35 protein-coding genes are annotated in these 47,063 nt (G+C 53.0%); 10 read left to right on the plus strand and 25 right to left on the minus strand.

Going from position 1 to position 47,063, the window contains the following annotated elements; all coding sequences use genetic code 11:
* Window positions 1-2: 2 nt before the first annotated feature.
* The 20 genes from wcaM to JSN25_RS19275 form a co-directional block, all read right to left on the minus strand.
* Window positions 3-1,397, minus strand: a complete 1,395-nt coding sequence (gene wcaM / locus JSN25_RS19180; RefSeq protein WP_204525255.1) for a colanic acid biosynthesis protein WcaM — start codon at window positions 1,395-1,397, stop codon at window positions 3-5.
* Window positions 1,398-1,408: 11 nt separating this feature from the next.
* Window positions 1,409-2,629 (minus strand): colanic acid biosynthesis glycosyltransferase WcaL, encoded by a 1,221-nt coding sequence (gene wcaL / locus JSN25_RS19185; RefSeq protein ID WP_069323500.1) that lies wholly within the window; start codon window positions 2,627-2,629, stop codon window positions 1,409-1,411.
* The gene (gene wcaK, locus JSN25_RS19190) at window positions 2,626-3,906 is read right to left on the minus strand and encodes a colanic acid biosynthesis pyruvyl transferase WcaK (RefSeq protein WP_069323499.1); all 1,281 of its coding nucleotides are present in this window, start codon (window positions 3,904-3,906) and stop codon (window positions 2,626-2,628) included. The genes wcaL and wcaK overlap by 4 nt, the downstream gene beginning before the upstream one ends.
* A gap of 23 nt (window positions 3,907-3,929) precedes the next feature.
* Entirely contained in the window at window positions 3,930-5,408 is a 1,479-nt protein-coding gene (gene wzxC, locus JSN25_RS19195; protein ID WP_204525256.1) for an MOP flippase family protein, read from the minus strand.
* A gap of 1 nt (window position 5,409) precedes the next feature.
* Window positions 5,410-6,804, minus strand: coding sequence for an undecaprenyl-phosphate glucose phosphotransferase (wcaJ, locus tag JSN25_RS19200; protein WP_137347031.1), 1,395 nt, complete (start codon window positions 6,802-6,804; stop codon window positions 5,410-5,412).
* 54 nt (window positions 6,805-6,858) lie between these two features.
* Window positions 6,859-8,229, minus strand: coding sequence for a colanic acid biosynthesis phosphomannomutase CpsG (cpsG, locus tag JSN25_RS19205; protein WP_137350810.1), 1,371 nt, complete (start codon window positions 8,227-8,229; stop codon window positions 6,859-6,861).
* A 130-nt stretch (window positions 8,230-8,359) separates the two neighbouring features.
* The gene (gene cpsB / locus JSN25_RS19210; RefSeq protein ID WP_038641772.1) at window positions 8,360-9,796 is read right to left on the minus strand and encodes a mannose-1-phosphate guanyltransferase; all 1,437 of its coding nucleotides are present in this window, start codon (window positions 9,794-9,796) and stop codon (window positions 8,360-8,362) included.
* Window positions 9,796-11,022 (minus strand): colanic acid biosynthesis glycosyltransferase WcaI, encoded by a 1,227-nt coding sequence (gene wcaI, locus JSN25_RS19215; RefSeq protein ID WP_204525257.1) that lies wholly within the window; start codon window positions 11,020-11,022, stop codon window positions 9,796-9,798. Before wcaI ends, cpsB begins: the two co-directional genes overlap by 1 nt.
* Complete coding sequence (locus JSN25_RS19220) at window positions 11,019-11,498, minus strand: GDP-mannose mannosyl hydrolase (RefSeq protein WP_204525258.1); 480 nt, start codon at window positions 11,496-11,498, stop codon at window positions 11,019-11,021. The genes wcaI and JSN25_RS19220 overlap by 4 nt, the downstream gene beginning before the upstream one ends.
* 2 nt (window positions 11,499-11,500) lie before the next feature.
* Entirely contained in the window at window positions 11,501-12,466 is a 966-nt protein-coding gene (gene fcl / locus JSN25_RS19225; RefSeq protein WP_204525259.1) for a GDP-L-fucose synthase, read from the minus strand.
* Window positions 12,467-12,468: 2 nt separating this feature from the next.
* Entirely contained in the window at window positions 12,469-13,590 is a 1,122-nt protein-coding gene (gene gmd, locus JSN25_RS19230) for a GDP-mannose 4,6-dehydratase (protein WP_038641779.1), read from the minus strand.
* A 24-nt stretch (window positions 13,591-13,614) separates the two neighbouring features.
* Window positions 13,615-14,169 carry a colanic acid biosynthesis acetyltransferase WcaF gene (gene wcaF / locus JSN25_RS19235; protein WP_204525260.1) on the minus strand — a complete coding sequence of 185 codons (555 nt, stop codon included), beginning with the start codon at window positions 14,167-14,169 and terminating at the stop codon, window positions 13,615-13,617.
* Window positions 14,170-14,178: 9 nt separating this feature from the next.
* Window positions 14,179-14,925, minus strand: coding sequence for a colanic acid biosynthesis glycosyltransferase WcaE (gene wcaE, locus JSN25_RS19240; RefSeq protein ID WP_087855957.1), 747 nt, complete (start codon window positions 14,923-14,925; stop codon window positions 14,179-14,181).
* Window positions 14,926-14,930: 5 nt separating this feature from the next.
* Window positions 14,931-16,148, minus strand: coding sequence for a colanic acid polymerase WcaD (wcaD, locus tag JSN25_RS19245; protein ID WP_204525261.1), 1,218 nt, complete (start codon window positions 16,146-16,148; stop codon window positions 14,931-14,933).
* Window positions 16,123-17,340 (minus strand): colanic acid biosynthesis glycosyltransferase WcaC, encoded by a 1,218-nt coding sequence (gene wcaC, locus JSN25_RS19250; protein WP_204525262.1) that lies wholly within the window; start codon window positions 17,338-17,340, stop codon window positions 16,123-16,125. Before wcaC ends, wcaD begins: the two co-directional genes overlap by 26 nt.
* Window positions 17,337-17,825, minus strand: coding sequence for a colanic acid biosynthesis acetyltransferase WcaB (wcaB, locus tag JSN25_RS19255; protein WP_038641791.1), 489 nt, complete (start codon window positions 17,823-17,825; stop codon window positions 17,337-17,339). Before wcaB ends, wcaC begins: the two co-directional genes overlap by 4 nt.
* Before the next feature lie 2 nt (window positions 17,826-17,827).
* The gene (wcaA, locus tag JSN25_RS19260; RefSeq protein ID WP_069323489.1) at window positions 17,828-18,670 is read right to left on the minus strand and encodes a colanic acid biosynthesis glycosyltransferase WcaA; all 843 of its coding nucleotides are present in this window, start codon (window positions 18,668-18,670) and stop codon (window positions 17,828-17,830) included.
* Window positions 18,671-18,747: 77 nt separating this feature from the next.
* Window positions 18,748-20,910 carry a tyrosine-protein kinase Wzc gene (gene wzc / locus JSN25_RS19265; protein ID WP_087855953.1) on the minus strand — a complete coding sequence of 721 codons (2,163 nt, stop codon included), beginning with the start codon at window positions 20,908-20,910 and terminating at the stop codon, window positions 18,748-18,750.
* Window positions 20,907-21,356: a low molecular weight protein-tyrosine-phosphatase Wzb gene (gene wzb / locus JSN25_RS19270; RefSeq protein ID WP_038641798.1), complete on the minus strand. Its 450-nt coding sequence runs from the start codon at window positions 21,354-21,356 to the stop codon at window positions 20,907-20,909. The genes wzc and wzb overlap by 4 nt, the downstream gene beginning before the upstream one ends.
* A gap of 5 nt (window positions 21,357-21,361) precedes the next feature.
* On the minus strand, window positions 21,362-22,501 hold the full coding sequence (locus tag JSN25_RS19275) for a polysaccharide export protein (protein ID WP_038641800.1): 1,140 nt from the start codon (window positions 22,499-22,501) through the stop codon (window positions 21,362-21,364).
* A gap of 655 nt (window positions 22,502-23,156) precedes the next feature.
* On the opposite strand from JSN25_RS19275, the gene JSN25_RS19280 reads away from it, so the two are divergent.
* Window positions 23,157-24,740 carry a TerC family protein gene (locus JSN25_RS19280; RefSeq protein ID WP_069323487.1) on the plus strand — a complete coding sequence of 528 codons (1,584 nt, stop codon included), beginning with the start codon at window positions 23,157-23,159 and terminating at the stop codon, window positions 24,738-24,740.
* A gap of 44 nt (window positions 24,741-24,784) precedes the next feature.
* Here the strand turns inward: JSN25_RS19280 and asmA are convergent, their stop codons facing one another.
* The 3 genes from asmA to udk form a co-directional block, all read right to left on the minus strand.
* Window positions 24,785-26,638: an outer membrane assembly protein AsmA gene (gene asmA / locus JSN25_RS19285; RefSeq protein ID WP_204525263.1), complete on the minus strand. Its 1,854-nt coding sequence runs from the start codon at window positions 26,636-26,638 to the stop codon at window positions 24,785-24,787.
* A 25-nt stretch (window positions 26,639-26,663) separates the two neighbouring features.
* Complete coding sequence (dcd, locus tag JSN25_RS19290) at window positions 26,664-27,245, minus strand: dCTP deaminase (protein WP_003834269.1); 582 nt, start codon at window positions 27,243-27,245, stop codon at window positions 26,664-26,666.
* Between the two features lie 91 nt (window positions 27,246-27,336).
* The gene (gene udk, locus JSN25_RS19295) at window positions 27,337-27,978 is read right to left on the minus strand and encodes a uridine kinase (protein WP_003036776.1); all 642 of its coding nucleotides are present in this window, start codon (window positions 27,976-27,978) and stop codon (window positions 27,337-27,339) included.
* 316 nt (window positions 27,979-28,294) lie between these two features.
* Here udk and JSN25_RS19300 point away from each other — a divergent pair, with 316 nt between their 5' ends.
* Window positions 28,295-31,624, plus strand: a complete 3,330-nt coding sequence (locus JSN25_RS19300) for a diguanylate cyclase (RefSeq protein ID WP_087855951.1) — start codon at window positions 28,295-28,297, stop codon at window positions 31,622-31,624.
* Here JSN25_RS19300 and alkA read toward each other — a convergent pair.
* The gene (gene alkA, locus JSN25_RS19305; RefSeq protein WP_087855950.1) at window positions 31,592-32,461 is read right to left on the minus strand and encodes a DNA-3-methyladenine glycosylase 2; all 870 of its coding nucleotides are present in this window, start codon (window positions 32,459-32,461) and stop codon (window positions 31,592-31,594) included. The genes JSN25_RS19300 and alkA overlap by 33 nt on opposite strands.
* A 136-nt stretch (window positions 32,462-32,597) precedes the next feature.
* Here alkA and yegD point away from each other — a divergent pair, with 136 nt between their 5' ends.
* Window positions 32,598-33,950: a molecular chaperone gene (gene yegD / locus JSN25_RS19310; protein ID WP_204525264.1), complete on the plus strand. Its 1,353-nt coding sequence runs from the start codon at window positions 32,598-32,600 to the stop codon at window positions 33,948-33,950.
* 99 nt (window positions 33,951-34,049) lie between these two features.
* Here yegD and JSN25_RS19315 read toward each other — a convergent pair whose 3' ends face one another.
* Window positions 34,050-34,109 (minus strand): type I toxin-antitoxin system Ibs family toxin, encoded by a 60-nt coding sequence (locus JSN25_RS19315; RefSeq protein ID WP_106672390.1) that lies wholly within the window; start codon window positions 34,107-34,109, stop codon window positions 34,050-34,052.
* A gap of 279 nt (window positions 34,110-34,388) precedes the next feature.
* Between JSN25_RS19315 and JSN25_RS19320 the strand changes: the two genes are divergently transcribed.
* The 7 genes from JSN25_RS19320 to trhP all read left to right on the plus strand — a co-directional run bounded on the left by JSN25_RS19320 (window position 34,389) and on the right by trhP (window position 46,891).
* Window positions 34,389-35,636: an MdtA/MuxA family multidrug efflux RND transporter periplasmic adaptor subunit gene (locus JSN25_RS19320; protein WP_199978656.1), complete on the plus strand. Its 1,248-nt coding sequence runs from the start codon at window positions 34,389-34,391 to the stop codon at window positions 35,634-35,636.
* Window positions 35,636-38,758, plus strand: coding sequence for an MdtB/MuxB family multidrug efflux RND transporter permease subunit (locus tag JSN25_RS19325; RefSeq protein WP_085047915.1), 3,123 nt, complete (start codon window positions 35,636-35,638; stop codon window positions 38,756-38,758). Before JSN25_RS19320 ends, JSN25_RS19325 begins: the two co-directional genes overlap by 1 nt.
* Window positions 38,759-41,839 (plus strand): multidrug efflux RND transporter permease subunit MdtC, encoded by a 3,081-nt coding sequence (gene mdtC / locus JSN25_RS19330; protein ID WP_038641823.1) that lies wholly within the window; start codon window positions 38,759-38,761, stop codon window positions 41,837-41,839. It begins immediately after the preceding gene.
* Window positions 41,836-43,242: an MFS transporter gene (mdtD, locus tag JSN25_RS19335; protein WP_038641826.1), complete on the plus strand. Its 1,407-nt coding sequence runs from the start codon at window positions 41,836-41,838 to the stop codon at window positions 43,240-43,242. Before mdtC ends, mdtD begins: the two co-directional genes overlap by 4 nt.
* A complete protein-coding gene (gene baeS, locus JSN25_RS19340) occupies window positions 43,242-44,645 on the plus strand; it encodes an envelope stress sensor histidine kinase BaeS (protein WP_159120963.1) in 1,404 nt (467 codons plus the stop codon). The genes mdtD and baeS overlap by 1 nt, the downstream gene beginning before the upstream one ends.
* Window positions 44,642-45,364 (plus strand): envelope stress response regulator BaeR, encoded by a 723-nt coding sequence (gene baeR, locus JSN25_RS19345; protein ID WP_038641831.1) that lies wholly within the window; start codon window positions 44,642-44,644, stop codon window positions 45,362-45,364. The genes baeS and baeR overlap by 4 nt, the downstream gene beginning before the upstream one ends.
* A gap of 165 nt (window positions 45,365-45,529) precedes the next feature.
* Window positions 45,530-46,891, plus strand: coding sequence for a prephenate-dependent tRNA uridine(34) hydroxylase TrhP (gene trhP / locus JSN25_RS19350; RefSeq protein ID WP_006683890.1), 1,362 nt, complete (start codon window positions 45,530-45,532; stop codon window positions 46,889-46,891).
* Window positions 46,892-47,063: the final 172 nt, after the last annotated feature.

The following is a 47,063-nucleotide window of genomic DNA, read 5'->3' on the forward strand; positions in this document are numbered from 1 at the left end:
GGTTACCTCCCCTGTCCCGGTAGTCGGAAATTCACCGCTTCAACATTAACCACCTGATGGTTTATACGGTCAATGTCAACTGAACTTTGCCCGGTTTCGTTTACCGCATGGATATTCGCCAGTGATAGCAATGTATCCTGTTTAGCCATAAATTTTCCGCGTACATCCTGGCGAAGATCAAAATGCATCTTTAGCGCAGGTCCCGTCGTGGATTGCTGCATGACCTTGATGTTACGTAAGAAAAGGTGTTGCGGTTGGTTGTGCAACTCCAGCGTGGCGCGCTTCATCGCCACATTAGTGATGGCCACAAATGACGTGGCATTGCCCGAGGATATCTGCATGCCGCGTAATTTGTATTCCAGTTTTGAGTTATCCAGATGAATATTATTTAATTTAAAGTTTTGCGGAATGGATAAATATCGTCCTTTGATGACGCCATAGCCAATGAGCATACCGGCGCTATTCTCCATATTGATATTATCAATAACGAAATTATCACACCCATAAATCGCGACCGTTGCATTATCAATGCCCGCTTTCTTACTGAAATCCGGAGTGATATTTCGCGCGGTAATATTACGAATGACAAAATGTTTGCCGTTCTCCACATGGACTAACTGTCGACAGTCGGAACCGGTGATGTTCGCCACCACAAAGTTTTTTACCGCCAGTTCCTCGGGATAGCTATTGTCATAAGTACTCCCCGCCAGCCCGATACCGATGCCCCAGTTCACATTGCCGTTGGTACAGTTGATACGTTCGATAACATGGTCAGAAATGAGGATATTGCTGTCGTTAATCGCCACATTCCATTCGATAGCGTCCCCTTGTAAATCGCTAAAACGGCTGTTCGTGATCTTTACGCCGTCCATGCGGTTATGAAAGCCCTGACGCAGGATCCCATAGTTAGCGCGCGTGACGGTAATATCATCGATCGTCAGATTGCGCATCAGCCTTGAGGTTTTGCCGCCAATGTAGATTTGCGTCACCGGAGCAAAACCACTCATGGCAATCCCTTTTATCACGCAGTCCGAACCCCGCACATCGAGAGTAACGTTCCTCAGGCTACCGCCCTGCTCGCCCATGACCTTGCATCCATCCTGCAGAACAAAGCGCCCACGCCCGTTGCCGCTTATGCGGCCTTGCACCGATAGCGTTTTGCCTGGCGGAATAACAATCGCGGTATTGATATTTTTACATTCCAGCCCTTCGGGTACGACTACCGTTTGCCCTTCCGTGAATGCCTGCCTGAAAGATGCGACCCAATCCTTTGGGTTGTAATCCTGAATATTGACGCTGCCAGATGATTCAAGCGCCCGGCTAATGGGAGAGTGCAGCACGACAAGCGCAGAGCCTGCCGCCAGAAAACTACGACGTGAGAGTTTTTTCTCTGACATACAACCTCGATTTACATCGTTTGCAGCAGGCTGGCTAACTGTTTATTGATCGCTAACTGATTAAATTCAGCTTCAATTTTTTCTCGAGCGCATTGCACAATCGGCTGCACCTGTTCACTGTCGAGCAGGCTGAATGCCGCTAACCGTTCAGCCAACGCCTGGGCATCGTTTTCCGGTGCCAGCCAGCCAGATTTACCCGACTCCACCAGCTCAGGGATCCCGCTGTGAACCGTCGAAATGACCGGGATCCCCACCGCCATCGCCTCCATCAGCGCTACCGGGATCCCCTCCATATCGCCATCCCTGCCAGTAATCGAAGGCAGCAGAAATACATCTGCTTGCTCAAGCATCTCCTTCACCTGATGACTGGGTTTAAAGCCGGGCATCTCAATCACATCATCGAGTTGGTATTGTTCGATCAGCGTCCGCAGACGACGTTCCCAGGGACCAATGCCAAGAATGCGATAGCGAAATAAGACGCCCTGCTCTTTCAACTGCCGACAGGCTTCGATGGCGACGTGCAGCCCTTTTTTCTCGGTTAAGCGCGCGACAGAAATAATCTCCAACGGCGCGGCTGGCGATTTCAGTTGGCGCGGGGTAAAGCGCGTCATATCGATTCCCATACGCGAGACGGCAATTTTCTGCGGCGGACATCCCATGTTTTTTAAACGTCCGGCCCAGAGATTGCTGATGGGCAGCATCAAGTCACCGCGCTGAAACAGTTGCTGATATTCGGGGGTATAGCGGGCCAATACATCCCGGTGCGAAACATCAACGCCATGAAATACCGTGGCTATTTTACCGCGGATCATTCCAAGCTCACGCAGTTTGGCAGCCGTCACGCCTGCCGGGCCAAAGTGCGCAATAAAGACATCCGCCTGAAATGCCTGCGGATTCCCACCGCAAATAGCCGCCAAAATCAAATTGCGCGCCTCGTCGCCATAGCGAGAGATATTCAGCGCTTTCCAGGTGGCTGCGCGGGTGATGCCCTGCAATGCAGCCGCCGCCCTGAATTTCAGCTTTGCCAGTTTGCCGTCCGGTTCATTCAGCAACCAGCGCGTTTTGTCGCCCAATTGGTAGGTATTAAATGAGGCATGCGTATTTTCAAGATCGCCCTTATGCATCGCGACAATCTCCACCTCATAGCCCATATCGATGAACGCAGTGATCTGATTTAATACGAAGGTCTCTGAGGAGAGTGGAAATTTAAGCAGGAAAAAACCAATCTTCATTTTTCCCCCTCAATGCGCGTTAATACCGACTGCACCATACGCACCCCACGTTCGCGTTCACGCATAACCGCGTCCCCTACCCGTATGTTCAGGTCAGGAAGCTGTCCGAGAATATCGGCGACTTTGCCCTCGAGGCTGCCATCCAGCAAATGGCGAATATCGACGGCCATCTCCGGTAGCCCCAGTTGCTGCATGATCCCTGCCGATTTATGCTCATAGTTAATGGCGATGGCGGGCGTCATAAAATTCATCGAGATGATGGCTGAGTGCAGGCGAGTGCCCACCGTCAGGTCGCATGCCCCGAGAATTTTTCCCATCTCAAGGTCGTTGAGTTCATCCATTACCACATGATAACGGGCCGGGTCGTTAACATGCTGACGCAGGTTCAACGCCACCATACGATCATCTTTGTTGTAACTATCGATACCGGTACAGGTTGACAACGCTATCACCTGGTACCCTTCATCGAGAATGCGGTTCACTACCCCGGCAAAGGCTTGTTCATAAGCCTGTTGCGTCGTTCCCAGACGCTTATCAAAGGGCGCCAGCTCACGCAAAGTAATGGCTACAGTCTTCTGTTTTGCCACCATTTGCAACCAGTGCTGTACGGCATAGCCTGGCTCAAAATCCTCATGATGATTGTCGACCAGCCAGGCGGTATCCACGCCTGCCTCAACCTTTTCCGTGGTTATTGCGCTGCGTTTCATCAGTTCCAGACTGACGGATTCGCGCAAAATCAGCGCGTTACAGTGGCCAAAAACGTAGTTCGCCAGTTGATTAAACTGCTCATCCTGGAATGGCCCCACGCTGTGCCCAATCATGTACAGCGGTTTTTTCGCCATAAATGAACACAGGGCATGTTCGAACTGCGGCACGCCATACAAATCAACAAAAAACGATCCGCCGACCTGGATAATGGCGTCATAGCGCGACAACAGACGGACAAAATCGGTAAATCCCTGGGCGATAGCGATGTTGCGCAGATTACCAGAGTCGGTGACGCGCGAGAGCAGCACCTGGTGCTGATAGCGACGGCGCAAGACCTTCTTCACTCGACCCATCACGCCCGCGGCGTTGTTGTGTTGCTTCATCTGCGAATATAATGGATCGCCCATCACCGGACGATTGAGTAACCATGAGGAGCTTACCGGGTAGCGGCTCATAACATCGACTTCAGTCTCGGGACGCTGCGCGTTAATGGCATCCAGCAAACCGCGCAGAATAGCGCTATCCCCTCGGTTCCCGCAGGTATGGTTGCCCAAAATTAATAGTTTCATTATGACCTCTTAAAGCGTTGTTCTTATCCTGCACGGAGCAAGGTTTTCATTTTTTCACTGCGACAGAGCTGGCGTTTTATTTCCACCACCAGCGGGTGGCGCGACAGCACAATCATCACCGCAAACGCCAGCGTTCCCGCCGCGATTTGCAACCCCAGCACCGCGCTTAACGGCAGTTGGTTGCGCAGGGTAAAACCCAGCGCATAGCTCACAACAACGGTTGGCAAGGAGAGATACAACGGTAGCCACAGACTGAGCATATACTGACGGTAGCTGGAACCCAGAACAGGTTTGATCATCACGAAATAACTGAGGATGGTGTTAATCACCTGAACCAGCAAAAAGCCCAGCGTCACGCCTGTCGCCCCCGCCAGATGTCCACCGATGAAAATGGCCGGAATAAACAGAAAGGTTTTGAACACATTGAATTTGAAGCTGATATCAACCCGCGCCTTCGCCATCAGCAGTGAACCGATCGGATTCCCGACAGAGCGCAGTAGCCCGACAATGCACAACAATTGCAGGACGGGGACAATACCGTTCCACTTCTCGCCAAATACCAGCGGCACCAGATTGTTCGATACCACCATTAATCCCAGCAGCGCCGGAAAATTGATGATCCCGACCACCGACAGTAGTTTGTAAAAATTCACCCGCAATTTTTCGCTGTCGTCCTGAATTTTGGCAAACGCCGGAAACAGAACGCGGGTAATGATCGGGTTCAGTTTGATTGGCGGTACAACCGCCACGTTCCAGGCAAGATTGAATCCCCCCGCGACACTTGCCCCCAACGTTCTGGCCAGCACCAGCGTAGAAAGATTGGTATTGATATAATTAATAATGCTATCCGCCGTCAGCCATGCGCCGAAACGTAGGTTTGACGAAACGGAAGCCAGCGAGAAATGCAGCCCCGGACGGTAAATCTGGCGACCAAAATAGCCGAACAGCAGCGTACGTAGCGTACTGTTCACCAGATACCCAAGAATAGCCGTCAGCGCGAGCGGCCAGAAATGGGCGCTCACCACGGTAAAGGTAAAGCCGGCCAGCACCGAACTGGTCTCAATCATGCCGATTTTGTTAAAGGCCAGTTCTTTTTGCATCAGCGCGCGAAACTGCTGGCCGTGCGGTATCACCACAAACGCCAGTGATAACGTTTTGATGAGCGGAGCCAGTTCGGGGTTATTGAGTACGCTGGCAATTGTCTCGCCAAGCAGAAACATCGTCACGCATACCACAATACCGAGTCCGACATTGAGCCAGTACAAGGTGGTCAGTTCAAGGTAGCCAATCTCTTTGCGCTGAATAATGGAGTTGGCAATGCCAAAGTCAGACAACGTGTCGGCCAGGGCAATGATCACCAGCGCCACGGTTAACAACCCGAACTGGTGATTATCAATAATCCGCGCCAGGACGGTCATCTGGATAAGTCCGAGGCCAATAATGATCACCGTGGCAATTGCCGACCACTTCGCGCCATTCAGCGTTTTTTCTCGTAAGCTCATGTTAATACGCCGCTTTGTTCACAAAGCCTTTAAATATCGTCAGAAAAACAATTTTGATATCGAACCATAAGCTCCACTCGCGAATATATTCGAGGTCAAATTCCACACGTTTTTCCATTTTTTCCAGCGTATCGGTTTCCCCCCGCCAGCCGTTGATTTGCGCCCAACCGGTAATGCCCGGCTTCACCTTATGACGTAACATGTAACCCTCAATCAGTTGGCGGTACTGTTCGTTATGCGCCACCGCGTGCGGACGTGGCCCGACGATAGACATCCCTCCCGTCAGCACGTTAATAAACTGCGGTAACTCATCCAGCGACGTCCGGCGCAGAAAATTCCCCACCGGCGTCACGCGTGGGTCGTTTTGCGTCGCCTGCGTCACCACCGCGTCGTTTTCCATCACTTTCATTGAACGAAACTTCCAGACTTTGATCGGCTTCCCATCCATGCCGTAACGGGTCTGGCGGAAAATTACCGGTCCTTTTGAGGTCAGTTTCACCAGTAACGCAATGCCACACAGCACCGGGGAAATCAGCAGCAGGATCATCGAGGCCAGCACGATATCTTCCGCACGCTTCAACAGACGGTTAATGCCCGAGAGCGGCGTGTCATACAGCGGCACCACCGGAACACCGTTCATCTCTTCAATCCGTGAATGCAGGATGTTGAAGGTAAAGACATCGGGGATGAGGATCACTGAGCAGGTCGTGTCGGCCAGATCGCGCACCAGTTTTTTCACACTGGCGCCATCGTTCATCGACATGGCGATATAGACGTTATGAATGCGTGAAGCTTTAGCGTCATCCACCAGTTGTTGCAGATTCCCGGCCCAGTCGCGGGAGTTTTTCCCTGGAACAGGATCGTGATAGACACCGGCTACTTCAAACCCCAGCCACGGTTCATGGCGAAAGCTGTCCAGTAGCATTTGCCCGGCGGGCAGGTTGCCTGCCACCGCAACCCGGCGGGTGTTGTAACCGCGATTACGCAGCCATCCCGCACCGTAGCGAATAAACGAACGGCTCAACACCAGCCCCACGCTTGACAGCAGATACCACGCCAGCCAGACCGCAAGACGGTTATCGAAATCGTTATTAAAGGCAATTAAACCTGCGCTAAAAATCAGGCTCAGTGTCCAGTTTTGCAGCAACAGCACCAGCTCAGTGGATATTTTGACGCCGCGCCATGAGCGATAAAAATCCGTTATCCCGCCGAGCATCTGAAAAACCACCAGCGTGATCAACGCCACCAGCAGGTGCATGTACAGGAAAGGCAAACCGCTTAATTCGCAGATTACCCATAGCCCGCCAAACATGATGGTGATATCCGAAAAACGTTGCACCATCGAAATTAACGACGCATTGGTTTTGGCGCGTTCGCGCTTCTTTAGATGTGTCATCGTGGTTCCTGTTAGTCGCCTTTGGCCCATAACCGGGCAAAGGAAGCACCGGCATTACTGATTCAGCAACGCCAGAAGAGTGCGCGTTCGCGCTTCCATCAACGGAATATCTCCGCGCGATTCCACGTTCAGGCGCACCACCGGTTCGGTATTGGAAGAGCGTAAATTGAAACGCCAGTCGACAAACGACATGCTGATGCCATCCGTTCTGTCCACCGTCAGCGCTTCCCGGGAAAAGTGCTGCTCCACCCGCGCTATCGCTGCCGTCGGCTCCGCCAGCGTGCTGTTTATTTCTCCACTCGCCGGGTATGCCGCCATCCGGTCACGGACCAGTTCGCCCAGCGACTGTCCTTTCAGACACAGCAGCTCCGCCACCAGCAGCCATGGGATCATCCCGCTGTCGCAGTACGCAAAATCGCGGAAATAGTGATGCGCGCTCATCTCGCCGCCGTAAATGGCATCTTCATGGCGCATCCGCTCTTTAATAAACGCGTGTCCGGTTTTTGACATCACCGGTTTACCGCCTGCCGCCGTCACCACATCCACGGTGTTCCAGGACAGGCGCGGGTCGTGGATAATTTTCGCCCCCGGATTCTTCTCCAGAAACGCTTCCGCCAGCAGACCGACAATGTAGTACCCTTCTATAAACTGGCCTTTTTCATCAAACAGGAAGCAGCGGTCAAAATCCCCGTCAAAGGCAATCCCCATATCCGCACCGTGTGCAATCACCGCGTTACGCGTGTCTGCCCGGCACTCCGGCAGCAGAGGGTTGGGAATACCGTTGGGGAAATTGCCATCCGGCGTGTTGTGAATTTTGATGAACTCGACCGGCACGCCCAGCGCCTTAAAACGGGCTTCAATGGCATCCACCACCGGGCCTGCCGCGCCGTTACCGGAATTGAGCACCAGCTTCATCGGTTTCAGGTTGCCGGGATTGATATAACCCAGCAGGTGGTCAATGTAGGCATCGCGAGGATTAATCCGCTGGTAGCGGCCACGTCTGCTCTCATCAACCGCCGGGAAGTCATTCGCTTCCGCCAGACGCTGCACGTCGCGCAGACCGGTATCGCCGCTGATGGGCCGTGCCCCTTCCCGCACCAGCTTCATGCCGTTGTAATCCAGCGGATTATGGCTGGCGGTCACTTCAATGCCGCCATCAACGCCAAGATGGAAAGTGGCGAAATAAATCTCTTCGGTGCCCGACATGCCAATATCCAGCACATCCACCCCTGCATCCTGCAGGCCTTTCGCCAGCGCCAGCTTCAGCGCCTCGCTGGTCAGGCGGACATCGCCGCCGAGGACGATGGTTTTCGGCTGCAGAAACTCGCCGTAAGCGCGGCCAATACGCCACGCAATCTCTTCATTTAACTCTTCGCCCAGTCGGCCGCGGATGTCATACGCTTTAAAACAGGTCAGTTTTGTCATGATTTACCCTTTTTCAGGCAACAGGAGGCCCTGACTCTTAATGAGCCTTTTTAACAAGTGTTAATGCATTGCCCGGTGCGCTTCCCTTACCGAGCCTACGCTGTTGCAGGCCGGATAAGCGCATCCGGCATCAGGCGCGCCCGTATCTGTCCGCAAACCGCACCACATCATCCTCATCGAGGTAAGATCCGGAGCGTACTTCAATCAGATCGAGCGGGATTTTTCCGGGGTTCTCCAGACAGTGGGTCGCTCCCAGCGGAATATAGACAGACTCGTTTTCAGCGAGCAGTTTGATATCATCATTAATTGTCACTTTCGCGGTACCTGCAACCACAACCCAGTGCTCAGCCCGATGATGATGCATCTGCACGGACAATCCCTCGCCAGGCTTGACGGTAATTCGCTTGACCTGGTAACGGTCTCCGGCATCAATGGAGTCATATTTGCCCCACGGACGATAAACTTCGCGGTGAATGTGGTGCTCATGGCGCCCGTCAGCTTTAATTTTCTCCACCACTTTTTTGACATCCTGTACCGCGTTGCGATCGGCAATCAGTACCGCGTCTTTGGTTTGCACCACCACCAGATCTTTCACCCCGACGGTCGTCACCAACCCGGATTCGGCATAGACGTAGCTGTTTTCCGTTTTGTGGCTAATGACATCGCCGTGATGCACATTACCTTCAGCAGTATGGGCGCTGATTTCCCACAATGATGACCAGGAGCCGACATCGCTCCAGCCTGCATTCATAGGCATCACCACCGCATCGGCCGTACGTTCCATTACCGCATAGTCCACAGACTCTTCCGGGCAGGCGAGAAACGCCTGTTCATCAACGCGAATAAAATCGAGATCGGGGTCGACGGTGCTCATGGCGTTTTCGCAGGCCTCAAGAATATCGGGACGATACTTTTTCAATTCTTCCAGGTAACGGCCTGCCCGGAACAGGAACATCCCGCTGTTCCAGTAGTAGTCGCCGCTTGCCACATACGCCTGTGCGGTTTCCAGATTAGGTTTTTCAACAAACTGCGCCACCTCAAAAGCCACCGCGTCAGTATTCGACGGTGAAACCTCGCCTCGACGGATATAGCCGTAGCCAGTCTCCGGTTGGTCCGGGACGATACCAAACGTCACCAGCTTACCCGCACTGGCATACGGCATCGCATTGCGAACCGCTTCGCGAAATGCCTCTTCGTCGGCAATCATGTGATCGGCCGCCAGCACCAGTAGCAGCGGATCGTCACCCGGACACTGACGTTTTGCCGCCAGCGCAGCCAGCGCTATGGCTGGCGCAGTGTTGCGTCCGGCTGGTTCGAGAATAATGTTCTCGGTCAGTTTGTGCAGTTGCCGTAACTGTTCCGCAACGATAAAACGGTGTTGTTCATTACAGATAACAACCGGGCTTTCGCACTCCACACCGTTCAGACGGCAAATCGTCGTCTGCAACATGGTGAGATCGCCTTTCAGACACAGGAACTGCTTTGGATACAGTACGCGGGACAGTGGCCATAAACGGCTACCCGAGCCACCGGCCATGACTACCGGAAAGAGTTTGTTTTGACTCATCATGTACCCCGAATATCAGCAATAAATTGATTCAGCACGTTTTCTTTATCCAACGAGCGTTCGGCATACTCACGTGCCACCGTGTTAACTTTTGGCATGGTTAGCGCCTGTTGAATCCCGCCAACCAGCGCATTGACTGATTCCGGCTCGATACACACCGCGATGCCAGGATGAGCGTCACACAACTGACCCAATTCGGTCTCAGGCTCAGCGGTAATCACCGCGTTACCGCCAACGGCGAGGATATTAGTCAGTTTGGACGGCAGTACTGCATCCGCCGCGCCACGCTTTTGTACGACCAGATGACAGTCCGCGAGCTTGAGCAGCGCAGGCAGCGCTTCATAAGGTTGCAGCGGAAAGAACATTACGTTGCGCAGGTCGCGTTCGCTGACCATGGTCTCCAGTCGCGCTTTGCCCCCGCCCTGCCCGACGATCGCGAACAGCCAGGGTTGCTCACTCAATTGGGCCGCCGCGTCGATGACGCACTCAAGCCCCTGCTTTTCACCGATATTGCCCGAGTAGAGAATGATTTTTTGATCCGCGGGCAATCCCAGTTTCTGGCGCAACGCCAAAGCATCGGCGTCGGTCACGTCACGAAAGCGCGCCACTTCCGACCAGTTAGGAAAGAAAATAACCTTGCGTGGCGCAACGCCTTTTTCCATGGCTTTGCGCATCATGGAACGGGAAATCGTCGAAATATTGTCCACGCTGTGCAAACCACTGCGTTCAAACACGCAGGCCAGTTTCGCCACCATACCGCGCTTGCCTTTGCCTGCCATGCCAAGTCCCAACATGGCATCGACTTCATAATCCTGAATGTGCAGCAGCGTGCGCGCGCCGCTGAGTTTTGCCAGCAAGCGCATCCCCGGCGTACAAAACAGCGTCGGCACCACGCCGATGATGCGATCCGGCTTCCAGCGACGTTGCGCCAGCAGCGGGAAGAAACTGCTCAGGGCGAAACTGCCCAAATGCAGCAGACGCTTGAACGTTGAGGGTTGCTCAGGCACATACAGCGGACAACGCCAGACGGTGGCATCCCCCTCCTCGCGACGATAGCGCCAGGATGAATAGCGACCATTAACTTTCCATTGCGGATAATAAGGCGGCGCAGTGATCACCCGCACGTCATGACCTTGTTGCGCCATCCACTCCACCATTTCACCGGTGTACTTACCGATACCGGTCAGCTCCGGCGAGTAGTTAATGCCATACACCAGGATCCTCATAGCCCAGGTACTCCGCTCTGGCTTACCTGGCAGAAGTAAGCCCGGCTGTTGGCGTGTACGCTGTCACTGGCCTGAATCTCTGTTGCCGCCAGCCAGCGGTAGGCATCATGTTGTGCATCAGGCAGTTGCAGGTCGTTTTCTGATACGCGCAGACGAAATCCCAGCACGATGTAATGCGTTGAGAAATCATCCCCGGAAAAGTTGTCGTCATAGAAGTGCTGCCAGACACCATAAAACTCAGCGGCGGACAGCGGTAGACGCAACCCCAACTCAGCTTCAGTCAGCCGTTCAAAAGCCGCATGTAGCGATTCATCTTTTTGCACACGACCGCCGGGAACAAACCAGTAGCCCTGCGCCGGACGATTGAGACGCTTACCGAGCAGAAACTCTCCCTCGGCGTTTTCCACGATCAAGTCGATAGAAATCAGCGGGGTTGAACGTACGACGGTGGCAAAATCCTCATGACGTAAAAACATGCTTACCCCCGATAACGCTGCTGGTTTTCAAGGAACCACTGCCAGGTGCTGGCAAGCCCTGCCTCAAGTGATATCTCGTGATACCAGCCCAACTGATGCAAACGCGTAACGTCGAGTAATTTGCGCGGCGTCCCGTCCGGTTTGCTGGCGTCAAACACCACGCGCCCCTTGTAACCCACTACCTTGGCAATGGTCTGGGCCAGTTCACGGATGGTGCAGTCCACGCCGGTACCCACATTGATATGCGACAGCATCGGCTGGGTATATTCCTGCCAGACTTCATGAGCCAGCTCCATTACGTGGATGCTGGCCGCCGCCATATCATCCACATGCAGAAACTCGCGCATCGGCGTGCCGCTTCCCCACACCACCACATCCGGCGCATTTTGCTCGCAGGCTTGGTGAAAGCGGCGCAGCAGCGCCGGGATCACATGCGAATTGCTTGGATGAAAGTTGTCATGCGGCCCGTACAAATTCGTCGGCATCACCGAGCGATAATCACGGCCATACTGACGGTTATACGATTCACACAGCTTGATGCCGGCTATTTTGGCAATCGCATACGGCTCGTTGGTCGGCTCCAGTTGCCCCTGCAAGAGTTCGCTTTCTGCTATTGGCTGGCTAGCATGTTTGGGATAAATACAGGATGATCCGAGAAACAGCAGTTTATTCACGTTATGCAGATGCGCCGCATGAATAATGTTGCTCTCAATCATCATATTTTCGTAAATAAAATCAGCTGGATAAGTGTTATTGGCTACAATTCCACCCACTTTTGCCGCCGCCAGGTACACCTGGTCAATACGTTCAGCGGCGAAGAAGTGACGCACCGCGTCTCCATCCAGCAGGTTAAGCTCATCTCGGGTACGCAGCACCAGTTCGACATTATCTCGTTGGGCCAGCTGTCTTACGATGGCGGCCCCCACCATCCCGCGATGGCCCGCCACAAAAATACGTTGTTTCTTCATCCTCAGTACTCCAGCGCGATGGCAACCTCGTAACCGTGCGACTTCAGCAGGGAATGTTTCTTCGCTGCTTCAAGGTCGTTAGCGACCATTTCAGAGATCATCTGGCGCAGCGTAATTTCCGGTTTCCAGCCGAGTTTTTCATGTGCTCTGGCCGGGTCGCCCAATAGCGTTTCTACTTCTGCCGGACGGAAATAGCGCGGATCGACGGCGATTATCACGTCCCCAGGTTTCACGCCTGGCGCATCGTGTCCGGTCACGGAAACCACAATGCCTTTTTCATTCACGCCTTCACCTTCAAAACGCAGTTTGATACCCAGTTGCGCCGCCGCCATTTCTACAAACTGACGCACGGAATATTGCACGCCGGTGGCAATGACGAAATCTTCCGGCTGATCCTGCTGCAGCATCATCCACTGCATCCTGACGTAATCTTTGGCATGCCCCCAGTCACGCAGCGAATCCATGTTGCCCAGGTACAGGCACGACTCCAGACCCTGAGCGATGTTGGCAATGGCGCGGGTGATTTTACGGGTGACGAAAGTTTCACCACGGCGTGGAGATTCGTGGTTAAACAGGATGCCGTTACAGGCATACATACCGTAGGATTCGCGGTAGTTAACGGTAATCCAGTAGGCGTAGAGCTTAGCCACCGCATAGGGCGAACGCGGGTAAAACGGCGTGGTCTCTTTCTGCGGAATTTCCTGTACCAGGCCGTAGAGTTCTGAGGTGGAGGCCTGATAGAAACGGGTCTTCTTTTCCAGACCAAGGAAGCGGATAGCCTCCAGCAAACGCAACGTACCTATTGCATCGACGTCCGCGGTGTATTCCGGTGAGTCAAACGACACCGCGACATGACTCATGGCGCCCAGGTTATAGACCTCATCCGGTTGGACCTCTTTTAAAATACGGGTCAGGTTGGATGAATCCGTTAAATCGCCATAGTGCAGATGGAATTTGGGGTTGCTTGAATGTGGATCCTGGTAGATATGGTCCACACGTTCGGTGTTGAATGATGAAGCGCGACGCTTAATGCCGTGCACTTCATACCCTTTTTCCAGCAGGAATTCTGCCAGGTAAGAACCATCCTGCCCGGTTACGCCAGTGATGAGAGCGACTTTTGACATGTTATTACCTCTTAAATGATCCCCTCAGGGAGTAACTTTCTCGACGCGTTCGCGCGTGACTACTGCGGGGTTTCCCCGACAAACGACATTTGCTGGCAGCGATTTAAATACGCTGCTGCGTGCTCCAACGACGGTGCCATCGCCAATCGTCACGCCAGGCGCGACAAAGACATCTGTCGCCAGCCAGCATTTATCGCCAACCACAATCGGTGTGGCGTTAATATCAAAATGTTGGCTGGCGTAATCATGACTTCCGGTACATAAATAACTTTTTTGCGAAATAACCGCGTGTGCGCCAATCGTAATATTACCCAACGTATATAAAACCGCGTCATCACCCACCCAGGCATAATCTCCCAGGGTTAATTTCCACGGATAAGTAATTTTTACTGAAGGTCGAATAACTACGTTTTTTCCTATTTTCGCACCGAACATGCGTAATAAAAACGCACGCCAGCGATACATTACCTGGGGTGACCAGCGAAACAGTGTCGCCTGTACCGCCCACCATAATTGCACTTTAATGACACCGCTACCGCGAAAACCTTTCGGCACGCTGAAGCCGCTTAAATCCTGCATAATGTGCCCTTACGTTTTGCCATATAAAGTTTTTGTTTTACCGGTTGTACGCAGCCGTAAATATTCAGAAACCCCAGTCAAAAAACCTGGCATATGTAATATCTGCCGCTGAACTTTTTTTGCATCGCGGCATAATTCCAGATTATTCGTCGTTGACACTCCGCCCATCGAAAACTCCGACACCAGCCCGTCCAGTTTTTTGAAAGCGTAACCAGATTTATATAGTCTGGCAGCCAGCGCGTAATCGGACGATATTTTATATTGCAAATCATAGCGCCAGACATTCAGTCCTGAGAGCGGAAAAAAGATGGCCTGATGGCTGGCAGGCAGGCTGTGATAAATATACCAACCCGGCTTTGCCCGGCGCTTAATTTTGTTGCCATTGCCAAAATCCAGCAACGCGTCGCCGATAACCATGGCTTTATCACTCTGCGTTTTTAACTGGCGGATGAACTGAGCCGCATCGGCATGCAGAATATCCCCGGAATTGAGGAACAGCGCAAAGCGCCCGCGCGCCATCGCAATGCCTTTGTTCATCGCATCATAAATGCCGTTATCCGGTTCACTGACAAACCGTAACCGGTGCTCTCCACCGAGACCTTCAAGAAACGCCGACGTACCGTCAGAGGAGCCACCATCAACAACAATCCACTCAAAACTGATATCGCCTGCCTGCGCCAGGTGTGCCAGCGAGGCGTGAGTTTTGACGATCCCTTCCAGATTGCGAAAGGCGACGGTAATAATACTAAGCAGCATGTGATTTACCTCGCGATATTCAGCGCCTTGCGCAAAATAAACGGACACACAATTAAGAAAGCGTATTCCGGACTAAATACTGACCCTGTAAAAAACATCGACAACGGCGTAAAAAGATATAGCTGCACCCGATAATTCTGATTATCGCCAAAAGCAGTGAACATCATCTTCATGACTTTCCCCATATACCACAGGGTTAATATCACGGCGAACCACGAAAAATTAATAATCAGCAGATACAAACCATTGTCTATCGTTTTACCCACATCCGCACCGTTAAAAATTCCGAATGACGCGACATATTCATAAAGCGAACCGAATCTTACGACGCCATCAACATGCATTAACGAATAACCGACCATCACTAGCGGTCCCACGATTCGATAATACGATGACGACCCCTCGGTGCCTAAATCCCCAAGGCGCGTTGCGATGTACGGAAACGCAAATATCACACCGACTAAAAACACGCTTAATGAGATTATCGCCAGCGGCAACTTCTTTTTTATCGCATCCTTATTCAGGTACTGAAACGCCCACTCCAGGAGATAAAACAAAATAAACGTCATCACCCCGGAAAACGACCCTGATAATATTATCCCTGCCAGAATCATAGCATCGGACTTAGGCGTTTTGATACCAAACTGTTTGATACTGAGCCAAATTGAGATTAACGCCAGAGCGAAGAATGCCGGTTCGAAATAAAGCGCAGTGGTGCGTTTTCCGCCAAACTTAATAAAGTTCAGAACATAGCTGTTACTGTAAATAAGATATTTCGAAATAACTTCCATTAAACTGCTGCCGCCGCTGAGAATGATCTGCGCCATTTCAACTGCCGCTAACCCTACCACCAGCCCGACAACCAGCCAGAAAAAGCGCAGGATCTTAATATAGTTATGCGGCGAAATGGTTTTGAAGCGAATACTCCACACCATGCCAATAATCACCACGGTATAGACAAACAGCATCGCGGACGTGACGTACTTACTGGCATTCAGCGATTGACCGAACAGGTAGTTAAACGCCGTCAACCCTCCCCCCACGCCCAGCGCAATCATTAATTTTTTAATATTGATGCGCTCGACAAACAGCAACAGCAGAACGGGCAAGAATGTGACAATCGTTATCGGGAAGCTCTCGCCAAGCTGGGCAAGTTTGACGTTAACCAGCAGATAAAGCAGCGGTAGCAGCAGATAGCTACAGATTCTGATAGAACGAGACATATTCCTCCAGCATCTGTTGTCCACTGTATGCCACCCGGCTGCGCTGGCTGAACGCGGCAAGCGACGTGTCGAATACCGCCTGCGCAATGTCTGATTTTTTCAGTTGTACCAGCCGCAATACATCCGCTTCACTGAACGTTTTACCGCCCGCTTTCGCCAGTACCTCTTGTGCCGCCTCGCTGTGCGTAGCAATCACCGGTACCCCGATGGAAAGCGCTTCGCACAGAATCAGCGGGTAATTATCAACGCGGGAGCTGAACACCAGTCCATCCATCTCGTTAAGCGCGCTCATCAACGTTCGCTTATCGCTTTCGAAGCCATGATTGATGACGTTATCGCCAGCAAAGGGAGAAAATTTGCCGAAGGTATGCAGCTCAATTTTTTCCCCGAGCGCCATCATCTCCTGCACCAGGCGCTGATTGGTTTTACCGTCATAGCGCAGGTCATGAGCCACCACCGCGATTTTCGGTCTGCCGTGTGTTTCATGTCTGGCGGGCAGTTCGGCAAGAATGGCTTCGGTTGCCACATCAATACCGTTGTTAATAATGCGGCAGCGCCCCATGCCATACAGACTGTTGAACGCGTCGGCCACATGCTGGCTGGGAGAGATAAACTGGCAGCCAAGCGCTAACATGTCGCGAAACCTCTGCCGCTTAGCGGGCACCTGCTGATGGGCTTTGTCGATTTTTACCGGCGGATAATTGCTTAACGTCGGGCATTTCTGGCAGCCGGTTTTCCAGCTTTCACACCCGTCTGTGAAAGCGCAACGCCCGGTCACGCTCCAGTGATCGTGCAGCGTCCAGACAAAAGTGATGTCCGGTTTATGCGCCTTCACCTTTTCGCAAAAGGTCACGACCTCTTCCAGGTTCAACCAGTAACTGTGCAGCACATGAAAATGCAGTACCAGCGGGCCGGATGTGCGGGTCACCGTACGATATAAACTGTTAAGATTGCCAAACAGGTCGCGGTTAGCGAAACGAAATAGCGCAATATTCGCCGCCGACGTTCGGCGCGGCGTATGTTTGATAACATGCGGATAATTACCGTGGCTGGCGCTTTTCTTGCCGCCTTTGCCATAGCCGTACACAAAGCGTGACGTCAACCCTTTCGCCAGCGCGCGAAGATGCAGATCTAACGCCACACCTGCCGCTCCACCTTCTGCGAGTCGCACATTAAATTGTAAGATATTCATTTTGTTACCTTCACTCGTGCTTTCTCGCCCACCACCAGCGTGTTGTCAGGGATGCTATCCACTACCACGCTCCCGGCGCCAATGGTCACGTTATCGCCAATAGCGACATCGCCGAGCACAGTGACGTTGGCCCCCAGTTCGACACCGTTACCGATGACCGGACAGGACAAATCTTTGCCGCCAGGATTGCCAATGGTGACACCGTGGCGCAGGGTTAAATCGTCCCCTGCCACCACGTGTTTATTGATCACTACGCCATAACCATGATGGATAGTGAAACGACGACCGATAGATGCAGCGGCCTGAATTTCATAACCAAACAGGCATTCAGTGATCAGGCGATACAACACCAGCACCGGCGCAGCCCACAGGTTGTTCAAGATATTTTTTTTACGCCAGACGGAGCAAAAATGGGCAATCCGATAGGCCACTACCATACAGCAGGGGCGCAGACTCCAGCCGTTCGCACGTAAATCTTCCAGCATACTTAGCGTCCTCGCAGTCCGTCGGCCAGACGCTTACTGTTGCGAATGGAAAGCAACGTCAGCAGCGTGCGCCAGTTCATTCGTTTATTGCGGATCTGATAGAGCGTAAACAGCTGATATTTCTTACTCGCCCGGTCAAATTTACCTTTGTGCTTACGATAGAACTGAAAGTAGCCGGAGAATTTATGCGGTGACGAGGTAATGCGCATCTCACCGTGGTTCACATGCAGGATCTGCGTCGCCTCTTTGACCTTCCACGGTTTGCCGTACGCCACCACCATCCTGAGAAAAATGTCGTAATCCTGCGCGGCTTTCAGTGTGGTATCGAACAGGCATGCTTTAAAACGCCATGCCCACGTAAACACCTGATTACCAATAATATTGCGCTTGTAAAACTTGCGTCGGGAGTAAACTGACTTCGGATAGAGCGGCAGACTGGCCGGTTGCGAATACACTTCGCCTTCACAAACATAATCATTGGCATACAGAAACGCGTGCGTAACCAGTTGATGACGATGCTGCAGAAACACGCTCAGGCGATTCGGCGTCCATTCATCATCATCATCAATACCCGTAATATATTGCCCATTAGCCTGCATGATGGCCTGATTGCGTACCGCGCAGGCCCCAGAGTTCGTCGCGTTATGCGTATAGCACACGCGTGGGTCGTTCAGTTCCTCAACGAACTGCTGTAGTTGCTCATACGAGGAAGAACAGTCATCCACGATGATCATCTCCCAGTGAGGATAGTCCTGGCGCAACACCGATTTAATCGCCCGAATGGCCAGCTGTTGGCGATTCCAGGTTGGCATATAAATTGAAATGAGTGGGTTTTCTGTCGTCATTTTCGTTTCCCAAATAAAGTTGCCTGATGGCGCTACGCTTATCAGGCCTACATTCGATATGCGTTGCTGTTCGTTATCTATTTCGAATCCGACGTGTACTCGTATTCGTAGTAACCGTAATCCTGATAGCCACTGGCACGGCGGAAGATCGAGTTCAGGATCACCCCTTTAACCTGAATACCATTTTGCTCAAACCGACTCAGGCTGGTTTCCACCTCTTTCAGCGTATTGACCGCATAACGCGCCACCATCAGCGTGGTGCCGACATGGCGGCCAACAATTGCCGCATCGGTCACCGCCAGTATTGGCGGGGTATCTATCAGGACCAGGTCATAGTGCTCGCTGGCCCACGTAATCAGTTCGCCAAAGCGTTCACTCATCAGAAGCTCAGATGGATTAGGGGGTATTTGTCCGCGAGGGATCAGATCAAAATTCGCAATGGAGGTCGGTTTCGCGCTGGAGGAGATATCCCCCTTACCGACGAGGATCTCAGACAGACCGTTGACGTTACTGGTACCCAGCAGTTCGTGGGTATAGCCTTTGCGCATGTCACAGTCGATCAACAGCACGCGCTTGTGGGTCTGGCTAATGACCGCCGCCAGGTTAGCGCAGACAAATGTTTTACCTATCGACGGGCTGACGCCGGTCAGCATCAACACGTTGTTGCGCGCCTGCATCATGGCGAAGTGCAGACTGGTACGCAGGCTACGGACCGCTTCTATGGCGAGATCCGTTGGATTCCCCACAGCCAGTAACTGGGTTTGTTTGTAACGCTTCACACCTTTAATGGTCTGAACGTTATCGCGCGCTTTTTGCCATTCTGAAAGCGGGATGCTGGCATAAACGCTGATGCCATGCTCTTCCAGCGCCTGCGGGCTTTCAATGCCGCGATTAAACAGGGAACGCAGCAATACGCCCACCACCGAAAGCATCAAACCAAGAATAATGCTACCGAGAATAATCAACGCCTTTTTCGGCTTCAGCACGCCTGGCTGGGCAATCGCAGGATCGACGATGCGCACATCTCCGACCGTACTCGCCTCGGTGATCTTCAGTTCCTGTTGCTTATTTAACAGCTGCATATAGACCTGCTGACCGGACTCCACATCGCGGGTCAGCCGGACAATTTCCTGCTGCGTTTTCGGCATTGCCGTAACACGCCCGTTCAGCTTGCTTTTCTCATCTTCCAGCGCCTGGCGTTTTTCCAGCAATGTGCGATACGCCGGGTGCGCTTTGGTGAATAACTTGGAGATTTCCGCTTCTTTAAAGGTCAGTTCGTTGAGCTGCGCATCGATATTTACCATGGAATCGAGCACCGCTTTAGCTTCCAGCGGTAAATCCACGGAGTCTTTATCCTGACGGAAGGCATTCAGCTTGTTTTCGGCAACGTCCAGCCGGTTACGCACCTCAGGCAACTGTTTTGCCAGAAACGCCAGACTTTTAGCGGCCTCTTCTGACTTACGCTCTACGTTTTGTTGCAGATAGTTGCGGGTAATACTGTCGAGGATCTGGCGGATTTGTTCGCGGTCTTCGCCGGTAAAAGTCAGGCTCAATACGCCAGTATCTTTGCCGGTTTCTGTCACCATCAGGTTATTTTGCAGGGTGTTAATCATGCCCAATGTGGAAAATTTGCTGACGGTAAATTGGCTCTCAGGGCTGGCATGAATCGCCTCAACCAGCATCGTCACGCCATCGTGATTCAACAGTTGCCCAACCTGACCGCGGGCGCTAAATCCCCCATCACTGACTAATTGATAACTTTTATCGTTCAACACGCTTAGCGTAAAAGTCTGTTCCTTCATCGCCTTTGGCAGCGTAAAGGTGGTGACATTAACGGTTTCATTCTGGCGCCCCATCAACCGATCCCAGCCTGCGCCAAAAATCGGAAATGTATCTTTCGTCACCGCGATATCCAGATTGAGATCGTCTACCGTTTTTCCCAGTACCAGCCGTGACTGAATGAGCTGAATTTCCGCTTCCGAAGCCGGCGGTTTATTCGACAACGCCGAGCCAATATCTTGCACCAGGGAATTCCCGGTATTTTGCTCAATTTGCACCAGCGCATCCGCACTGTAGATCGGCGTGGCAAACAGCGTGTAGACCGCCGCACATAACGCAAACGTCGCCGTAATACCAAGCACCCACCAGCGAGCTTCCACCACCGTTCCTACCAGACGACCAATATCTATTTCATCATTGCCCGTAACCGGCGCGGCAGACTGTTTTACTTTTTCTGTCATTGTTTTCCCTGCTCCGCGTTCAATGCCTGAGCCCACTGGCGGGCAGACCGTTCAAGTAATGCGTACACCGCGTCAAACGCATCCCGACTTTTACGGTATGGGTCGGGAATTTCACGTTCGCTGTCCCAGTGACCAAAAAGCATCACTTTGCCGCGCATCTCCGGCACCATTTCGCACAGGGCTGAAATATGGCGTTTTTCCATAGTCAGGATCAGGTCATACTCCCGGCACATGCGTCCTGAGATCTGGCGGGCACAATGATTTTCCAGTGACAGGTTGTGCGCCTGCGCGACGCTAATAGCACAGGGATCCGCACCTTTACCCACCAGCGCCCCGAGACCTGCAGAAGAGACCGTCAACGCCGGATGAAACTTCCTTAACAAGCGTTCTGCCGTCGGGGAACGGCAAATGTTCCCCACACAGACAACCAATATTTTGTTAAACATGACGATTACCAGTTGTGAAGGTCGCTGGCCGTGTCCGTCATATAGCGAACACCGCTAATGGTCGGCAGCAACTGATTGATCAAACGGTTCCAGCGGGCAACCGGCGCGGTCGTGACATACACCACATCGTAAGGCTGGAGTCGGAATGACGTCGCCATCACCAGCGAAGTCGCATCGGACATATCAAGCTGATAGATATTGGCGATCTTGCCGTTGTGCCCGCTTTCGCCTTTCAACGGACGAATAACGAAAATGCCGCTGGCGTTGGAGGTGGTCAGATCGATACCTTCCGCATTGCCAAGCGCTTCGGTGAGCGTCATACCGCTGAAGTCCATTTTGAGGGTGCTCTGCTTCTTCACTTCCCCCATCACGAAGACTTTCAAATCGTCATTACGCGGAACAAACAGAATGTCGCCAGGATAGAGCAGACGGTTCTGGCTCAGGTCGCCATTTTGCATCAGCGCTTGCAGTGAAATTCGTTGCTCCTGCCCTTTGTGAGTCAGTACAACATTGCGCCAGTCAGCCGCCTCGGTGAGACCACCTGCGGCGTTAATGGCATCAAGAATGGTAAGCGGTACGTTGGTGATGGCCTGCTGGCCAGATTTATTCACCTGCCCGGAGACATAAGCCTTCTGCGAGCGGAAAGCGGCGATATTAACGTCCACCTGCGGGTCAGCAATGTACTTCGCTAAGCGCCCGGTAATATCACTACGAATTTCTGCCAGCGTTTTTCCCACCACGCTGACTTTGCCAATGTAGGGGTAAAACATGGTGCCATCAGGCTGCACCCAGTTGCCGGTATCGCTTGAGCTACGATACTGCCCGGCCGGGGTTGTTAGTTCAGGATGATCCCAGACGGTCACATTCAGGACATCGCCTGGACCGACCCGATACTGATATCCTGCAATCTCCTGCTCCAGCGACATGTTAGGCTGTGCAACATTCGGACGAGGACGTAATTGCTCGACCAGTCGCGGGGTCAGTGGATAAACATTCACCATCCGATTGATATCAAAATCAGCGTCCTGCTGTTTAATCACATCTTTGCCCATCGTAGACATATTGCTGCCCGGAAGCACGGTACAACCGTTTATCAAGATTACCGATACCAGGACTGGTATCAATTTAAGTTTGGAGTTCATCATTGATTATTTATCACTTTGGCAGAGTAATTATCACGTGCGTTCTAAATAGTGGCTTCGCCTGTACACATTTACCTTGCCGTTAATTGAAAAGGAATTTAACTGGCATCAGTCCTAAAAATAATGGATTCATCTGCGGTCTCTTGACAGAATAATTTAGGCTTGTTTTCAGGTGACCAGACACGCTACCGCCCCTGGCTTCATTAGCTACCAATGCACTGATTAATTTAAATTTTTATCTTCTCCTTTATTTTCATCATATTCAGAACAGCAACGCATCGGGAATAACGTCACCGGTTAATGAGGAAATATTATCTTTTGATTATTACCGCAAGAATTGTTGCAGCTAAGTGAATAGCAGGCAAGATAACAAGCCTCCGTTCACTTGCTTTTAAGATTAATATTAAGCGTGGAATTTATATGTTTTTAGGATTTTATCGATATTGACAGCATGACTAAAAAAATACGCCACCTGCGATATTTCCTAAATATAATTGGCTAAAGAAATTTATTTCCTGTAGTTACATTACGGCTATTATCCCGCAGGCATCCTGATATAACCGCCAGAGAAATCCCTTTCCGGCATTGCATTTTCCGCCAGTTTTACCCATGATCGAATTGTGACAATTGTCATACAACTATGGGTATAGCATTTACTATGGAATGGATTGCCGATCCGTCAATCTGGGCCGGACTCGTCACGCTAATCGTGATCGAACTTGTTCTTGGCATTGATAATCTTGTTTTTATTGCCATCCTCGCGGAGAAACTCCCTCCTGCCCAGCGGGATAAGGCGCGTATTACCGGGCTCCTGCTGGCGATGGTCATGCGACTGCTGCTACTGGCATCAATATCCTGGCTGGTGACGCTGACAACGCCACTGTTCAGCATTCGCGGCCTCAGTTTCAGTGCGCGCGATCTGATTATGCTGTTTGGCGGTTTCTTCCTGTTGTTTAAAGCCACAATGGAGCTAAACGAACGGCTGGAAGGCAAAGACAGCGACAATCCCACCCAGCGTAAAGGCGCTAAGTTCTGGGGAGTGGTCGCGCAAATTGTGGTGCTTGACGCCATCTTCTCTCTGGATTCCGTCATTACCGCCGTCGGGATGGTCGATCACCTGGCGGTGATGATGGCGGCGGTGATTATCGCCATCAGCCTGATGATGCTCGCCAGTAAGTCGTTGACTCGCTTTGTCAACAGCCACCCAACCATCGTCATTCTGTGCCTAAGCTTCCTGCTGATGATTGGTTTCAGCCTGGTCGCCGAAGGGTTCGGTTTCCATATCCCGAAAGGTTACCTGTACGCCGCTATCGGCTTCTCGGTTATGATCGAAGCCTTGAACCAGTTGGCAATCTTTAACCGTCGTCGCTTCCTGTCAGCCAACCATACCTTGCGCCAGCGCACTGCCGAGGCGGTGATGAGGCTGCTGAGCGGTCAAAAAGAAGATGCCGAACTGGATGCCGAAACCGCTGCTATGCTGGCGGATCACCAGGAGGGTCAGATTTTTGCGCCCCAGGAACGGCGGATGATTGAGCGCGTACTGAATCTTAATCAGCGTACCGTCAGCAGCATCATGACCTCACGCCACGATATTGAACACGTCGATCTCAACGCACCCGAAGCAGAAATTCGCGCTTTACTGGAAAAAAATCAGCATACGCGCCTGGTTGTTACCGGGGAAGACGAGGAGGAAGAGCTGCTGGGCGTAGTACATGTCATCGATCTGCTGCAGCAGTCCCTGCGCGGCGAGGCGCTCGACTTACGCGTCCTGATTCGTCAGCCGCTGGTGTTCCCGGAAACCCTGCCGCTGCTTCCGGCGCTGGAGCAGTTCCGTAATGCCCGCACGCACTTCGCTTTTATTGCAGATGAATTTGGTTCTGTCGAAGGGATCGTAACGCTCAGTGACGTAATGGAAACCATCGCCGGTAATCTGCCAAATGAGGTAGAGGAGATTGATGCCCGCCATGATATCCAGAAAAATGCCGATGGTTCGTGGACAGCCAACGGTCACATGCCGCTGGAAGATCTGGTGCAGTATGTCCCTATTCCGTTAGATGAAAAACGTGAATATCACACCATTGCCGGGCTTTTGATGGAATATTTACAGCGTATTCCAAAAACCGGAGAGGAAGTTCAGGTTGGCGACTACCGACTAAAAACTCTGCAGGTAGAAAACCATCGCGTGCAAAAAGTCCAGTTGATACCGCTACACGGTGAAGAAGAGATGGATTACGAGGTGTAAATCACCCGCCGGATGGCGCATTAGCTGCCATCCGGCAATGTGAATCAGAGTTTATCCAGCAACTTTTTAACATCTTTACCGTTGCGGGAGTCTTTATTGCGATCGGCCCAATCGTTCAGACGACGTTTCGCTTCATCCTGCAGATGCTTACGCAGCAACTGATCGACCTGCAAGTTATAGTTCAGCGCCTGCCACTGGCCATAAACCCTGAGAGGAACCGGCGTGGCTTTCAGGAACTTAATCAGCTTGCTTTCGCCATCCCAACCGCCCAGCACGCGAATGTTAAACAGCGTGTCGCAATTCTGCTTCACCAGGTCTAACGTCCCCTTGCCAGTCAGCGCAAGCATCGCCGACTCACCGGCCATGTTATCCAGCGTAACCTCGCCGTTATCCAGCGTCATATCGGTGACAAAGCGATCCAGACGGGTGACGTTATCCAGATTTTGCTGTGATTTCACATCACCGCCGCTGCGTTCTACGGCTTGTTGTATCATCTGCTGGAAGTTCATCCCTTCCATTCGCGTATCGCTCATTTCGACATGAGCCTGGCCTTGCCAACTATGGCGAAACGCCTGGGCGTCAATATCCGAGCCGGAAAAATCTCCCGCCAGTGACAGCTTGCCGGTCAGCGCGATGGGGTAATTGAAGGCTTTGAGGATAGCGCCAATTTCTACGCCTTCCAGCCGCGGATGAAAGACTGCGCGCGGCGCATCTTTTCTGGCGTCCAACGTACCGGGAAGCGAAACACGTCCACCGTTACTTTTGCCATCCAACTGGGCGATATTCATTAAGCCGAACTGGTTATTTATTTTCGCCGAGACATTCTCAAACGCCATTTTACGCCACAATACTTTGTCAGCCTGTAACGTGATGTCTGCCGAAAATCCTTTGAGCCCCTGGTAAGAGACGGCATCAACCTGCGAAGCAATGACGGGGCGCGCCAGCGTCGACTGACTCTGCCCTTGCTGAACCTCACCGTTTGTCGCCGCCACGGCATCGCGTTGCACAATCAGATTGTCCAGATTGAGCTGACCAAATTTCAGGTCGACGAGCCATTCTGGTTTATCTAGCAGCGACACCTGGGCTTGCCCGGCGAGAGAGCTGTCGTTAGCGGTTAAATGAATCTGGCTAAACGCGAGCTGTTTTTTCTCTTCCAGCCACTGCGCCTGAAGCTGTCCCGCACCTTTAATGCCCTGCGACGGAAGATCGGCCCCCTGTAGCTGCCAGCTTAACTGCTCAATATTAGCGGACAAATTATGCGGGTAGTCGGAAGCATCGACGGTGCCGTTAAACGATAGCGCAAGGTCACGCTGATCGCGGTTCACACGCCCGGAGAAATCAAACGTACCGCGGTGCTGGCTATCCTGTTCCATCTCCAGACGAATATCGCGAACCGTTACCTGCTCGTCGTCTTCATGCTGGAATACCAGAACGCTGTCGGCGACGCGCAGACGGGCGATATCAAACGACCATCCTTTGTCTTCCGCCAGATCGGGCAACGTATTGTCTTTGGGGGCAACGGGCGCATCTTGTCCACGCACCGCCTCAGTTTGCGGGGTCAGTTGAATCACAGCCCCCTTGAGCATCACCTGCTTCACACTGAGCTGATGACTCAACAACGGCCACAACGCGACGTCGAGGCGCATATTGTCGGCACGAATCAGGGGTTCGCTGGCACCTTCAGCCGTCAACGCCATGCGCCCCGAGAGGATGCTCAACTGAGGCCATACGTGCCAACGTAAAGGACCATCCAACTGCAGCTGATATCCGCTACGCACAGCAACCTGCTTGACCATATACGCGCGGAAATCATTCGGATTCACCAACAGTACTAACGCAGAAAAACCGGCCACCAGCACGACCAGAAGGATCATCAGCGTTGTCAGAAATCGTCTCATGCTATCCCCAATGGACTGAAAACATTCAGTCTTTATCGATCCGGCTGGCAACGGCGCCCTGCTGATCGCGATACTTTGCATCCTGACGACGATTGTAAGGTCGCGCAGCCGGACCGGAAAGCGGTTCGAAACTCAACGCGCCAATTGGCATGCCAGGGCGCAGGGCCAGCGGTAATTTTCCGGAGTTGTAAAATTCCAGTACGATGCACCCTGACCAGCCCGGATCGATACGGTGTGCGGTAACGTGTACCATCAGTCCCAGACGCGCTAATGAAGAACGTCCATCTAACCAACCGACGAGATCGGAAGGCAACGTCACGGATTCGAACGTCACCGCCAGCGCAAGCTCCCCCGGATGCAGGAAAAATGCCTCGCCGTCCTTAAGGACGATTTCATCGCTCATCACGCGATCCAGGGCAGCGCTGACTTCATCTTTCGGTCCACTCAAATCGATATACGCCGCCGTATGACCGCGGAACGTACGGAATTTGTTACCAAGACGCACATCTACCGTGGCGCCATTGATTCGCTCGACAGGAGGGCGTGGAGTGATCGACAGGCGACCTTCATCCAACCAGGCTTCAATATCTCGGTCACATAAACGCATGGCACTTTCTCCTTTCGTGCTTCAACCCCTTAATGCCAGGCGCGTTAAGGGTGAGCCAGGTTATTACTGAACGGTACACAATTCGCTGAACTTATTCAAAGAACTGACTGATTTTAGCCTTCAGAATATCGATGGCGATGCGGTTTTTACCCCCGCGCGGCACGATGATGTCGGCGTATTGTTTTGAAGGCTCAATAAATTGCAGGAACATTGGACGTACGGTTTTTTGGTATTGCGCCATCACCGAATCCATGGAACGGCCACGCTCGTTCACGTCCCGTTTAATACGGCGCATCAGGCATATATCCAGCGGCGTATCAACAAAAATAGAGAAGTTCATCTCGTCACGCAAACGCGCGTCTGTCAGCAGCAGAATGCCTTCCAGGATGATCACTTTCTTGGGTTCGATATGAATAGTGTCTTGCGTGCGCGTATGTTCAACATAACTGTAAACGGGTAGTTCAATGGCACTTCCGCGTTTAAGCGTCTGCAGATGTTGAAACAGCAAGCTGTGATCCATCGCGTTCGGATGGTCGTAGTTGGTTTTTACACGTTCTTCCATCGACAGATGGCTTTGATCTTTGTAATAGCTGTCTTCGGGAATAACGCCAATATGTTCGTCACCGACTTGTTCACGTAATTCGCGGTAAAGCGTGCTGGCAATAAGACTCTTGCCGGAAGCCGATGCGCCGGCGATGCCGATAATGACGCACTGATGGGACTGATCAGTCATAAATTTAGCGACCTGATTAACCTGGATGTTAAGGAAGGGCGGCGTCGAAACGCCAAACGCGGCAATTATAGGGATTTCAGCGGCGCGATGCCAGTCCAGCCTGCGCCAATGCTTTCCTTGTCGCAAATTAAAATGATCAGTTTTAAAGCAGGTGCTAAATTTATCTATCAGCCTTAGGAATTAATAGCTTGAGAGTGTTAATTTATGCGCAGCTGGCGTATAAATTGTAAATTATTTGTACTAGCATAATCGCAGATTAAACAAGATGTATTCGGCATATCTCCCGGACGACATCGGCTATTTGGGTAGAGTGGTAATGAGTAAACAATCCCAACATGTTTTAGTTACCTTACCTCATCCTCTACTGCGCATGGCCAGTTTAGGTCTGGTGGCTTTTATTTTTACGCTATTCTCGCTGGAACTGTCACGTTTCGGCGCGCAGCTGGCGCCGCTTTGGTTCCCAACGTCAATCATGATGGTGGCTTTTTACCGTCATGCGGGAAAGATGTGGCCGGGAATTGCGCTGGCTTGTTCATTTGGTAATATCGGCGCGTCCTTACTCTTCTTCCCCGGTGAATCGCTTAGCTTCACCTATACGGCTATCAACATTATTGAGGCTGTCGTTGGCGCAATGCTATTGCGTAAACTGCTGCCCTGGTACAACCCCTTACAAAATCTCAATGACTGGGCGCGCCTGGCTTTTGGCAGCGCCGTGGTTCCTCCCGTGTTGGGCGGCTTGCTACTGTGGTTATTGCTGCCAAAGGAAACCTCGTTAAATACCTTTCTTATTTGGGTGCTGTCAGAATCCATCGGCGCGCTGGCGCTGGTGCCGTTAGGTTTGCTGTTTAAGCCCCATTATCTGCTCCGCCACCGCGACCCACGGTTACTGCTTGAAACCGTCATCACACTTCTGGTGACCTTGACGCTCAGTTGGCTGTCCATGATGTATCTTCCATGGCCTTTTACCTGCGTTATCGTCCTGTTGATGTGGAGCGCTGTTCGTCTGCCGCGAATGGAGGCATTTTTAATTTTCCTCAGCACCGTAATGATGGTCTCGATGATGTTGGCCGCCGACCCTTCGCTGCTCTACATCCCAAAACCCAACTTGACGACCAGCCTGCCTTGGCTGCCGTTTTTGATGATCCTGCTGCCGGCCAATATGATGACGATGGTGATGTACGCGTTTCGGGCCGAACGCAAACATATCTCTGAAAGCGAATCGCGCTTTCGCAATGCCATGGAATATTCCGCGATTGGTATGGCGCTGGTGGGAACCGAGGGGCAATGGCTCCAGGCGAATAAAGCGTTGTGCCAGTTTCTGGGCTACAGCCAGGATGAGCTACGTTCGCTAACCTTCCAGCAATTAACCTGGCCGGAAGATCTGAACAATGATCTCGAACAGTTGGATATGCTGGCACGCGGGGAAATCAACAGCTACTCCATGGAAAAACGCTATTACACGCGCTCCGGTGATGTCGTCTGGGCCTTGCTGGCCGTTTCATTGGTGCGTAATAGCGATAATACCCCACTCTACTTTATTGCGCAGGTTGAGGATATTAACGATCTGAAGCATACCGAGTGGATTAATAAACGGTTGATGGAGCGCATTACCCTCGCCAATGAAGCCGGGGGAATTGGCATCTGGGAATGGGAGCTGCAGCCTGACGTAATCAGTTGGGATAAGCGCATGTTTGATCTCTATGAAGTCCCTGCGCATATCAAACCCAGTTGGCAAGTCTGGTATGACTGCGTTGTGCCCGAAGATCGTGAACATGCTAAAAATGTCATTCGTGATTCGCTGGCCGCACGGGCCCCCTTTAAGCTCGAGTTTCGTATTGCGGTCAAAGATGGCGTGCGGCACATCCGCTCACTGGCAAACCGGGTACTGAATAAAGATGGTGAAGTTGAACGCTTCCTTGGCATCAATATGGATATGACCGAGGTGAAGCAGCTTAACGAAGCGTTGTATCAGGAAAAAGAACGTCTGCACATTACGCTGGATTCGATTGGCGAAGCAGTGATTTGTATTGATGTCGATATGAACGTGACCTTTATGAATCCGGTCGCAGAGAAGATGAGCGGCTGGCAGCAGGAAAGCGCCATCGGTATTCCCCTGCTGACGGTACTCCGTATTACTTTCGGCGACAACGGACCGCTGATGGAGAATATCTACAGCGCTGACATGTCGCGTACGGCCATCGAGCAGGAAGTCGTCCTGCATTGTCGCAACGGCAACAGTTATGACATTCAGTACAGCATCACCCCCCTCAGCACACTCGATGGCGGCAGCATTGGCTCGGTGCTGGTGATTCAGGATGTCACCGAGTCACGTAAAATGCTGCGCCAGCTTAGCTACAGCGCCTCGCATGACGATCTGACGCAGTTGGCAAACCGGGTCAGCTTCGAAAATCATCTAAAACAGTTACTGCATACGGTTCACGACACGCACCAACGTCATGCATTGGTTTTTATCGATCTCGATCGTTTTAAAGCCGTAAACGATAGCGCTGGTCACGCCGCAGGCGATGCCCTGCTACGCGAACTCTCTTCACTGATGCTCAGCATGCTGCGTTCCAGCGATATGCTGGCGCGCCTTGGCGGTGACGAGTTTGGTCTGTTGCTGCCAGATTGTAATATCGAAAGCGCCCGCTTTATCTCAGGTCGCATCATCAGCGCCATCAACGATTACCACTTCATGTGGGATGGACGCTTGCACCGTATTGGCGCCAGTGCGGGAATTACGCTAATTGATGAAAAAAACCATGTCGCGAGCGACGTCATGTCCCAGGCGGATATAGCCTGTTATGCGGCGAAGAACAGTGGACGTGGGCGAGTCTGCGTTTATGAACCCCAGCAAAGCGAGGCCCATGCGGCGCGAAGCCAACTGTCATTGGATGAACAAAGACACACCATTACGCACAATCCAATGTTAATCATCGCCAGGGGCGTGGCCTCCCCGCGTATACCAGAGACGTTTAGCTTCTGGCTGCTCTCACTACGCTTAGGGACAACTGAAGGGGAAATTATTGAAGAGCACGCTTTCCGTGCCGGGTTGGTCGATTCTACATTGAATCAGGCGCTTGACCGCCGGGTATTTACCGAGTTCTTCCAGAGCGCAGCCCCGGCTGTCGCCAGTAAGGGACTCAGCATTGCCCTGCCCCTTTCCGCCGCCGGATTGCTGAATACAGAACTTGTTGACGAACTGCTGGGGCAACTGCAAAGAAGTCCGTTACCACCACGACTGCTGCACCTGACCGTTCCGTCTAACGTGATAAAAACAAACCCAACGCAGGCTATATCCACACTACATCGACTGCGACAGTGCGGATGTCGAATTATTTTAAGTCATGTCGGTCGCGATTTAGATCTTTTTGACAACCTGAAGTATCACATGGTTGATTACCTTCTACTCGACAGCGAGCTAAGCGCCAGTGTCCACGGTAACTTGATTGACGAAATGTGGGTGTCCATTATCCAGGGCCATGCTCAGCGTCTGGACATTAAAACCATCGCTGGCCCGGTGCAGTTGCCGCTAATCATGGATGCGCTTTCTGGCATCGGGATTGATATGATTTATGGCGATATCATCGCCGACGCTCAACCGCTGGATCTGCTACTGAATACCAGTAATTTCGCCATCAACTGACGGCTGCCAGCCATCCGTATACCAGATATGTAATAACGCATAGGAGCGCCAGGGCTTCCAGCGCTCTGCATACCGCCGAATCTGGGCGGGCGTCATGCCGGCAAAACGTTGTTTAATCAGATAGTCATCCGGCAGAAAAACATCTTTCGCCTGCCAGCCGCGCAGCGCAAAGTAGTTGGCGGTCCAGCGCCCTATTCCGGGGAACGTTTGCAGATGTTTGACGCCTTGCTCGATATCGGCAGGCGCTTGTGTCGCAAGCGTTCCATCCAGCGTCGCGCGAGCCAGATAAATTAACGCTTCAGCGCGTTTGAGCGGCATCCCTAACGCTTTCAGGTGTAATGGATCGGCATCAGCGAGCGCTTCAGGGGTGGGAAAACACACATACTCTGGCGCATCCTCCAGCGTGTCCCCATAAGTATGCGCCACTTTCGCCGTCAGTTTCGCCGCCATAGCTACGCTGACTAACTGCCCTAAAATCGCCCGTACTCCTTGTTCAAACGCATCAACACTGCCCGGCAAACGCAGTCCCGGACGCGCTGCCCCAAGGCTTCCCAGCGCGCTGACGATTTGCTGCGGGCAACAGGTAAGATCGAATAAGCGCGTCATTTTAGCCAGACACTCTGCGGCAACCGGCTGTAGCCCCGGACTCAACGTCACGTGTAGTTGATGGGTGTGTAGATCCGGTATCACGCGCACCAGACCACGATGATTCCCGACGGTCAGGCTTCTGGCATAACGCAGATCCCCCACGGTTTCTACCCCTTCCACCGCACGGGCGGCCAGGAACCCCAGCATCCAGGGCCAGTCATAAGGCGGTTGCCAACTCAGCGTGAACATTGCGTTTTCCTTTTCAAGCAAACCTACAGCATAAACGGTATTCAAACGATACGCCTTGCTTTCATATTCCAGTTGTCGGGACGTCGACATTTCGTTAAAGTCACGCCCCTTCTTCACTGGCATGGGGATTTTTACGGTGTTTATTGGTTTTGACTACGGTACGGCAAACTGTTCAGTGGCCGTTATGCAAGACGGGCAGCCACACTTGCTCAAAATGGAAAACAACAGCACGCTTCTGCCCTCAATGCTGTGTGCGCCAACGCGCGAAGCTGTCAGCGAATGGCTGTATCGCCATCACGACGTCCCAACCACGGATGACGAAACGCAGGCGCTGCTGCGTCGTGCGATGCGCTATAACCGCGAAGAAGATATTGAAGTGAATGCCAACAGCGTGCAGTTCGGTCTGGCTTCACTGGGTCACTATATTGACGATCCGGAAGAGGTGTACTTCGTTAAATCACCAAAATCCTTTCTCGGCGCCAGCGGTCTGAAACCGCAGCAGGTTGCGCTGTTTGAGGATCTGGTCTGCGCCATGATGCTGCATATTCGTAATCAGGCACAAAGCCAGTTGCCGGAAGCCATCACCCAGGCCGTTATTGGTCGCCCAATCAACTTCCAGGGATTAGGCGGCGATGACGCCAATGCTCAAGCCCAGGGGATTCTTGAACGTGCGGCAAAACGCGCTGGTTTTCAGGATGTTGTTTTTCAATACGAACCGGTAGCGGCTGGCCTGGATTACGAAGCCACGCTGCAGGAAGAAAAACGCGTATTGGTCGTGGACATTGGCGGGGGGACGACCGACTGTTCATTGTTGCTGATGGGGCCGCAATGGCATCAACGCGGCGATCGCGAAAATAGCCTGCTGGGGCACAGCGGCTGCCGCGTAGGCGGGAACGATCTGGACATTGCGCTGGCATTTAAACACTTGATGCCGCTCCTCGGCATGGGTGGTGAAACGGAAAAAGGCATCGCCTTACCTATTCTGCCCTGGTGGAACGCGGTCGCGATTAACGATGTCCCCGCGCAAAGTGAGTTCTACAGTAGCGCCAACGGACGCTTACTGAACGATCTTGTGCGCGATGCCCGGGAAGCCGATAAAGTCGCCCTGTTGCTCAAAGTCTGGCGCGAGCGTCTGAGCTACCGCCTGGTACGCAGCGCAGAAGAGAGCAAAATCGCACTCTCCGACCAGAACATCGTTACGGCGGCGATACCGTTTATCAGTGAAACGCTGGCCACCGATATCAGCCAACACGGACTGCAAGCCGCGCTCAATCAGCCCCTGGTGCGCATTCTCGAGCAGGTTCAACTGGCGCTGGAAAACGCGCAGGAAAAACCGGACGTGATTTACCTGACCGGCGGCAGCGCGCGTTCGCCGTTGATCAAAAAAGCTCTCGCAGAGCAGCTTCCGGGGATCCCAATTGCCGGTGGCGATGATTTCGGTTCCGTCACCGCCGGACTGGCCCGCTGGGCTGAGGTTGTTTTCCGCTAAGCCGCTCGCATGCTGAAAAGGACGTGTATTGACATCACCTTAGCTGTAGCTTATTTTCAGGAGTGAGGGTTAGGGAAGGTTTCCCCTCCCCCTGGTGTCTTAGTAAGCCGGTAAGCTAATCACTAAGAGTATCACCAGTATGATGACGTACTTCATCATAACCCTTTCCTTATTTTGGCCCCTTCCTCAGGAGGGGCTTTCCCGTTCCAGCGTCCCGCTGAAATCTCTGGCTTACCTCCTTTTTGCCTTGAACGCACTCTAACGCACTATTTCTTGTTCGCCGTTTTTACCGCTTAATGTTGCGTAATACCTCGCAAAGCCGCGTCAGCATTCAGACGAATCCCGACAGTGTTTCATAATTCCTCCATTTTTCTCCCTTGTTCGCTGGCTAAACTAGTATCATTCCGCGAATCGTTTCAGGATGAGAAACTCATAACAATGAAAGGCAGTAACAAATCCCGCCGGGTGATAGCAATTGTGATCGTCGTGGCCGCCATCGCCGCATTCTGGTTCTGGCAAAGCCGCAGTGAACCCCAGGGAACCGCACCAGGCGCGACCAAACCAGCACAGCACTCGCCAGGGGCTGGGCGTCGTGGTATGCGTTCCGGGCCGTTGGCTCCCGTTCAGGCTGCCACCGCCACCGAGGAAGCCGTTCCACGTTATCTGACGGGGCTAGGCACCATTACTGCCGCCAATACCGCTACGGTGCGAAGCCGGGTAGATGGCCAGCTCATCGCGTTACACTTCGAGGAAGGGCAACAGGTAAAAGCTGGCGACCTGCTGGCAGAGATAGACCCCAGCCAGTTTAAAGTTGCACTGGCTCAGGCGCAGGGGCAACTGGCAAAAGATAAAGCCACGCTGGCGAATGCCCGTCGAGACCTTGCGCGTTATCAGCAGTTGGTAAAAACCAATCTGGTCTCCCGCCAGGAGCTGGATGCCCAACAGGCGCTGGTAAATGAGACGTTAGGGACAATCAAAGCGGATGAAGCCAGCGTCGCCAGCGCCCAATTGCAGCTCGACTGGAGCCGTATAACTGCCCCTGTCGATGGTCGGGTCGGTTTGAAGCAGGTGGATGTTGGCAACCAGATTTCCAGCAGCGATACCACCGGTATCGTCGTCATTACACAAACCCACCCTATCGACCTGATATTTACCTTACCTGAAAACGACATCGCCACCGTGTTACGGGCGCAAAAATCGGGAAACCCGCTGAAAGTCGAAGCCTGGGACCGTACTAATTCGCAAAAACTGAGCGAAGGCGTCCTGCTGAGTCTCGACAATCAGATCGACACGAGCACCGGAACCATCAAAGTTAAGGCCCGGTTTAACAATCAGGATGATGCCTTATTCCCGAACCAGTTCGTTAACGCCCGCATGCTGGTCGATACGGAACAAAATGCCGTAGTCATCCCTACGGCCGCCCTGCAAATGGGTAATGAAGGTCACTTTGTCTGGGTGCTGAACAGCGACAATAAGGTGAGTAAACACCTGGTGAAACCGGGTATCCAGGATAGCCAGAAAGTGGTGATTACCGCCGGGCTGTCCGCAGGAGATCGCGTGGTGACCGACGGTATTGACCGCCTGACGGAAGGGGCAAAAGTTGAAGTCGTGGAGGGGCAAGACGCCTCAGTGACTGACGAGAAAACTGCGCCGCGCGGCTACGGCAAAAAAGGAGCTAACTCCTGATGCAGGTGTTACCACCCGGCAACTCAGGCGGCCCATCGCGCCTGTTTATTCTGCGCCCCGTCGCCACCACGCTGCTGATGGTCGCCATTTTGTTGGCCGGTATTATCGGTTATCGTTTCTTGCCGATCGCCGCCTTACCGGAAGTGGATTACCCCACGATTCAGGTCGTAACGCTCTACCCCGGCGCCAGCCCGGACGTCATGACCTCGGCAGTGACCGCGCCGCTTGAACGTCAGTTTGGACAGATGTCCGGCTTAAAACAGATGTCATCGCAAAGTTCCGGCGGCGCCTCGGTCGTGACATTGCAGTTTCAACTGACGCTTCCGCTGGATGTCGCCGAGCAGGAAGTACAGGCCGCAATTAACGCCGCGACCAATTTATTACCAGGCGATCTGCCCAACCCGCCGGTTTACAGCAAGGTAAACCCGGCGGATCCACCAATCATGACGCTGGCTGTCACCTCCAGCGCCATGCCGATGACGCAGGTGGAAGATATGGTCGAAACCCGCGTCGCACAGAAAATCTCTCAGGTTTCCGGCGTGGGTCTGGTAACGCTTTCCGGTGGGCAACGTCCGGCCGTCCGCGTCAAGCTTAATGCGCAGGCCATTGCCGCGCTCGGTCTGACCAGCGAAACCATCCGTACGGCAATTACCGGCGCTAACGTCAACTCGGCCAAAGGCAGTCTTGATGGTCCAACGCGCGCCGTCACCCTCTCAGCTAACGACCAGATGCAGTCTGCAGATGAATATCGTCAGTTGATTATTGCCTATAAAAACGGTGCCCCGGTACGTCTGGGCGATGTCGCGACCGTGGAGCAAGGGGCAGAAAATAGCTGGCTGGGCGCATGGGCCAATAAGCAACAAGCCATTGTGATGAATGTTCAGCGCCAGCCTGGGGCAAACATCATTTCCACTGCTGACAGCATCCGCCAAATGCTGCCGCAGCTCACTGAAAGCCTGCCTAAATCAGTAAAAGTCAGCGTGCTTTCGGATCGTACAACCAATATTCGTGCATCCGTAGCTGATACCCAGTTTGAGCTGATGCTGGCGATTGCGCTGGTTGTTATGATTATCTACCTGTTTCTGCGCAATATCCCGGCGACGATTATACCCGCGGTCGCCGTTCCGCTGTCGCTAATCGGCACCTTTGCGGTCATGGTATTTCTTGATTTCTCTATCAATAACCTGACCTTAATGGCGCTAACCATCGCCACCGGTTTTGTGGTGGATGACGCCATCGTGGTGATTGAGAACATTTCACGTTATATCGAAAAAGGCGAAAAACCGCTGACCGCCGCCCTGAAAGGTGCGGGCGAGATTGGTTTTACCATCATCTCTCTGACATTTTCGCTGATCGCCGTGCTGATCCCACTGTTGTTTATGGGCGATATTGTCGGGCGATTGTTCCGCGAGTTTGCCGTAACGCTGGCCGTGGCGATCCTGATTTCTGCGGTGGTGTCGCTCACCCTTACGCCGATGATGTGCGCCCGCATGCTCAGCCAGGCATCGTTACGTAAACAGAACCGCTTCTCTCGCGCTTCGGAACGGATGTTTGATCGCGTCATCGCCGGGTACGGCCACTGGCTGGCAAAGGTGCTCAACCATCCGTGGCTGACGCTCAGCGTGGCGCTTGGCACGCTGGCGCTGAGCGTCATGCTGTGGATCTTTATTCCAAAAGGATTCTTCCCGATACAGGATAACGGCATCATTCAGGGCACGTTGCAGGCGCCGCAGTCCAGTTCGTTTGCCAGCATGGCCCAGCGTCAGCGTCAGGTTTCAGATGTCATCCTGCAAGATCCGGCGGTTGAGAGCCTGACCGCTTTTGTTGGCGTGGACGGCACCAATCCAGCATTAAACAGCGCACGTATGCAAATCAACCTTAAGCCACTGGATGAACGCGACGATCGCGTGCAGAAAGTGATCGCGCGGTTACAAGAGGCAGTAAACAACGTTCCCGGCGTCGACCTCTATCTTCAGCCTACGCAGGACCTGACGATTGATACTCAGGTCAGCCGGACGCAATATCAATTCACGCTGCAAGCAACCTCCCTGGATGCGCTCAGCACCTGGGTTCCCCAACTGTTGGAAAAGCTACAACAGCTACCGCAGGTGTCTGATGTCAGCAGTGACTGGCAGGACAAAGGGCTGGTAGCCTATGTGAACGTCAATCGCGACAGCGCCAGCCGTTTAGGTATCAGCATGGCGGATGTCGATAACGCCCTGTACAACGCCTTCGGCCAGCGTCTGATTTCAACCATCTATACGCAGGCAAACCAGTATCGCGTCGTGTTAGAACATGACACCAACACGACGCCAGGGCTTGCGGCCATGGACACTGTTCGTCTGACCAGTAGCGACGGCGGCGTGGTGCCGCTCAGCGCTATCGCCAGCATTGAACAGCGTTTTGCCCCACTGTCGATTAACCATCTCGATCAGTTCCCGGTGACAACCATCTCGTTCAATGTGCCAGACGACTATTCATTGGGCGATGCGGTACAGGCGATTCTGGATGCCGAAAAAACGCTTAACCTGCCAGCGAACATTACCACCCAGTTCCAGGGCAGTACGTTGGCCTTCCAGGCCGCGTTGGGCAACACTATCTGGCTAATTGTGGCAGCGGTTGTCGCGATGTATATCGTACTCGGCGTGCTGTATGAAAGCTTTATTCACCCGATTACCATTCTCTCCACGCTGCCCACGGCAGGCGTTGGCGCACTGCTGGCGTTAATGATTGCCGGCAGCGAACTGGACGTCATTGCGATTATCGGCATTATTTTGCTCATCGGTATCGTCAAGAAAAACGCCATCATGATGATCGACTTTGCCCTGGCCGCAGAGCGCGAACAGGGTATGGCGCCGCGTGAAGCTATTTTCCAGGCCTGCCTGCTGCGTTTTCGCCCAATCCTGATGACCACGCTGGCGGCGCTGCTGGGCGCGTTGCCCCTGATGTTAAGTACCGGTGTGGGTGCTGAATTACGCCGTCCATTAGGGATTGGTATGGTCGGTGGTCTGCTGTTAAGCCAGGTATTAACGCTGTTCACCACCCCGGTGATTTATCTGCTGTTTGATCGTTTGTCGCTGTATGTGAAAAGCCGTTTCCCACGTCAGGAAGAGGAAGCGTAAATGAAATTTTTCGCGCTTTTCATTCATCGTCCGGTGGCGACTATTCTCATTTCTGTGGCCATCACTCTGTGCGGCATACTGGGCTTTCGTCTGCTGCCGGTGGCCCCGCTGCCGCAGGTGGATTTCCCGGTGATTATGGTTAGCGCCTCATTACCCGGCGCATCTCCTGAAACGATGGCCTCCTCCGTCGCCACCCCGCTGGAGCGCTCTCTGGGCCGCATCGCGGGCGTGAATGAAATGACCTCAAGCAGTTCGCTTGGCAGCACACGCATTATTCTCGAATTTAATTTCGACCGTGACATCAACGGCGCTGCGCGAGACGTTCAGGCCGCGATTAACGCCGCACAAAGCCTGCTACCAAGCGGAATGCCCAGTCGCCCAACGTACCGCAAAGCCAACCCTTCCGACGCGCCGATTATGATCCTGACGCTCACTTCTGATACGTATTCTCAGGGTGAGTTGTACGATTTCGCCTCGACCCAACTGGCGCAAACCATCGCGCAAATCGACGGCGTCGGTGACGTGGATGTGGGAGGCAGTTCTCTGCCCGCCGTGCGTGTAGGACTCAACCCGCAAGCGTTGTTTAACCAGGGAGTCTCACTCGACGACGTGCGTAGCGCAATTGATAACGCCAACGTACGTAAGCCGCAGGGAGCTATCGAGAGTGAAACCCATCGTTGGCAGGTACAAACCAACGATGAGCTAAAAACGGCAGCCGAATACCAACCCATTATCATCCACTACAATAACGGCGCTGCGGTGAGGTTAGGTGACGTTGCGTCGGTGAGCGACTCGGTGCAGGACGTGCGCAATGCGGGGATGACCAATGCCAAACCGGCCATCCTGCTGATGATCCGCAAACTACCGGAAGCCAATATCATTCAGACGGTAGACAGCATCCGGGCCAAACTACCGGAGTTACAAGCCCTGGTCCCGGCCGCCATCGACCTGCAAATTGCCCAGGACCGCTCTCCGACCATTCGCGCCTCGCTGGAGGAAGTTGAACAGACGCTGATTATCTCTGTGGCGCTGGTCATCCTGGTGGTCTTTGTCTTTCTGCGTTCCGGACGCGCAACACTTATCCCCGCCGTCGCGGTTCCGGTCTCGCTAATCGGCACATTTGCCGCCATGTATTTGTGCGGATTCAGCCTGAACAACCTGTCGTTAATGGCGCTAACCATTGCCACGGGTTTTGTCGTCGATGACGCCATCGTGGTACTGGAAAATATTGCCCGCCATCTGGAAGCCGGAATGAAACCACTTCAGGCAGCGTTACAAGGCACGCGCGAAGTCGGTTTTACGGTGCTCTCCATGAGCCTGTCACTGGTGGCAGTGTTTCTGCCGCTGCTGCTGATGGGCGGCCTGCCGGGGCGGCTGTTACGCGAATTTGCCGTCACGCTGTCGGTTGCCATCGGCATTTCCCTGCTGGTGTCGCTGACATTAACGCCAATGATGTGCGGCTGGATGCTTAAATCCAGCGCCCCGCGCGCGCAGACGCGTAAGCGGGGATTTGGTCGCGTGTTGGTAGCGCTGCAACAGAGTTACGGCACATCGCTTAAATGGGTACTGCGCCATACGCGCCTGGTGGGCGTGGTATTACTCGGTACCATTGCGCTGAATATTTGGCTCTACATCTCCATCCCGAAAACCTTCTTCCCTGAGCAGGATACAGGCGTATTGATGGGTGGGATCCAGGCTGACCAAAGCATCTCTTTCCAGGCGATGCGCGGCAAACTGCAGGACTTTATGCAGATCATCCGCGACGATCCGGCGGTGAATAACGTCACTGGCTTCACCGGCGGTTCCCGGGTCAATAGCGGGATGATGTTTATTACCCTCAAGCCACGCGATGAACGCCGTGAAAGCGCGCAACAGGTGATCGACCGCCTGCGCGTCGCGCTGGCAAAAGAGCCGGGCGCGAATCTGTTTCTGATGGCAGTGCAGGATATTCGCGTCGGCGGACGACAGGCCAACGCCAGCTATCAGTACACATTGCTGTCCGACGACCTGGCGGCGCTGCGTGAATGGGAACCTAAAATTCGTAAGGCGTTAGCCGCCCTGCCCCAACTGGCGGACGTCAATTCCGATCAGCAGGACAATGGCGCGGAGATGAATCTGATTTACGATCGCGACACCATGTCCCGTCTGGGAATCGATGTTGCCGCCGCCAACAGCCTATTGAATAACGCTTTCGGACAACGACAGATTTCGACAATTTATCAACCGATGAACCAGTACAAAGTCGTGATGGAGGTCGATCGACGTTACACCCAGGATATTAGCGCGCTGGACAAAATGTTCGTCATCAACAATGACGGTAAGGCGATCCCGTTATCGTACTTTGCCAAATGGCAACCGGCGAATGCCCCGCTGTCGGTGAATCATCAGGGCTTGTCCGCCGCGTCAACGGTGTCGTTTAACCTGCCGACGGGCTCTTCACTTTCTGAAGCGACAGAGGCCATCAACAGGACGATGACCCAGCTTGGCGTGCCCTCAACGGTTCGCGGTAGTTTTGCTGGTACCGCGCAGGTCTTTCAGGACACCATGAACTCGCAGGTGATCCTGATTATCGCGGCCATCGCAACGGTCTACATCGTGTTAGGTATGCTGTATGAAAGTTATGTTCACCCTCTGACTATTCTTTCCACACTGCCTTCAGCGGGCGTCGGGGCGTTACTGGCACTGGAGCTATTCAATGCCCCGTTCAGCCTAATCGCCCTGATAGGGATCATGCTATTAATTGGTATTGTGAAGAAAAACGCCATCATGATGGTCGATTTTGCGTTGGAAGCGCAGAGAAACGGTAAGTTGCAACCGGAGGAAGCCATTTTCCAGGCTTGCCTGTTACGCTTTCGCCCAATAATGATGACCACGCTGGCTGCGCTGTTTGGCGCGCTGCCGCTGGTGTTATCCGCAGGTGATGGCTCCGAACTGCGCCAGCCATTAGGGATCACCATCGTCGGCGGGCTGGTAGTGAGTCAACTCCTGACGCTGTACACCACGCCCGTGGTGTATCTCTTTTTCGACCGTCTGCGTCTGCGTTTTTCGCGTAAAAATAGCAAACCGGTAGCCGAGTTATGACAGAACTTCCCGACAGCACCCGCTGGCAACTTTGGATTGTGGCATTTGGCTTTTTTATGCAGTCGCTGGATACCACCATCGTCAATACCGCGCTTCCTTCGATGGCCGCCAGCCTCGGAGAAAGCCCGTTACATATGCATATGGTCATTGTGTCGTATGTATTAACCGTTGCCGTAATGCTGCCTGCCAGCGGATGGCTGGCCGATAAAGTTGGCGTGCGCAATATCTTCTTCACCGCCATCATCCTGTTTACGCTTGGCTCGCTGTTTTGCGCCTGGTCCGGCACGCTCAATGAGCTGGTGATGGCGCGCGTCTTACAAGGCGTTGGCGGCGCGATGATGGTGCCGGTTGGCAGGCTAACGGTGATGAAAATCGTCCCGCGTGAGCAATATATGGCGGCGATGACGTTTGTCACGTTACCCGGTCAGATTGGCCCATTGCTGGGTCCGGCGTTAGGCGGCGTTCTGGTTGAGTATGCTTCCTGGCACTGGATATTTTTGCTGAACATTCCGGTTGGTATTGTCGGCGCGATAGCAACGTTAATGCTGATGCCCAACTACACGATGCAAACGCGACGCTTTGATCTTTCGGGATTCGCGATGCTGGCGGTCGGCATGGCGGTGCTAACGGTGGCGCTCGATGGCAGTAAAGGAACCGGCATCTCCGGTATTACGCTGGCAGCGCTGGTTATCTGCGGGGTGTTGGCTATTGCGCTGTATCTGAAACACGCCCATCGTAATCCACGCGCGCTGTTTAGTTTGAATCTGTTTCACACACCAACCTTCTCGTTAGGTCTGCTCGGCAGTTTTGCCGGACGCATCGGCAGCGGTATGCTGCCGTTTATGACGCCGGTGTTTTTACAGATTGGCCTCGGTTTTTCACCTTTTCATGCCGGGCTGATGATGGTCCCGATGGTCCTCGGCAGTATGAGCATGAAGCGCATTGTGGTACAGGTCGTTAACCGCTTTGGCTACCGTCGCGTACTGATCGCCACAACGCTTGGCCTGTCGCTGGTCAGCCTGTTGCTGATGACCACCGCGTTGCTCGGCTGGTATTACGCCCTGCCCTTGGTGCTGTTCTTACAGGGAATGGTCAACTCAACGCGTTTTTCGTCCATGAATACCCTTACGCTTAAAGACCTGCCAGACGATCTCGCCAGCAGCGGCAACAGCCTGCTGTCGATGATCATGCAATTGTCGATGAGTATCGGGGTGACTATCGCTGGCCTGTTGCTAGGTATGTTTGGCCAGCAGCATATCGACAGCGGCAGTACGCATACCGTCTTTATGTATACCTGGCTGTGCATTGCATTCATTATTGCGCTGCCCGCCATTATTTTTGCCCGCGTGCCGAACGACACGCAAACTAACGCGGTGATCTCACGGCGCAGAAGGAGCACCTGATGAAGTTCTGGCGGCCCGGTATTACCGGCAAACTGTTTCTGGCGATTTTCGCCACCTGCATCGTGTTGCTGATCAGTATGCACTGGGCCGTACGCATTAGCTTCGAACGGGGTTTTATTGACTATATCAAACACGGTAACGAGCAGCGTCTGCAAATGCTCAGCGACGCGTTGAGCGAGCAGTATGAACAGCATGGCAACTGGCGGTTCTTACGCAATAACGATCGTTTTGTTTTTCAGATCCTGCGCTCATTTGAACACGACAACGACGATGATAAACCTGGTCCCGGCATGCCGCCGCACGGCTGGCGTACCCAGTTTTGGGTTGTTGATCAAAACGCTCGCGTGTTGGTCGGCCCGCGCGCTCCGGTCCCTCACGACGGTATGCGCCATCCTATCCGCGTCAACGGTCGCGAAGTGGGCGCCGTGATTGCCTCTCCCGTAGAGCGCTTAACGCGAAATACGGATATCAATTTCGACATGCAGCAAAGACGCTCCAGCTGGCTTATCGTCGCGCTCTCCACAATTCTGGCGGCGCTGGCAACGTTTACGCTGGCGCGCAGCCTGTTGGCCCCGGTCAAGCGACTGGTGGAAGGCACGCATAAACTGGCGGCAGGCGATTTCACCACCCGCGTTGCGCCGACCAGTACCGATGAGCTGGGCAAACTGGCGCAAGACTTCAACCAGCTTGCCAGTACGCTGGAAAAAAACCAGCAGATGCGGCGTGACTTTATGGCCGATATTTCTCACGAACTGCGTACGCCGTTGGCGGTGCTACGCGGCGAGCTGGAAGCCATTCAGGATGGCGTACGCCAGTTTACCCCTGACTCCATTACCTCTTTACAGGCAGAAGTCGCAACGCTCACCAAACTGGTGGACGATCTTCATCAACTCTCCATGTCCGATGAAGGCGCGCTGGCCTATCAGAAAACATCGCTGGATCTTATTCCCCTGCTGGAAGTGGCAAGCGGTGCATTTCGTGAACGCTTTGCCAGTCGTGGATTGACGATACAACTTTCTCTCCCGGACAGCATGACGGTATTTGGCGACAGAGATCGTCTGATGCAATTATTCAACAATCTGCTGGAAAACAGCCTGCGCTATACCGACAGCGGCGGCGGGCTGCATATCAGCGCCGAACAACGTGAACGCATGGTGTTATTAACCTTCGCGGATTCCGCTCCCGGCGTGAGTGAAGAACAATTGCAGAAGCTGTTTGAACGGTTTTATCGCACCGAAGGCTCGCGTAACCGCGCCAGCGGAGGTTCCGGCTTGGGGCTGGCGATTTGCGTCAATATCGTCCAGGCGCATAATGGTCTGATCCGCGCCGCCCATTCGCCTTTTGGCGGGGTTAGCATTACAGTAGAGCTACCGCTCGAACGCGATTTACAGAGAGATGTATGACAGAGTTACCCATTGATGAAAACACGCCGCGTATTCTGATCGTGGAAGACGAACCCAAGCTGGGACAACTGCTTATCGACTATCTGCGGGCGGCAAGCTACGCGCCTACGCTCATCAGCCATGGCGATCTGGTTCTGCCTTACGTACGTCAAACGCCGCCCGATCTGATCTTATTGGATCTGATGCTGCCCGGCACCGATGGCCTGACCCTGTGTCGGGAAATTCGCCGTTTCTCTGAAGTTCCCATCATGATGGTAACCGCAAAAATCGAAGAGATTGATCGCCTGCTGGGACTGGAGATTGGTGCGGATGATTATATTTGTAAACCCTACAGTCCGCGCGAAGTCGTCGCTCGCGTGAAGACGATCCTGCGTCGTTGTAAACCTCAGCGCGAACTGCAACAAATGGATGCAGACAGCCCGCTGATTGTCGACGAAAGTCGTTTTCAGGCGTCATGGCGGGGGAAAATGCTCGACTTAACGCCCGCGGAATTCCGCTTACTCAAAACGCTGTCACATGAGCCGGGAAAAGTGTTCTCCCGCGAGCAGTTGCTCAACCATCTGTATGACGATTACCGCGTCGTTACCGATCGAACCATCGACAGCCATATTAAGAACCTGCGACGCAAGCTGGAATCGCTGGATGCGGAGCAGTCATTTATCCGCGCGGTGTATGGCGTAGGGTATCGCTGGGAAGCCGATGCGTGCCGAATTGCGTAATCAGCGATAGTCCAAATGATATCGGGTAAGGCGAAGCGACCACCAGCACAATGACTTTACCTGCCCGCCCCTCAGCGCTACAATGCCCGCCCTTAATATGGGGGCACTCCCCTAACCGCCTCATTAAGTGAGGCGAGTCTGACCTGTCATCAGAACGAGATAATTATGTTTAAACCGGAACTCCTTTCCCCGGCGGGAACGCTGAAAAATATGCGTTACGCTTTCGCCTATGGCGCAGATGCTGTCTATGCGGGCCAACCGCGTTATTCACTGCGCGTACGCAACAACGAATTCAACCACGAAAACCTGCAGCTCGGCATTAATGAAGCCCATGAACTGGGTAAAAAATTCTATGTGGTGGTTAACATCGCGCCGCACAATGCCAAGCTGAAAACCTTCATTCGTGATTTGAAACCGGTGGTGGAAATGGGGCCGGATGCGCTGATCATGTCGGACCCGGGTCTGATTATGCTGGTGCGCGAGAACTTCCCTGACATGGATATTCACCTGTCGGTGCAGGCTAACGCCGTTAACTGGGCGACGGTCAAATTCTGGAAGCAGATGGGGCTGACCCGCGTGATCCTCTCTCGTGAACTGTCGCTGGAAGAAATTGAAGAGATCCGTACCCAGGTGCCCGATATGGAGATTGAGATCTTCGTTCACGGCGCATTGTGCATGGCCTATTCCGGGCGCTGCCTGCTCTCTGGTTACATCAACAAGCGCGATCCTAACCAGGGCACCTGTACCAATGCCTGCCGCTGGGAATACAACGTGCAGGAAGGAAAAGAAGACGTGGTGGGCAATATCGTCCATAAGTACGAGCCGATCCCGGTACAAAACGTCGAACCCACGCTGGGGATTGGCGCGCCGACAGATAAAGTCTTTATGATTGAAGAAGCCCAGCGACCGGGTGAGTACATGACCGCGTTCGAAGACGAGCACGGCACTTACATCATGAACTCGAAGGATTTGCGTGCCATTGCCCACGTTGAGCGTCTGACGCAGATGGGCGTGCATTCGCTGAAGATCGAAGGCCGTACCAAGTCATACTATTACTGCGCACGTACCGCGCAGGTTTATCGCAAAGCGATTGATGATGCCGCTGCCGGCAAACCGTTCGATCCGCAACTGCTGGAGACGCTGGAAGGTCTTGCGCATCGCGGTTACACCGAAGGATTCCTGCGCCGCCATACGCATGACGACTATCAGAACTACGAATACGGTTTCTCTGTGTCGGAGCGTCAGCAGTTTGTTGGCGAATTTACCGGCGAACGTAAAGGCGAACTTGCAGCCGTACTGGTGAAAAACAAATTCACCGTCGGCGACAGCCTGGAGTTGATGACCCCACAGGGCAATATCAACTTTACCCTTGAGCAGATGGAAAACGCGAAAGGCGAAGCCATGCCGGTTGCTCCGGGCGATGGTTACACCGTGTGGATGCCGGTACCTGAGGATATCGATCTGAATTATGCCTTGTTAATGCGTAATTTTGCCGGTGAGTCCACGCGCAACCCGCATGCTAAGTAGTTAATTACGGTTATTTTTCAGCGATCGGAAGATTCTTAGAAATCGATCACATACCGTTTCGTTCATTAAGGGTATTATCCCACCCGCTGAAAAACATAACCCATAAATGCTAGCTGTACCAGGAACCACCTCCTTAGCCTGCGTAATCTCCCTTACGCAGGCTTATTTTTTT

It is taken from the genome of Citrobacter cronae (assembly GCF_016893685.1).
Classification (GTDB): Bacteria; Pseudomonadota; Gammaproteobacteria; order Enterobacterales; family Enterobacteriaceae; genus Citrobacter; species Citrobacter werkmanii.

Coding starts and splice junctions, on each gene's coding strand:
- wcaM (WP_204525255.1), bottom strand. CDS start 1,397: ATGTCAGAGAAAAAACTCTCACGTCGTAGTTTTCTGGCGGCAGGCTCT.
- wcaL (WP_069323500.1), bottom strand. CDS start 2,629: ATGAAGATTGGTTTTTTCCTGCTTAAATTTCCACTCTCCTCAGAGACC.
- wcaK (WP_069323499.1), bottom strand. CDS start 3,906: ATGAAACTATTAATTTTGGGCAACCATACCTGCGGGAACCGAGGGGAT.
- wzxC (WP_204525256.1), bottom strand. CDS start 5,408: ATGAGCTTACGAGAAAAAACGCTGAATGGCGCGAAGTGGTCGGCAATT.
- wcaJ (WP_137347031.1), bottom strand. CDS start 6,804: ATGACACATCTAAAGAAGCGCGAACGCGCCAAAACCAATGCGTCGTTA.
- cpsG (WP_137350810.1), bottom strand. CDS start 8,229: ATGACAAAACTGACCTGTTTTAAAGCGTATGACATCCGCGGCCGACTG.
- cpsB (WP_038641772.1), bottom strand. CDS start 9,796: ATGAGTCAAAACAAACTCTTTCCGGTAGTCATGGCCGGTGGCTCGGGT.
- wcaI (WP_204525257.1), bottom strand. CDS start 11,022: ATGAGGATCCTGGTGTATGGCATTAACTACTCGCCGGAGCTGACCGGT.
- JSN25_RS19220 (WP_204525258.1), bottom strand. CDS start 11,498: ATGTTTTTACGTCATGAGGATTTTGCCACCGTCGTACGTTCAACCCCG.
- fcl (WP_204525259.1), bottom strand. CDS start 12,466: ATGAAGAAACAACGTATTTTTGTGGCGGGCCATCGCGGGATGGTGGGG.
- gmd (WP_038641779.1), bottom strand. CDS start 13,590: ATGTCAAAAGTCGCTCTCATCACTGGCGTAACCGGGCAGGATGGTTCT.
- wcaF (WP_204525260.1), bottom strand. CDS start 14,169: ATGCAGGATTTAAGCGGCTTCAGCGTGCCGAAAGGTTTTCGCGGTAGC.
- wcaE (WP_087855957.1), bottom strand. CDS start 14,925: ATGCTGCTTAGTATTATTACCGTCGCCTTTCGCAATCTGGAAGGGATC.
- wcaD (WP_204525261.1), bottom strand. CDS start 16,148: ATGTCTCGTTCTATCAGAATCTGTAGCTATCTGCTGCTACCGCTGCTT.
- wcaC (WP_204525262.1), bottom strand. CDS start 17,340: ATGAATATCTTACAATTTAATGTGCGACTCGCAGAAGGTGGAGCGGCA.
- wcaB (WP_038641791.1), bottom strand. CDS start 17,825: ATGCTGGAAGATTTACGTGCGAACGGCTGGAGTCTGCGCCCCTGCTGT.
- wcaA (WP_069323489.1), bottom strand. CDS start 18,670: ATGACGACAGAAAACCCACTCATTTCAATTTATATGCCAACCTGGAAT.
- wzc (WP_087855953.1), bottom strand. CDS start 20,910: ATGACAGAAAAAGTAAAACAGTCTGCCGCGCCGGTTACGGGCAATGAT.
- wzb (WP_038641798.1), bottom strand. CDS start 21,356: ATGTTTAACAAAATATTGGTTGTCTGTGTGGGGAACATTTGCCGTTCC.
- JSN25_RS19275 (WP_038641800.1), bottom strand. CDS start 22,501: ATGATGAACTCCAAACTTAAATTGATACCAGTCCTGGTATCGGTAATC.
- JSN25_RS19280 (WP_069323487.1), top strand. CDS start 23,157: ATGGAATGGATTGCCGATCCGTCAATCTGGGCCGGACTCGTCACGCTA.
- asmA (WP_204525263.1), bottom strand. CDS start 26,638: ATGAGACGATTTCTGACAACGCTGATGATCCTTCTGGTCGTGCTGGTG.
- dcd (WP_003834269.1), bottom strand. CDS start 27,245: ATGCGTTTATGTGACCGAGATATTGAAGCCTGGTTGGATGAAGGTCGC.
- udk (WP_003036776.1), bottom strand. CDS start 27,978: ATGACTGATCAGTCCCATCAGTGCGTCATTATCGGCATCGCCGGCGCA.
- JSN25_RS19300 (WP_087855951.1), top strand. CDS start 28,295: ATGAGTAAACAATCCCAACATGTTTTAGTTACCTTACCTCATCCTCTA.
- alkA (WP_087855950.1), bottom strand. CDS start 32,461: ATGTTCACGCTGAGTTGGCAACCGCCTTATGACTGGCCCTGGATGCTG.
- JSN25_RS19320 (WP_199978656.1), top strand. CDS start 34,389: ATGAAAGGCAGTAACAAATCCCGCCGGGTGATAGCAATTGTGATCGTC.
- JSN25_RS19325 (WP_085047915.1), top strand. CDS start 35,636: ATGCAGGTGTTACCACCCGGCAACTCAGGCGGCCCATCGCGCCTGTTT.
- mdtC (WP_038641823.1), top strand. CDS start 38,759: ATGAAATTTTTCGCGCTTTTCATTCATCGTCCGGTGGCGACTATTCTC.
- mdtD (WP_038641826.1), top strand. CDS start 41,836: ATGACAGAACTTCCCGACAGCACCCGCTGGCAACTTTGGATTGTGGCA.
- baeS (WP_159120963.1), top strand. CDS start 43,242: ATGAAGTTCTGGCGGCCCGGTATTACCGGCAAACTGTTTCTGGCGATT.
- baeR (WP_038641831.1), top strand. CDS start 44,642: ATGACAGAGTTACCCATTGATGAAAACACGCCGCGTATTCTGATCGTG.
- trhP (WP_006683890.1), top strand. CDS start 45,530: ATGTTTAAACCGGAACTCCTTTCCCCGGCGGGAACGCTGAAAAATATG.